Source organism: Pseudoalteromonas luteoviolacea NCIMB 1944, assembly GCF_001625565.1.
In the GTDB taxonomy this organism is placed as follows: Bacteria; Pseudomonadota; Gammaproteobacteria; order Enterobacterales; family Alteromonadaceae; genus Pseudoalteromonas; species Pseudoalteromonas luteoviolacea_F.
The window spans coordinates 1-57,671 of record NZ_AUXS01000030.1; the positions used below are offsets into that span (position 1 = coordinate 1).

A 57,671-nucleotide genomic window follows, 5' to 3' on the forward strand; every position below is an offset into this window, starting at 1 on the left:
CTCTACCATGACAGCCTCCAATTTATGAGATTATTCATATTAATTATGATTTTCCGATTTATCACAAACATTAAATCGCTAAAAAACTGATAAAAATATAATCAGATACTAAAAACAAGATATTATTAAACTTGTTTAAAACATGATAAAAAAATAGCAAGAATTTTAACAAAATGTAACTGTAACAAATTACAGAGTTTAAAAAATAAACAGGCTTATTTTATTATACACACAAAAAAACCCAGCCGATAGCTGGGTTTTTAACTCATAAACAACACCAATATAAATACCTTAAAAAGGTAAATATAGTTTTATTTTTTATTATTATAAATTCAAGGATTTATAACTATTTATAGCACTGGCTTTTTCTTCATTTATCATTGCTATCAAGTCAAACCCATCCTCCATCCACCTTGTGGGGACAGAGACATCCTCAATTCTGAATTGCTCGGTATCATGATTGAACACACACAATTCATCTTGAATGGCAAAAATACCATGATCGAATGCTTTTCCAGGTGCTGCTTGCTTGATGTAAAACCGCTCTCTTTGGTCCTTGGCAGCTTTTTTCAGCGCTCTATGGTGGCAATATGGGTTATTTCCTCGCTTGCCAAAGAAAACATGCGCAGTCCAATGACAACCAGCACGGCAAACAGAAGCAAATTCACACGAGCCACACTCTCCCCATAAATGCCGTGTGGCATCCTCGGGCTCATTAATGTCATTGATCCGCATTTGCGGGCTATTTTGATAAATATCCTGCAATGTCCGCTCTCTAATATTACCTCCGACATATTCGTCTGATGGCAAAGAAGGACACCCTTTAATGCTTCCGTCAGCTTCAATACCGATGGCATTTTGTCCTGCACTACAACCGCGAGAAAATGCCCATTTGGGATCGATCGCTATCGGTTCTCGTAGCAGCCGTTCATATGGACCAAAATATCCGATGTTATTACCCATATGCACCCGGACTCCTTCGCTATTACCGCGTTTAGATAGGTAAGCTAGTAAAGGGAAAACATCCAATAACTCATAAGGTTGTAGTAAAATATGGGAGTTTTCAACTGCATTCCCCATGGGCACAGTTAAAGCAAGCTGCCATGCTGTTACACCTGCGTCTCGCAATACTTCGTACAACATTGGCAGCTCGGCGACGGACTCCCTGTTGACCTGAGAATTACAGGCAACGGGGATCCCTACTTCACGTAAATGCGAGATGGTTTTAAAGCACTGTTGATATGCTCCCTCCCGCCCACGCAGCAAGTCATGGCTTTGTTCCAGTCCATCAATCGACAATGAAACAGATGCAATACCAGCTGCTTTCATACGCTTAGCAGTACCAAGAGAAATGCCATAACCACCCGTCGTCATGGTGGCCTTCATTCCTTTTTTGGTGATCTCGGCTGCAATAAGCAGCCAGTCAGGTCGCATAAACGCCTCACCTCCAATCAGGGTAACTTCTTTAATACCTAGTTCAGCCATTTGAGAGACTAAATCAAGCGCCTCACTTGTGGACAATTCATTAACTCTGGCATCCCCTGCTCGAGAGCCACAATGGCTACAGGCAAGGTTGCACTTTAATGTAATTTCCCAAACTGCATATGTTTGTCGAAATTTAGCATTAACCCTAAGGTCTGAACGTTGGTTTAAGTCCGTCATAAGTTGCCCCTAATCAGATGTGAATTAATACGAGTCTGTGTCTTTTTTAGTCGTTGTTAGGTGTGCCGTATATTTGAACACCCGGGCCACTCGCCTGCACACCGAGCTCATCTTGCTCCTTACTTTGACTCGGGTAGTTATTGCTTAGAGATGAACCACCTTCAATTTTTGCCAATAATTCTTCTGCTTGGATAACTGCTTTTTTGTTTTGTTTGCTAGTTTTCATAAAACACCTCGTTAGGTTTGTTATAGTTAAAGTGAGTAGAAAGACATCCTTGCCTCTTTGCCACCAACGTAATTGGCGGCATTATTCCCGAATCAGTCTAAATAAGGTTGTTTATTAAACACTTAACGATAGCCTGCTGACGGTTCGCGCTCTGTGTTTTTTCGATGCAATTGGTCAAATGGAAATTGACTGTACGCTCTGTGATACCAAGTATTTGGCTTATTTCCCAAGACGTTTTGCCTTCAGATGCCCAAAGAACACAATCGCGCTCTCTCTTTGTAATATTGAAATGGTCTTTTCGACATCGTAATGCCGCATTGAGTAATGCAGGAGATAAGATAGTCCAGTACCAGTCTACCTGCTCTACAGTCACTTTATGAGCGAGGTCACATGGGACATTAAATACCAAAGCCCCGATAATGCCTTTTATGCCCCTAAGCGGCAAAACGTGTAAAGACTCTGCAATGTTTAGCGCACCAGTGAGCTTTGCAAGTGAACAAAGCCTAATGCCTGACTTTGAATGTGCGAGTACTTTGTCGCTTTCAAAAAGCACCGAGAGCTCTTCTTGATAGTGTCCATAAACTTGCACAGGCTGAATATGGTTCGGCAGTGGACTATAGTCTACGAATGCCAAACAGTCGTACCCTACATCACGAGCGATAGTTGTAAGTGCCTCTTTTAAATCATCTGCATGATGAATTGAATCAAACAAATCAATGATGCGTCTGATGGACTCTCCATCCTTAAATGGGTTGTAGCTATCTTGTTCGGTAGGTTTCATTTTTTCTTCCTCACATTCAAAGCAATGAGCGCGATTTAATATCAAGCTCCCGTGTCGTCATGTGATTAAATTTATCCCTGTGAGCGCGTCCAGTCAAAAAATCAAACAGATAAATATAACAATAAAAATCAATAACATAACCCAGTTTATTAGCGATAAAATTAACTATGTATTGTTTTATAATGAGCTATAATCTCCCCACTAAAAGCAACTTAAAGATTCGACATACATTCTTTCGTTGAAGTCTGCGCAAACCGAAGTATAGACACACAGGTGATAGTCAATATCAGCCAACCCCCACAGATGCTTTCTATTATGTACAGTCATTAAAAAAGTCCCTGTAAAAGGAAATAATCAGCGATGGCAACACAGCAGCACAAGCCACATCATGCAATACTGAGAAGGTGCCATTGCTTGCATAGTTAGGAAATAGAGCTGCTATTTTTTAGTAACCAAAATTGGTGGCGGTAGGTGCTTGGGTTGATCGCTTCTTGCTAATGAGTTACTGATTGAAAGGCTGAGTCAAAAAGAAACCGAGTTTGATGGTATACCGTGTGGCGCTTTGTTCGCACTAGGCGATGAGCAGCGGTTGTTTTTATTTTGGAAACTTAGTTTTGCGCGTAGAAGATAAAATTTGCAGCATGGAATGGCACTGAGAACAGATCACAGCTCTGTATATAGAGGTAACGCTGTTTTGTCTGACTTATGCTTAAAGCCGTTTTGAGCGATAAGAACTAATTGGTTACGCAGGCATTTTGATCTGGATATAGTTGAACATTTTCATCGTTAGAGAACTTCAAAAGGTCGCTGTATTTCATTTGACTGAGCTCTACTGAAACCAGCAAACTACTTTCTAACACACTATCTACCTTGAACTTTATTGGCTTGCGGTCAGTACATAGCCACAAACTTTGTTCTATCTGGCTGACATCATAATTTTTATCAAAATTATAAATACCAAGCACATGTGACGACGAGACTTTAACCATTAAATCACCCGACGACAACTGCGACTGGGTGCTGGCTTCTTCACTAATAAACTCTACATACCCATTGGTGTTGGATATGTATACCTTGTCTTCGCCTTTCTTGGACTTAGCTTTAAAAGTCAGTAATACCTGTCCTTTTTCAACTAAACTGCCAACCTCAAGTTGGTTGGCGCGTATGGCTGTTCCTGTCTCCCTGGTGAAGTAATATTCCACGGCGGGCTCTTGCAGGTACAATTGACCAATCATTGGCGTCTGAAAGGTCGGTAAGATCAAAGACAAAGTAAATAAGCTTTTCATATCAATCCGTAAGAAATAGTTCCTATCAATTGGTGAAATTCAGTCATAAGCCCAAAAAGTACTCCCTGTATCTAAACGCAATTAAGTACCTACAATTGAAACTTCACCACCGATTTATTCTGTAAATTTAATGTCTAGTGCCACATTGTTGGTGAGTATTAGTATCCCCTTCTCCAACCGCTAGATAACTTAACTCTATGCGCCAATTGATAGAAAAACTTCTTTGCTATCTGCCGATTAAGCAATCAGGTCTCGTATCTGGGCGTGTAACTGTGTCGGTATTACCACCACCAATTTGCTTTGTCAGCTGATTGCCGATGACTTCTTTATTCGACAATGTTTTTAGTTTCTTAGTTTTTAGAGAAAGTATCATGGTCCAGCTCCAATATCATTGTAAGGTTTATTATTTTTTATATTTATGGAATTAGTTATTAAAATCAGGTCTAGTGATTGGGCGTGTAACCGTATCCGTATTACCACCACCAATTTGCTTTGTTAGTTGTGCGCCCAATGCATCTTTGGATGTCAGTGTTTTTAGTTTTTTCGTTTTTAAAGAAAGAAACATGGCATAACTCCTAATATTATTTTTATTTGGTTTGACTATCTAGTCTTGTATTGTAACTGGACGCGTTACCGTGTCCGTATTACCGCCGCCAACTTGCTTTGTTAGCAGTGGGCCAATTACTTCTTTGTTTGTCAGTGTTTTTAATTTCTTTGTCTTTACAGAAAGCAACATGATCAAGCTCCACTATTGTTATTGGGTTTATTACTTAACTTTTAGATCAGGTTTAGGTGGTTGAATTGGTCGTGTAATTGTATCTGTGTTACCACCACCAATTTGCTTAGTTAACTGTCCACCTAGCGCATCATTACGAGTTAAAGATTTTAATTTTTTTGTTTTTAGAAAAAGTAGCATAGCTAAACTCCTGTTTATTCCATTACGCTTCTTAGGGCTAATTATTTAATTACTGTTTTTATTTTGCACATCTACGTGTGCTTTTGATGTTTCCAAGATAAACAAACTCAGCGTGTAATGGTAGTTATCAAACCTTATATAACCCCCGATAACATTTTGTAACCCACTGTTTTAAATAGATATAAAAATAAACATTGAAATATTCGGAATAATAACATTTGGCAATACTGCAAATATCATTTCAAAATAGTAAAAAAGTACTCACAAGGCTTTTCTAGCGGTAAATTTCTTTCCCAAAGGAACAGGCTGTCAATTTGATGCTCACAAGAAGTGCGCTTTGTTCAACAAATACAAATTAACTTCCATTGACAGTAAGTGGAATAAAAAGAGGAGTATATAAAGAAGTGTATCGTGTAGAGGTTAATAAACAGGCAAACACACAGTGTCTGCCCGTCATACTTCACTTGGTATTTGGCTATATTGCCGTGTCAGTCTCTAACAGAGACACCTTGAGCAGTTGATTTTCAACCACTTCAATCATATCTACGATTAAGCTGCCAGAGTCAGAGCTGCGCACTCTGTCAATGACAAACTTAGCGTCGTCCACCGTATAAATAGGCTCAATAATAGACTCAGTCGCGAAGTCTATTTTATGAATGCTCTCCCCGTCGGAGTGATAAATATGCCCATTTAAGATAGTGACAGAGTGTTTATATTTGGCAGGCGGTAACTCCAAATTATGTATCACTTCACCTGTGCGTAAATCAAACGCAGACAAAATATCATTGGATGACAAAGTGACTAACATAGTGTCATTTATTTTATCTAGCCATAGCGTACTTTGAGTTGGTAGCTCCCGCACTTTTTCATCTAGACTGGAAAGTACATAAGCTTTACTGTTCACCTTTGTCTCATCGACAACGGTATAGCTTATTTCACTCTCACTCCAATACTCTACAGATACAATGGTGCCATTGACAGGCTTCGCCAGTTTCAATGTTAAACCATCCAATGTGTAAACTTCGATTTTATTGGCGTAATGGATCAATAGTTCATCGGCAGCGCGGTTGTACCTGATGGTCTTGTAGTCTGCGTCAGGTAGCCCCAAAGCGGAAACTTGACCATCATTGGCCTTAAAATTAATCCGATATAAGTGACCAATTCGAGTTAAAAATACATAACCGTTGGGTACCTCTATTGCCGCAGCATCCTCTCGAATACTCTTAATTTGAGGGCTCAGTACCTTATCTTGAATATCTAGGGTATAGATATCCATGACAAAGGGGTAACTGGTCATCAATAACTCGCGACTGTTAAGCGTTTCATAGTTGGCATAGGATTGCTCAGTCATTAATTTTTGCGCTTTCACTAGCCTTTGTTCATCCAGAGAAAAGCTGTAAACAATGTTTTTAGAGTTATCAAACCAAACTAACTGCCCAGACTTATCATCATAGTTTAAGGTCCAAATACGAGACTGAGACTCATGAAGCTTAACTTGATTACCACCATCAGGGTCCGTCATATAGAGTTCATTGATATCGTATTGACGTCTTTCAAATAAGATAATCTCCTTTTCAGGCACATAGGCCAAAAACCGATCTCCGTAAGAGTTCAAGTTTGGAGAGGTGATTTGAAACTCCTCGCCGGTCAATAAATCTCGATTGGTCAATGCCGATAATTCATCGCGATTTCGATAACCACTTTTGGCATACACGAGACGGTCTTGATTAATTCCACCCCCAGTCATGCTATTGAGCTTACAATCAAACAAAAATTGGTTACCCGACACAAAGTCAGCACTTAATTGCCACACTTGGCATTTGTCGCCATCAACGATTCTATAATAAATAGTACTTGAGTCCGCAGACCAGCCAACCGGGTAATAATTTACCCCCTGCTCTCCCAGCCTGCGTTCATGACCACTCTTTAAGCTTTTGACAACTAGAGAGTAATAATCAGTATCGCGCTGAATAAATGAATAAGCCACCATGGCATCATTCGGTGATAAATTGAGTAAGGTATAACGCCCTTGAACCCATGATAAAACACTTTCTTTGATCGGCTGATCAAGTGTCTGTAACACGCTTTCATCTTTGTTGGCGTAATCTAAATTAAATTGCACAACATCCAAACTTGCCAAAGTCACTGCACCAAGTACCGCAGCCCCTGCCAACAACCAACTCAAGCGTTTACCCCGCTGGGCTTTAGGCTGTTCTGGTATCTCGCGCGTGATCGCGTCTAAAGGGTTGGTAATCGTTCTATCGGGGTTTGACTCAGGGGAAGTATTGGAAGGTTGATCAGGATGGTAAATGATCTGTGGTTCGAGAAAAAAGCTATATCCTTTTCGGTAATGGGTTTTAACTACAATACCACGCTGTTTGTCTGATTTGAGAATTTTGCGCAACTCAGACATAGCACGGTTAATCGCATTATCATCAACAAAATTTTGGTTCCAAACGTCATCTACCAAATCTTGCCGAGTGATAATTTGCTCATTATTAATGATCAAATAGCACAGTAAACGAAATAAAAGAGGCTCCAATTCCCGTGTTGTATCGCCATCAGAGATACACTGACGCTTGGGATCCAGCACCCATTCGCCAAATTTTACTTCCTTTACTTGCCTAGAAAATCTCACTTCATTCATGATGAATTTTACACGAACAGGGTCCTAACAAATCACCATTTTACTTAAAGCAATTTTTTACTCAAGCAAATATGTTAAACGTTGTAACTCATTGCTTTTAATTATGCAATAAAGTGAGAACGGCCTTTAGCGTGCACCCTAACAGTAATTATTTATAATTATTAACCTAAGTTATACGTGAACAGCCATACGTGATAATTAGGTGGCTCATCTAAGCTAAAAATATAACATAACATAGTAACGAGAAAAAAACACAGTAGTATTGTATTCGGGTTAATAAGCGTTTGGTGAGATCTGTACCAGTCTCATATTTGAGGCATAAAAAAACCCACATGCCATTAGCATGTGGGTTTTAAACCAAATAGGTGGTTGGTTATTTGCGCAACTGGCGAATAACGCGTAGCTGTGCAAGCGCTTCTTCAAGCTGTACAGCTGCTCGATCGTAATCAAGGTCAGCAGTAGAACCTGAAGACATTTGCGCTTGAGCTTCACGTCTGGCTTCTTCAGCAGCCTGCTCGTCAAGTTCTTCACCACGGATAGCAACGTCCGCTAGAACGGTTACTGTCTTAGGTTGAACTTCAAGCGTACCGCCTGCAACGTAGATGATCTCTTCAGTACCATCTTCTTTAACCAAACGAACCATACCAGGTTTTAGGCCAGTCAGGAGTGGCGCGTGGCCAGGGTGAATACCTAATTCACCTTCACTACCTGTTACTTGAATCGTTGCAACAGCACCAGAGAAAACACTCTGTTCTGCGCTCACTACGTCAAGTTGTACTGTCATTGCCATAACAACCTCCTAATTACATGTTTTTAGCTTTATCAACTGCTTCGTCGATTGAGCCAACCATGTAGAATGCCTGCTCAGGCATATCATCGTAATCACCGTTTAGGATGCCCTTAAAGCCAGAGATTGTGTCTTTAAGAGATACGTATTTACCAGGTGCACCTGTGAATACCTCAGCAACGAAGAACGGCTGAGATAGGAAACGCTGGATTTTACGTGCACGAGATACAACTTGCTTATCTTCATCAGATAGCTCGTCCATACCTAGGATCGCGATGATGTCTTTCAGCTCTTTATAACGCTGAAGTACAGTCTGAACGCCACGTGCAGTCTCATAGTGCTCGTTACCGATTACTTGAGGGTCTAGCTGACGTGAAGTTGAATCTAGTGGATCTACCGCTGGGTAGATACCTAGAGACGCGATGTCACGTGAAAGTACTACTGTCGCGTCAAGGTGCGCGAACGTAGTAGCTGGTGATGGGTCAGTCAAGTCATCCGCAGGTACGTATACCGCTTGGATTGAAGTGATTGAACCAGTCTTAGTAGATGCGATACGCTCCTGTAGAACACCCATCTCTTCTGCAAGAGTTGGCTGATAACCTACCGCTGAAGGCATACGACCTAGTAGTGCTGATACCTCAGTACCTGCAAGCGTATAACGGTAGATGTTATCTACGAAGAAAAGTACGTCACGACCTTCGTCACGGAACTTCTCAGCCATAGTTAGACCCGTTAGTGCAACACGTAGACGGTTACCCGGTGGCTCGTTCATCTGACCATATACTAGAGATACTTTGTCTAGTACGTTTGAGTCGTTCATCTCATGGTAGAAATCGTTACCCTCACGAGTACGCTCACCAACACCTGCGAATACAGAGTAACCGCTGTGCTCGATTGCGATGTTACGGATAAGTTCCATCATGTTTACGGTTTTACCTACACCGGCACCACCGAATAGACCAACTTTACCACCTTTCGCGAACGGACATACAAGGTCGATTACCTTGATACCTGTTTCTAGTAGCTCAACTGAACTTGATTGATCTTCGTATGAAGGCGCAGCACGGTGAATTGACATACGCTCTTCTTCACCAATTGGACCTGCTTCATCGATAGGCTGACCAAGTACGTCCATGATACGACCTAGGGTCTTTGTACCAACTGGAACCTTGATTGGCTCACCTGTGCCTTCTACTGAGATACCACGACGTAGACCGTCAGTAGTACCAAGTGCGATACCACGTACCACACCGCCACCTAGCTGCTGTTGCACTTCTAGTGTCAAACCAGCTAGGTCGCCTTCTGTAACTTTTAGTGCGTCATATACGGCTGGCACGTTGTCTTGTGGGAACTCAATGTCCACAACGGCGCCGATAATTTGGACGACCTTACCTAAACTCATGTCTATTCCTCTCGTTAAACTTTGCCGAAGCGTTATACAGCAGCCGAACCGCCAACAATCTCACTGATCTCTTGTGTGATTGCAGCCTGACGTGCTTTGTTGTAAACAAGTTGCAGCTCATCCATTAGGTCGCCTGCGTTATCAGTTGCGGCTTTCATCGCAACCATACGGGCAGCCTGTTCAGATGCAGCATTTTCTACTACACCCTGGTACACCTGTGACTCAATGAAACGTACCAATAGCGTCTCTAGGATCGCTTCTGGGCTCGGCTCATATAAGTAATCCCAAGCGTGGGCTGATACTTCTTCTTCAGCTTTTGGCAAAGGTAATAACTGTTCGATCGTTGGCTCTTGCTTCATCGTGTTAACGAATTTGTTGTACACAACGAACAAGCGGTCAATTTTACCTTCAGCAAATGCGTCTAGCATTACTTTTACAGGACCAATTACATCCTGAATTGAAGGTGCATCTCCAAGACCCGCTTTCTTAGCGAGTAACTCACCGCCAAAACGTTGGAAGAAACCAGCTGCCTTGCTACCTAAAGTAGCAAATTCGGCATCAACGCCTTTATCTTTCCACGCTTTAACGTCTTGCGTGATTTTCTTAAACTCATTTGAGTTCAAGCCACCACACAGACCACGGTCAGTTGAGATAACAATATAACCAACTCGCTTTACATCACGGTCCTCAAGGAACGGGTGATGAAAGTCAAGATTTGCTTGAGCAACACGACCGATCACTTTGCGTAAGTTCTCAGCGTATGGACGGCTTGACGCCACACGGTCTTGTGCCTTCTTCATTTTAGAAGCGGCAACCATTTCCATCGCGCTGGTGATCTTCTGAGTATTCTTAATACTCCCGATCTTGCTTTTTATCTCTTTTCCGCTGGCCATGACTCTCTCTCCGAATCAGTGGTGACCGAAGTCACCATGAATAACTAAATTACCAAGTTTGCGTCGACTTGAACTTCTCTAGAAGTTCTTTAAGTTGCGCTTCAATCTCAGCGTTGTAGTTACCAGTTTCGTTGATTTGAGTCATCAGCGCTGCGTATGTGCTGTTTGCAAAACCAATTAGGCCTTCTTCGAAATCACCAATTTTGTTGATTTCGATGTCTTGTAGGAAGCCTTTCTCGGCAGCAAATAGAGACAGAGACATTTCAGCAACAGACATAGGTGCATATTGCTTCTGCTTCATTAGCTCTGTTACGCGCTCACCGTGCTCAAGCTGTGCACGTGTTGCATCGTCAAGGTCAGAAGCGAACTGAGAGAACGCTGCTAGTTCACGGTACTGAGCTAGCGCTAGACGGATACCACCACCTAGTTTCTTAACGATTTTCGTTTGCGCTGCACCACCTACACGAGATACCGAGATACCAGCGTTAACAGCTGGACGGATACCTGCGTTGAATAAGTCAGTTTCTAGGAAGATCTGACCATCGGTGATTGAGATAACGTTAGTAGGTACGAATGCAGAAACGTCACCACCTTGAGTTTCAATGATTGGCAATGCCGTCAATGAACCTGTTTTACCTTTCACTTCACCATTAGTGAACTTCTCAACGTAATCAGCGTTTACACGTGATGCACGCTCTAGAAGACGTGAGTGAAGGTAGAATACGTCACCTGGGTATGCTTCACGACCTGGTGGACGCTTAAGTAGTAGTGAGATCTGACGGTAAGCAACAGCTTGCTTAGACAGGTCATCATATACGATTAGCGCGTCTTCACCGCGGTCACGGAAGTATTCACCCATAGTACAACCAGCAAATGGCGCTAGGTATTGTAGCGCTGCTGATTCAGAAGCAGATGCAACAACAACGATTGTGTTTTCAAGTGCACCGTGCTCTTCTAATTTACGTACTACGTTTGCGATAGTAGATGCTTTTTGACCAACCGCTACGTACACACACTTAACGCCTGTGTCTTTTTGGTTGATGATAGCATCGATAGCAAGTGCAGTTTTACCAGTCTGACGGTCACCGATAACTAGCTCACGCTGACCACGACCAACTGGGATCATCGCATCGATAGACTTATAACCAGTTTGTACTGGCTCGTCTACTGATTGACGCTCGATTACACCTGGTGCAATTTTTTCAACTGGTTCGAAACCATCGTTGTCTAGTGCACCTTTACCATCGATTGGTGCACCTAGTGTGTTAACAACACGACCTAGTAGACCACGGCCTACTGGTACTTCAAGGATACGACCTGTAGATTGTACTTTTACGCCTTCTTTAAGGTCTGCGTAAGGACCCATTACTACTGCACCTACTGAGTCGCGCTCAAGGTTTAGTGCGATAGCATAACGGTTGCCAGGAAGCTCGATCATCTCACCTTGCATACAGTCAGCTAGACCGTGGATGCGGATGATACCGTCTGTAACAGATACGATAGTACCTTCGTTACGTGCTTCACTTACAACTTCAAACTGCTCAATACGCTGCTTGATCAGTGCAGAAATTTCTGTGGAATTAAGTTGCATGCTCTTTTTCCCAATTACGATTGTAGCGACACTGCTAAGCGGTCTAATTTACCGCGTACGCTACCGTCAATTACGGTATCGCCAGCCTTAATAACCAAACCGCTTACTACGGTTTCATCGATGCTACAATTCAGCTTAACTTTGCGTGCGAAACGTTTTTCTAACGCAGCGCCCAATTTATCTTGCTGCTCTTGCGCAAGTTCAGTTGCAGAAACCACGTCAACGTCAATTTCTTTGTCATAATCTGCTTTAAATTCAGCAAATAATTCAGCAACTGCAGGGACTGCAGATAAACGCTCATTTTCGGCCATCAGCTTGATAAGATTTTGACCTTGCTCGTCGAGTTGCTCAGCGCATAGCTTTAGAATGATCTCAGACTGTTCAGCCTGAGTAGCGATGCTACCCAGTAACGCCTGAACCTGTTCATCGCTGGTCACTTGACCGGCGAAGAACAGCATTTCATTCCAAGCTTCAACTGTGCCTTTTTCAACAGCAAGTTCAAAAGCCGCTTTAGCGTATGGGCGAGCGATAGTAGTCAATTCAGACATGCTCATACCCTCCTAATTAAAGCTCAGCAACTAGCTTATCAACGATATCGCTGTGTGCGTCTTGATTGATTTCACGCTCTAAAATCTTTTCTGCGCCAACCAAAGCCAGACTAGCTACTTGAGTACGTAGCTCTTCTTTCACACGGTTACGCTCTGTTTCGATTTCAGAGTGTCCTTGAGCAATAATCTTCTCACGCTCTTGTTGACCACGAATAGTTTCTTCGTCAACGATAAGCGCAGCACGCTTTTTAGCTTGCTCAATGATTTCAGCCGCTTGAGTCTTTGCTTCTTTAAGCTGCTCAGCAGCTTTTTCACGCGCTTGCTCAAGATCTTTTTCAGCTTTATCAGAGGCAGCTAAACCATCTTCAATTTTCTTCTGGCGAGCTTCAATTGCACTATTTAGCGGTGGCCATACGTATTTCATACAGAAAAGTACGAATACCGTAAATGCAATTAATTCACCTATTAGAGTGGCGTTTAAGTTCACGACCGCTCCTCCTTACTTGACAGTTGTTCGATTCAGCTATTGTCTAAAAAATTAAAGCGCGAACAACATGTACATAGCGATACCAACACCGATCATCGCTACCGCATCGATTAGACCAGCAAGGATGAACATTTTAACTTGTAGTGAAGGTGCAAGCTCAGGCTGACGAGCACATGCTTCTAGGAATTTACCACCCATGTTACCGAAGCCGATAGCAGTACCGATAGCACCGAAGCCGATAAGTAAAGCAACAGCGATAAGCTTAAGACCTAATACTAGTTCCATTTTTTTCTCCAAAGTTTCATTTGTAAATTAAAGTTAAAGTTAAAAAATCTTTTAAAAATTATATTCTTAGTGGCTATCTTTTGCACTTGCCATGCTCAGGTATACGATCGTAAGCATCATGAATACGAATGCCTGTAGAACGATAACTAAGATGTGGAAAGCAGCCCAGATAAAGTGCAGTGGTAACTGCATTAAGCCAATTGCACCGATCAAGATGAAGATCATTTCACCCGCGTACAAGTTACCGAACAAACGCAGTGCTAGCGAGAAAGGCTTAGCAAATAGCGCGATAGTTTCAAGTAACAAGTTACAAGGGATAAGGAAAATCATGCCAATCTTGTTTTTAGTGCTGAACGGGTGAAGTGTTAGTTCAGCAATAAAACCACCGATGCCTTTGATTTTAATTGAATAACCGATCATCAGAAGGAATACGCCGATAGCCAATGCTGCCGTCATATTTAAGTCCGTTGTCGGTACAATTTTCATGTATACATCGTGTGAGTCCATACCAAATGCAGTTTCGCCAACAAAGCCAGCAAATGCAGGTAGGAAGTCAACAGGAACCAAGTCCATTAAGTTCATTAAGAACACCCAAACAAAAATTGTTAGGGCTAATGGGGCAATCAGCTTGCTGTTACCATGATAAGTATCGCGTACGTTGTCGCCAACGAACTCAACAATCATCTCAATAAAGCACTGAAATTTGCCAGGTACACCAGTAGTGGATTTTTTAGCGGCGCTTCGGAAGATCCATAAAAAAACCAGACCTAAACCGATTGACCATGCGAGGGTATCTACGTGCCATGTCCAGAATCCACTATCCGCACATGCTTTATTGAAGGCAAGACCGGCATCGGTCGAGCACATCTTGGCATTGGTCAAGTGGTGCTGAATATGGCTTGATAGAGTAACTTCTTCTGCAGCCATGTTTTATCCCAAAAGTTAATGATTAAAAAAAATCGGTGCTAGCCACTGCGAGAACATCACTAGTATGTAACAGCAGAAAAATGGCAACGCCATGACACTCAAATGTTTAAACGCCAGTGCAAACATGCAAATGGTTAGCAAAAATTTTAATCCTTTGCCTCGTTTTAACGAGTCATACACTTGATTCGCTTTACTCGCTCCGACAAATCGGAATGAATACAAAGCAAATACTAAATTGGGAAGCACAATAGCAAAGCCGCCAACCAACGCTGACATGCCGGCTTGGGCTCCCCAACCTACTAAAACTATTACTGCAGCTACTAATGCTACGATACCCTGAAGCAAGACACCTTTTAATGCGGCTCGTCTATACGGGCCAGCTAACGAATGAGTCACTTTATATTAACCTTAATGACGCTAAAATTTATCAGGGTATAAAAACTGGCGAAATTATACTGATTTCTGCTCAATTTGCAACTTGACGCGACGAAATGAGGTATAAATTAAGCACTCAATCCGCCGCAAAATTGACCTTTAGGAGGGTTGTTGTAAATCTGGGTGGATCCGCCCAAGAATACCGTCTAGTTCATCAAGATCTGCGTAGGATATAACCAGCTTTCCTTTGCCTTTTTGATTGTAGTTGATCTCGACTTTCGCCCCCAAATTTTCTGCAAGCTGTTGCTCTAACAGTTTGACATCGGGGTCTTTTTCCTTTGTTTCTTTTTTAACCACAGGTTCCTGCATGGTACGAACTAACTTTTCGGTTTCACGCACAGTCAGCCCTTTTGCAACCGCAGTGCGAGCAGCCTCGGATTGAGCTTCACCTTGTAGTGATAATAAACAGCGAGCATGGCCCATTTCTATATCACCATGTTCTAACAAGATTTTTACATCATCATTGAGGTTGATTAAACGTAACAAGTTAGTCACAGTTGTACGAGATTTACCTACAGCATCAGCAACTTGCTGGTGGGTTAACTGAAATTCAGTGAGTAGTCGATCAAGCGCAACAGCTTCTTCCATGGCATTAAGATCTTCACGTTGAATATTTTCTATTAACGCAATCGCTACTGCTGCATCATCTTCCACATCTTTGATAATACAGGGCACAACGTCCAAACCAGCAAGCTGTGAAGCACGCCAACGACGCTCACCCGCAATAATTTCATACTGTTCAGAACTCAATTGTCTCACGACAATGGGTTGTAACACGCCCTGTGCTCGTATTGAGTTTGCCAACTCTTCAAGCGCTTGTTCTGACATATCTTTACGCGGTTGATACTTGCCGCGCTGTAAAAATTCGATCGGCAACCGCTGTAATTCTTGATCTGATGTTTCTGACTGTTGGCTATCAGGGGTGGGTGCCAGCTCAGCAGCTTGCACTTTCGTTTCTTCAGGGGGAGTCATACCTGAAGGTGGCTTAGCAGAACTTAATAATGCATCTAAGCCTCTACCTAATCCTCTTTTTTTCACCGACATGTTGTTTTCTATCCTCTTAAGCTACAGCAGCGGCTTGTTTTTCTTGGCGGCGTAACATTTCTCCAGCTAGTGCAAGATATGCTTTTGCACCACTGGATGCTCGATCGTAATACATCGCCGGCGCACCAAAACTTGGCGCCTCAGCTAAGCGTACATTCCTTGGGATCACAGTGCGGTATACTTTTTCACCAAAATGTTGTTTAAGCTGTTCTGATACATCATTTGCTAATCGATTTCTAGGGTCGTACATGGTACGTAAAATCCCTTCAATTTGCAGCTCCGGGTTAACCAATTTCGACAACTGAGTAATGGTATCCATCAATGCCGTCAACCCTTCCAATGCATAATACTCACATTGCATCGGCACCATAACAGAATCAGCAGCAGCCATTGCATTGACGGTCAGCATATTTAATGAAGGGGGACAGTCAATAAATATAAACTCGTAGTCGTCTTGAATAGACTCAATGGCGTTACGCAAACGGACTTCACGGGCGAACAGCTCCATCAACTTCACTTCCGCAGCGGTTACATCACCATTGGCCGAAATGAGATCATATTCACCAGAAGTGTCTGTACAGATCACCTCTTTGATGGGCGTTTCTTCGATCAGTAGATCATAGATAGTTGCCACGTCACTATATTTATCAACACCACTGCCCATGGTGGCATTACCTTGTGGATCCAAATCTATCAGCAGTACTTTTCTTTTCGTTGCCGCCATCGAGGCAGCAAGGTTAACCGCAGTGGTTGTTTTGCCAACACCACCTTTTTGGTTTGCAATTGCAATGACTCTAGCCACAGTGTCCTCGAGTTTAGTCTTTAGTAAGAATAATTAAATGACGTTCACCTTCAAGGTTAGGTACCTGCAAGGTGATATTTTGCTCTAAAGAAATGCCTTCAGGCAGACTATTTAATTCATCTTGCGGATACATTCCTTTCAGTGCAACAAATCGTCCCGATGAGTCAATCAAGTGTGTACACCATTGCACCATATCTTGCAGGGACGCAAATGCACGACTCAGTACACCGTCTAATTTAACACTTGGCTGATATTCTTCAACACGAGACTGCACAGGTGTCACGTTTTTTAGTCCAAGCGCATGTTTTACTTGGGTTAAAAAACGTACTCTTTTTCCAAGACTATCAAGCAGTACAAACTCAGTGTCGGGCAAAGCGATTGCCAATACAATGCCAGGTAAACCAGGACCTGTGCCGACATCAATATAATGTTTGCCAGTAAGATGAGGCGCAACAACCAGTGAATCCAAAATATGTTTAACCATCATCTCTTTTGGATCACGCACAGAAGTCAGGTTGTAGGCTTTATTCCATTTGTCGAGCAGCCCGACATAATCGACAAGCTGCTGTTTTTGATTTTCGGTCAGCGAAATCTCGGTTTCAGCCAACAAAGCATTGAGTTGTTCTAATAACACAGTTTTCCATTGCTGCTACGCTGACTTGCGTAACAGCCCTTGCTTTTTCAGATAGACTAATAATAGCGAAATAGCGGCTGGGGTGATACCAGAAATACGCGATGCTTGACCAATCGTTTGTGGGCGCGCGTCGGTAAGCTTAGCAACCACCTCGTTAGACAAGCCACTTACCTGACTGTAATCAAATTCGGCTGGTAGCAAAGTTTCTTCGTGGCGAAGCTGTTTATTAATCTCGTCTTGTTGGCGCGCTATATACCCAGCATATTTAGTCTGAATTTCCACCTGCTCAAGGGCTGGCCAGTTATCGTGTTCACTGGCTAACCCATCAATGGCCATCAATTCGCGATAGCTCACTTCAGGGCGACGGATCAAATCTTCAAGGCTGGCTTCTCGTGTCAGTGGTGATTTAAGTAATGCGTTGACCTGATCTAAGGCCTCATGATCCTTGTGGATCCAAGTAGAACGAAGACGTTGTGCCTCTTGCTCCATTACTTCTAGCTTGTTATTAAATGCAGCCCAACGCTCATCATTTACCAAACCAAGCTCACGGCCTTTTTCTGTAAGGCGCAAGTCAGCGTTATCCTCACGTAATAGTAAGCGATACTCGGCACGACTGGTAAACATACGATAAGGTTCTTTTGTACCCAGAGTTGCTAGATCGTCAATCAAAACACCTGTATAGGCTTCATCACGACGAGGCGTCCAAGGATCTTCTCCTTTAACTTGCAGCGCAGCGTTCATACCCGCGATTAACCCCTGTGCCCCCGCCTCTTCATAGCCAGTCGTACCATTAATTTGTCCAGCAAAGAAAAGACCATTAATGAATTTAGTCTCAAGAGATTGCTTTAGGTCTCTAGGGTCAAAAAAGTCGTATTCAATGGCGTAGCCCGGACGACAAATATGAGCATTTTCAAACCCTTTGATCGAACGGACAATATCTAACTGAATATCAAAAGGTAAGCTGGTGGAAATACCATTAGGATATAGCTCATAAGATGTAAGCCCCTCAGGTTCAACAAAGATCTGGTGCTTTTCTTTATCTGCAAAACGTACGATTTTATCTTCTATTGACGGGCAATATCGCGGTCCGACACCTTCAATAACACCAGCATACATAGGAGAACGATGTAAATTTTCACGGATCACATCATGGGTTTTCTCATTTGTATAAGTTATATAACAAGGGATCTGCTTAGGATGATCTGATTGTTTGCCCAAAAATGAGAATACTGGTGTAGGCGTATCACCCGGTTGTTCTTGCATAACAGAGAAATCTACAGTACGCGCATCAATACGTGGTGGAGTACCTGTTTTAAGTCTATCTACTCTGAACGGTAATTCACGTAAACGGTGTGCCAGCGCAATTGAAGGTGGATCCCCTGCTCTACCACCTTTGTAGTTTTCAAGGCCAATATGGATCTGGCCACCTAAGAAAGTACCTACTGTTAGCACTACGGATTGTGCGCTAAAGCGCAAACCCATTTGTGTTACCACACCTTTGACTTGATCCTGCTCTACGATCAGATCATCACAGCTTTGTTGGAATACTTTTAAATTAGCTTGGTTTTGCAAAGTATCTTGGATCGCAGCTTTGTACAATGCGCGATCTGCTTGTGCTCTAGTTGCTCTTACGGCTGGACCTTTAGATGAGTTTAGCGTTCTAAACTGGATCCCGCCTTTATCGATCGCTTGTGCCATCGCGCCACCAAGTGCATCGATCTCTTTCACTAAGTGACCTTTGCCGATCCCGCCGATCGCTGGGTTACAAGACATTTGGCCTAAAGTATCCATATTGTGAGTTAACAATAAGGTATTCATACCCATACGTGCAGCTGCCAACGCAGCTTCTGTACCAGCATGACCGCCACCAACCACGATTACGTCAAAATGTTCATGATAAATCATTTACGGGATCCTACTTAAAAACAACCAGCAAATTTCGAAAGGGTGCGTATTCTACCTAGAAAAACGCAGAAGTGAAACGATTAAATATTAGCCAAAGCCAAAAATGGATCTCTTAAAATATATAAGGATCTTTTTAAAGATCTTTATTGATCTTATATTTAGTCAAGGCTAGATCTGTGAATAAGGTTATATTCCTATTGTGATCCATAGACTTAAGTCAGATCATATAGTGTGAATTAGATCGGATCTAAGGGCGGATAAGCTTTGATCAAATAGCCTATTTATTCACAGCCACAAATCTGATTAAATTTATCCAATGGATAAGTAATACTAGATCAGCAGTTAGATCAAAGGTTATCCACATATGGTGTTTCAAAAATAAGAAAATGTGGATAACTTATGAAGAACTGATCTTATTTAGTTATTTGCTACCTGCTCACTAAACTGAGGTAACCAAGCTAGTGCGGTATCTTCAGGTAGTGCTTCATCTAATACATCTATCTTGAGTGTTGGCAAAAGCGCCTGCGCACCTTTTTCAATTAAAAGCTTTTCACTATTGATAGCTGCATAGTTATAGGTGTCATAGCTTGAGTCGCCGATGCCAACAACGGCAAAGCGGACATGACTAAGATCTGCTTGTTCATCAAGCTGAGAGATAAAAGGCAATAAGTTTTCTGGATAATCACCCGCACCGTACGTAGAGGTAACCAGTAGCCATACATTGCTTGCGCATTCAGATAAATCTGGTTGTTCATGTACATTGCATGTTAAAGCGCGGGCATTTAGATCCTCTGCTAATTGTTCTGCAACATATTCAGCCGAACCCATTTGACTACCAATAATGATCTCAATATTACTCATCGTATCTCAATATCTCTCTGTATATGTGGCTCATAATAATGGGGATCAAAAAGAAGTAAAGTGTTACTTCACCCTTGGGATAAAAATAATTAGATGAAATTTCGCTCTTTTGTGGGTTGGTTGTATTAAGTTGTTGATTTAAAATGTGTAAATAAATTATTCCTGCTGCGGTAATTCTTTAATAATTGTGGATAAGCAGGGTGTAAGTGGGTTGTGTGGGGGAGAGGATTTGCCTTTCACAAGCACTTAAAATGAATGGCGTATGGCTAAATGCCGATGTGTGGATAATTGTGCATGAATAAAGATCTTTTTTGATGTGATGATCTTATTTTTTTGGATCTATAAAGTTTGATCTATATAAGAAAATATTCTAAAAGCTCTTGTTTTTAGTCATTTTTACGGGCTGAAGAGAGTCGTTTTCTGCGCTGATCCAGTAAAAAAGGTCGTTTTTCTCTGCGATCTTGGTGTTTTATCAATATGAGTTTGTTCATTATGTCCGATATTATTTAGGTGGCAGTGTCGGGTACGTAAAAACTTTCCAGAGTTATTCATTGTTTTGTATGAAATATGTACATTTGTTCTCACTTTTAAACGAATTTTAGACAGTCTCGCATGTTAGTTAGGAACTAAGATCGCTTTATTGATCAAAGGAGCGATGAAATGAAACCAATGAACTTAGTTTTACCTAGCTTAATTTGCAGTTTATTGACAGGCTGCAATAACAACAACCATGCACCGGATATTGAAATTGCACAGCCAAATCATAGTGCGGTAGTGACAACGCAGCTGTCATTGACGGCTGTTGTGAGTGATAAAGACGATAATTTAAAGGAAATTAAATGGCGCCAAATCTCAGGACCAGCCCAGGCAACCCTTGAAGTTGATGGCATTAAAGATCAGTCCATAGAGGTCACTTTGCCAGCCAAAGCCGGGGAGTATATATTTGAAGTTGAAGCAAAAGATATATGGCGTTTAAAGGAAAAGTCGCGTTTTGTAATCACAGCACAAAGCCTTGAAGAGGCTGTTTTCCCGCAGTTAGACAAATTACTCAGCGACACGTACAGTGAATCGAAAGAACTGGTTCCCGGGATGCAAGCACTTGTAGATTTTGGTATTGAAGGCCAAGTATGGCGAGGAGCGGTCGGGTATAGGGATAAAGATGATCGAGTCCCTTTATTGATAGATACGCCATTTCGTATTGCAAGCATTTCAAAAACCCTCAGTGCTGGTGTTACTTTTTCCTTAATTGATGAAGGTGTTATTACACTGGACACCACACTTGCTGAGTTAGTCTCAGAAACAGATATGCCAAGCGGTTATCAAGTGGAAGACTTTCATGTTCTAAATGGCGTTAAACGGGGTGGGGCGATCACGGTACGACAGTTGTTGGATCAAAGTAGTGGCATTGAAGACTTTGTTTCTTACCTATCAGACTTGAACGCGCCAGATACACGATCCTTTCAAGCTGCGCTGCTAGGAACTGGAGAAGATATTCCAGCTGTGTGGCATTCTGACTTATTGATTGAAGATCTATTGCGACGAGGTATCACGCAGTCGCTTGGTGATATGCCAGGTGAGCAGCATTTATACGGCAACAGCAATACGGATATTTTAGCTTGGGCGCTTGAGAAATATACAGGAAAAAGCTTTGAGCAATTGCTGTATGAGCGGGTGTACTTGCCGCTAGGTATGAATAATACTTACATGGATCAACATGAACCAGCTCGGGGGGATGACAAAATTGTTGAACATTACTTCAATATCGCTGCCGATTTTGAGGATATTCCACCAGCACTGTATGGAAATCACAATATTGTGGAATTAGGCGTGAATACCTCTTTTGCTTGGGCAGGAGGCGGGATCGTATCCACACTTGATGATCTTAATCTGTATTTTACAGCACTCCACCAGCGTACATTGGTTCAAGATCCTACTTTAGATGAAGCAATTCAATCTCATTGGATGCCTGTAAGGTCACAAGAAGGTATATCGGAGTCATATGGACTGGCATTGGCAAAATACCAAATGAATGGCTTTGAAAGCGTTGGTCATTCAGGGTTTTGGGGGGTAAATGCAGCAATGGTAGAACCGCTTGGTATCCGAGTGATCACCGCGAATCACCAAGTCGTGTCAGACAGCTTGTATGATTTTGAATACGGCGCCATCCAATTACTACATAAATTGGGTATTAAAGGTGCAATGCCGCTCGCATCTGGTAAATAATGTGGGAATAGGATACCCGATGCGTGAGCAGCGGGTATCTCATGAGCTATTTACCGATACAGAATGAACTGAAGATTTTGCCTAGTAAGTCATCTGATGTAAATTCACCGGTAATTTCATTCAAGTGTTGCTGAGTTAAGCGCAGTTCTTCGGCTAATATTTCACCAGCAACGTGCATTTCTAATTGTGTTTGGCCTATTTCTAGGTGTTCAGCTGCACGTTCTAGCGCATCGAGGTGACGGCGGCGAGCCATGAACCCGCCTTCATTTGCACCGGTAAATCCGATACACGCTTTGAGGTGTTCTCGCAAAGTATCAATGCCTGTATTGGCTTGCGCGCTAAGTCTTAAAACAGGGTAATTCCCCTGTTGGCACAGCCCTTGTTGCTCGCCACAAAGATCGATTTTATTGCGAATGACTGTGATTTCCATGCCTGTTGGCAGCTTTTCCATAAATTCAGGCCAAATTTTTAGCGGATCGGTTTCTTGGGTATCTGTACCATCGACCATAAACAAAACATGATCTGCGCCGCTGATCTCTTCCCAGGCTCGTTCGATACCGATTTGTTCAACTTTGTCAGGGCTATCGCGCAGTCCCGCTGTATCGATAATATGCAGTGGCATGCCATCAATATGAATATGCTCTCTTAAAACATCTCGGGTAGTGCCTGCAATATCTGTCACGATGGCTGCTTCTCGACCAGCAAGCGCATTTAACAAAGAGGACTTACCAGCATTAGGACGGCCAGCAATGACAACACGCATACCCTCACGCATGATACTGCCTTGTTTGGCTTGACGCCGAACCTCAGTTAATTGTGTGATGATCGCTTGTAAATCGCCTGCGACCTTACCATCTGATAAAAAATCAATTTCTTCATCTGGAAAATCAATGGCCGCTTCAACATACATTCGCAAGTGGATAACTTGCTCCACCAGCACATTAATATGTTTTGAGAAATCACCTTGCAACGAATGTAGAGCACTCTTTGCAGCTTGTTCACTGGTAGCATTAATTAGATCGGCAATAGCTTCGGCTTGGGTTAAATCGAGTTTGTCATTCATAAATGCACGCTCAGAAAATTCACCCGGTTTGGCCAATCTGACGCCGTCAATTTGGCTGATCTCTTTGAGCAGCATATCAATGACAACAGGGCCACCATGGCCTTGTAATTCCAACACATCTTCTCCTGTAAAGGAGTTAGGTCCTTGGAAAAACAATGCGATACCTTGATCGAGTTGCTCTCCAGCTAGGGTATTAAATGGTAAATATTCGGCATATCGTGTCTTTGGGCATTTACCCAAGATTTTTTCTGCAACTAACTTCGCTGCTGTGCCTGAAATTCGAATTATCCCTACACCGCCACGACCGGGTGCGGTTGCCTGAGCTGCTATCGTATCTTGTGCAATCATGATGACTCTTGCTAAATGAGTGTGTTCTGAGCTCAATTGTACAGCAATTGGCATTTCTCAGGTATAGTGGATGGGAATGAATAAAGTGAATTACTCAAGATATAGAGATTAAGGAAGACCCACTTCGTGTTGCTATTTGGCCCATTCCGATTTGACGCTGAAAAGTTGGTTTTGTACAACCAACAAGATCGCTACTCCCTGCGGCCTAAAGTACTGCAGCTGCTAGCTTACTTTTTGGCAAATCCACATCAAGTGATCAAACGGGAGACGCTACTTTCAGACTTATGGCAACATGGAGAATATAGAGAAGCGGCGCTGACACAGAGCATCAATGAATTGCGGCAAGCTCTAGGTGACGACGCACAGCAGCCAACCTATATTCGGACATTGCCGCAACAAGGCTATCAATGGATCTGCGATGTTAAAGCCCAAAAGTGCGCAAGAAAACGGCTAAAGTTAGTGTTGGCCTTATGTGGTGCTGCGGCTATTACGGTCGGTACGTCAATCGTAACCTCGTCATTTATGGAGAAAGTTGAAGTACAAGAGATTCAAAAGTCTGCACTTTTGATTTTGCCGATGCGCAATGAAACCGGCGTGCAAGCCAACGCATGGTGGGGTTATGCACTCGAAAGCGTTCTTAAGGAACATCTACAACACACCCATCAATTACTGCCAAAAAGTCAGACTCCTGAGCTACTGAAGCTGCCAACAGAGGAGCAACCGTCACAGTTAAGGCTGACGCTAAAACCAATGCAACAACGCTTTTTATTGCAGGCTAAGCTCGATAGTCGTCATGCAGAAGTGGTGGTGGAACATTTAGATCAAAACTTTACTGAGATCGCACAGCAATTGCTGTTTATGTTACAAGGTCAAGTGGCGCGTCGAGACGATCACATCGAGCCAAGTCCTGGGTTAGCCGACTATTATCGCGGGCTTCAAGCTTTGAATGAGTTTGGGCCTCAATTAGCTAAACCTTATTTTGAAGCTGCATTGATCTTAGCGCCCCATCATTTACCCTCACAATTGGAGCTGGCTCAAATTGCATGGCATCAAGGTGATATAACACATGCAAGAGCGCGCTTTGCAGCTTTGGACATCACCCATGCATCTACCGTTTTACAAGCGCGTTACTATCTTTATTTAGGGGCATTTCAAAAGGCACTTGGTGAGTTTTCGCAAGCAGAGAAAAATGCCCAGTCTGCGCTCATCATGGCGCAGCATAGCCAGCAAATTGAATTGATAGCCAGTGCTTATCAACTTAAGGCCGACGTTGCTTGGCATTTATTGCAATGGCAGGATTACACGATGGCGATGAATGCAGCCTACGCACTTGTTGGTAGTCGGTCATTTGCATACAGTGAAGCACAGCGCTCATTTTATTTGGCGAATCCGCCAGCTGCAGGTCCACAAGGTAAAAGCCAGCTCAACCTAGCGCAGAGTAAAAAAGTGCTGAGTCATGCTATTGAATATTACCGCCAGAGCAAGGATAAAATTGACTTGGCAAAAAGCTTATTCGCGTATGGTCAAAACTATTTAGTCCCGGTGAGCGAAAGTGAAAAGAGTTTATTGGAGGCACTTCAGATCGTCTCTGATAGCGGTAATCTTCACTTTAGAATGCAAGTGCTTACTTACTTGGGTTTTTACTATATACAGCTACACAAAGGGGAAAAAGCACTCTATTATCTCAATCAGGTTGAAGTAAACGAACAGTTTAACTCAGCTGTCGAGCAGCTTAATTTGCTCAAGGCTATGGCGTTTATGGACATTGGCCTCACCCACAGTGATATGGATGCTATTCAAGCTGCTCAACGGCAATTTAACGTGCTACTGGCTGAGCCAGATACTTCTGTTATGACACGTACAAATGCGACACTATTGTTAGCTTGGACTTGGCTAAAACTTGGTAATTTAGATAAAGCACAAACACTGACTGAACGCGCTCTGGCTGATTACCAGCGTTTTTCAATCAATGAAGCTGCAACTTATGCCGCGTATACTCAGATGTATATACATATTATGCGCGGTCAGCCTGAGCGTGCAATTAGCTTGGTCGATTTAGATAAAAATAAAGACGCGCATTTGATGTTGTTTTACTCATCCATTGCGGCGCATATGACACAAAATAATGCACTTGAAAAAAAGAGCACTGAGATGTTGAGTGTGCTAAAAAACAGTGCACCTTTATTGCAGCAGCTCGACGAATATAAACAACAAGCAGGGCGACGCAATAGCATCAAGCAGATAATGCTCTTGGATGCGCCCTACAGTGTGTATTGTCAAAGTAAATGGGTTCTAGAGTGAGATATGATCCCTTGTAGGCATATGTGCACTTCTATAAATAACTTTTCCTTGAGTGTCGAATACGACCCAGTAAGGCAATTCAGTTATTTGATAATATTCGAATAGCTGATTATATGTATCAAAGACCATATCATGTTGCACGGCAAAGCGTTTTTGATATGCATAGGCACTATGTTCGTCGACATAAAAAGGTTTGATCACGGTTAAAAATTTTTCAGGTCTTTTTTTCGCCAATTGGTTGTTTTGAGCAATGCGTTTTTCACATGCAGGAATATGCTGGAAGGGGCACAAACTGTCGCTAAAAAATAGCACTTGATAGTCTTGTTGCAAACGTGTTTTTAACAGCGGTTTCCCTGACAAGGTTTGCAATGGTGAAGAGCGCTTCGGTTTAGAAGTTGTCTTTGCTGTTGTAGTTAACGGTCTTTTCGATATAACTTGCTCATTCTCCACCAGCACGCTAGTCGGCGTTTTCCTCACTTGAAACCTGTTCATCAAGTGATTGTGTTTATCTATGGTGAGACCTTGATATATTGGGTATGCATCAATAAATAGCTCTACGCTGGCTTTATCTACATTGATGTCTGGTTGTATGAAAATACGTTTTACCTTGGTATTCGGCAGCTGTGTTGTATGCGTATACTCGTCCCATATATTAATGAATACATACTCGACTGTGGTGCTTTGAGCATTATAGGAAAGTAACAAAAACCCCAATATTATGAGCCTTTTAACTTGTATATACATTAGCGACTCCCTTGTAACTTACTGAGCTTATTTGCAAGTTCATCTGTAAAGAGGGCACTGCGATATAGTTCGTTACCATGTCCGTCTAACAAGATATGTTGTGGCGTACCCAGAACTTGATATTGGCGTGTAATACTGCCATCGCTGTCAAAGACCGTCGGGAATTGATAGTCATGTTTTTTGAGGTAACTGACAACGCCACGCTGAGATTGATTAAAACCAATATTAATGGCAATAACTTGGTAGCCATCGTTTGCTTGTTGATAGCTTTGTTCTAAGAGTGGCATTTCTTCTACACAATATGCACACCAAGTAGCCCAAAACTTGAGATATGTCACTTTCGCTTTGCTTGAAACTTGCTGAGCATCCAGCGTTGTAGCATTGAGCGGAGGATAGGGAGCTGTGGCTGAAAATACATGTGTTGTGAATAACATTAATAACGGGAGGAGGGGTTTCATCATAATTTCCTTTTTTGAGATGTTAGAGCCAGCTTTTACCTGCTTGAATTAAAAAGTACTGCGCCATCGCCACTAAGGTGAGCGCTGTGAAGTTACTGATATATGAGAGCCACTTTCCCGACTTTGGCAGTTTAGAGAGCAGTCTTGTGCTTGTTCCTGCCAGCAGAAGTAACGCACTCATGCCCAGCGCAAAACTAAATAGTAAAATAGCGCCAAGCAGCGGGTGTTGGTTGGATGCGACAAGTATAAGCAATGCGCCTAATACAGGTGAGGTGCAAGGGGCGGCAACCAGTGCGCTAGCCATACCCGCCATAAATGGCATCGTGCTACGCTGTTGCCGTTGATTTGGTAGTGCCGGCAAAGAAACAATTCCCAGATTTATGGCAGCAAAATAGAGCAAAATATTGGCAAATATCAGTAGTATCAAGGGGTTACTGGCGACTTGGCCAAATAGATTGCCGGTCAACGCTGCTGCTAAGCCGAGCCCTGCATAAATGAGCGCAAAACCCAGGCAATATAGTAGAGGCGCAATGCGTGTGTATTTTCTTTGCGCAAATGTTGCAATGGTTATAGGTAAAATAGGGTAAACACAGGGCGTTAAGCTGGTTAGCAGCCCGACCAAAAACACTGTGGGAATTAGCCAGCCATTTAGATCTAAACTGTTCAAGGTCCCAATAATTTGTTGCTCCATTTCGTTATTCTCATCTTGTTTTGAGTGTGTATCAGCATGCACATTAGCGTTAAATCGACCTATCAAAGCGTCATCAAATCAATATAAAAAATTATCAAATGTCTGTTTTGTAATGTTTTATTTTTCTCATTGGAAATTGATTTTATAGGTGAGCTGAACAAGCTTTGTTTGCAACAAAGCAGCGATGGCACTACCTCATGAAAGATCTAAATTCAGCAGCAGGGCACACTGGTGTCTGGCAAAAAATACGTTTGTGGTTGGAGTGGGATAACTTTTAGGGCGCTAAAATTGAGTCCTATTTGAATGACATATAAAGCAGATAACTGCCTTTCATTCAGTTCTTTGATTTTATTTTTTAGAAGTGTGAAGCAAAGTGTTTCGGGTTTTTGGATAGGTTGTATGTACAAGCTATATAACAAAAACGCCCGCAAAAGCGGGCGTTTTTAAAAATGAGCATTCGCATTAATCGCGTACTTTAATGCCCTTTTTCTCCATACCACGGTAGATGATAAGCATCTGTGCGATTGAGATTAAGTTAGAGACTAGCCAATAAAGTACCAGACCTGATGGGAACCAAATAAAGAAGACAGAGAATACAACAGGCATATATGTCATCATTTTTTGTTGCATAGGATCTGTGATAGTCATTGGTTGTAGCTTTTGCGTTAGGAACATACTTGCACCAAATAGAATTGGAAGTACGTAGTATGGGTCCATTGCAGAGAGGTCTGTTAGCCATAAGCCAAACTCAGCGTGACGTAACTCTGTTGATTCTAGGAATACATAGAAAAGCGCTAAGAAGATAGGCATCTGTAATAACAGTGGGAAACAGCCACCCATAGGGTTTACTTTTTCCTTGCGGTACATTTCCATCATGGCTTGACCAAACTTCTGGCGGTCATCACCGTAACGCTCTTTTAGCTGCTGCATCTTAGGCTGTAGTGCACGCATTTTTGCCATAGAGGTATATTGCGCTTTTGTCAGCGGGTAAAGGAATGTTTTCACGATCACCGTGATACCTATGATAGCCAGACCCCAGTTGCCTAAAATGCCGTAAAGGAATTTTAGTAGTACTAGAAGCGGTTGAGAGATGAAGAACAACCAGCCATAGTCAACTGTCAGGTCCAAATCTTCATGAATAGCTTCAAGTGCATCGGTATCTTTCGGGCCCATATAATAGATAGCAGAAAGCTTGGCTTCGGAATTGGCCTGAATGTTTACCGGCTCGCCCTTTGCACCAATGATACCTTGATTATTTCTAAGAGAGGTGTAAATGGTGTTGTTGACATCCTGTTGTGGTACCCACGCACTAACAAAGTAATGCTGGATAAACGATACATAGCCACCTAACGTATTTTCGTTCAGATTAGCTTTAGCCATATCGTCGAAAGAATACTTTTCATATGGCTCATCTTGTGTGCCATACGCTGTACCTAGGAACGTTTGGTCAACCATGCTGTCTTTGTCTTGTGCTGTACGCTTGATTTGCGTGTACAGCTGAACTTGGACTGGGTTGTCCGTTGCGTTTACAACATCGTATTCCATAGAGACATCATATTGGCCTGCTTTGAATACAAATGTTTTAGTAAACTGGACGCCCTTGCTGTCGACAAATGTTAAAGGTACGCGCAATTCATCACCTGATAAAGTGTAATTACTTTGTTCAGTTTGATAAACAGGGCGACCTTCACTTGATGCGTCAGGGCCATTTAGACCAATTAACCCGCTTTGTGAAAGATATTGCTTCCCTTCAAATTCACCAAGTAGTAAGTAAGGTATATCGCTACCATGCGTGTCAGCGTGTTGAAGTAATTTGGCTTCAACAATATCACCACCTTTAGTGTCGATTTTAACGGCAAGCACATCAGTCGTTACTGTGATCACAGAACGAACCGCTTGAGTTTGTGCAACCGGTATATCCGCTTCACTAGAAGCTGGAATATCCGCTTGATCGGTATTTGAAGGTGAAGTGGCCACTTGTGTGACAGCACTGGTCTCGGCTTTGCTCTGAGCTTGCTCTTCTTGCCATTCGCTGAATAGCAAAAAAGATACTAAAAGCAATCCGATCAATAAAAACGTGCGTTGCGATTCCATAACAGCTCTTATTTCTCGTGTTGTTTATCTTGATTCGATTTCTCAGGGACGGGGTCATCCCCACCTGCGCTTAAAGGGTGACATTTTAATATGCGTTTAACCGCTAACCAACTCCCTTTTGCAATTCCGTGTAAATTAATTGCCTGAATTGCATAACTTGAGCATGTTGGATTAAACCGGCAATGCGGTCCAAGCATTGGACTGATAAATTTTTGATAGGCTTTGATAAGCGTTATCAAAAACAGACGTATTACCGAAAGCGGATAATCCACCAATCGTTTCCACTCGCTTTTTGTCTTTGAGGCGTGTTTCATAGTCGCGAGGTAGACTCGATAATTGAGTGATTAAAAGGTGAGCTAACCTTACCCTAATTCGCTTAAAATAGCCATGTTAGGACAGTTATAGAAGTATAAAAGCGCTGTTATTTTTTAGGCTTTTTATTGGTTGGACGTTTTTTATGATGTTTGGGTTTTGGTGCGCCTGGTTTACAACGCTCGTTCACTTTGCGCCAAAGTTTGTTAAGTTGTTTCGTCAACTCTTCATTGGATTGTTCGTCTACACCCGTTTTGACCATTAACACTATATCGATGTTATCTAGTTTGTGACGGTTAAGGCGAAAGCTTTCACGTGCTAGGCGTTTAATGCGATTGCGTTGACATGCTTTTTTACAGCGCTTTTTAGCAACGGTTAATCCAAGACGTGGATGACCAACATCATTCGGTTTTGCCAAGAGAGTAAAAACAGGATTCGCTGCGCGAGCAGGTTCTTGAAATATTCGAGAGTAATGCGAGGGAGTTAACAGACGTAACTCCCTGCTGAAGCCTAAACCTTCCACTTATATTAAGCAGATAGTTCTTTACGGCCTTTAGCACGACGACGTGCTAGTACTTTACGGCCATTTTTAGTAGCCATGCGAGCACGGAAACCGTGAGTACGCTTGCGTTTAAGTACGCTTGGTTGAAAAGTTCTTTTCATAACTAATCCATCCGATCGGTTAAAGTTAAAACATCCTATGCAGGTCGCGATCCTGGCACAGGTGCCATTGCGAGCGCGAGATATTAAAGCCGACGCGCGTGAAAGTCAATCATAATTGTGTTGTTAGGCTTATTTTATAGGCAATCTGGATGAAAAAGAACAGAAATGAAAGGTTTTATACCTTAATAAGGTATATGTAGAGGTTGTGCTTTACCTTTATACCAACTGCTTTTTTATAGCTATATATAAGAAGGATCATTTATTGGGATCTATCTATATAAGATCCAGATCTAAGTTGTGGATCAAGTTAATTGATCTTTGAAGGGTTTTCCACAGCGCTTGGGTGAAAATTGCCAACAACCTTTGGAAAACTCAAATTGATCTTAATTTTATGGTGAGATCTTGCTCTTTTTTTGATAAGATCTTTGGAAATTAATAAAATTAAAATGTCTTATAAAACATTGGGTTGTGTTTTTTGTTTGGTGAGATCTTAATTTTTTAAAAAGTCAATATTGATGTTGTGGATAAGAACACTTCATAATATCCGGCTTCCACCTGTGAATAATTGATAATATACAAACATTTCCGTAGATCTCTGAGTTAGCTGTGAATAACTCTGTTGGTTATTTTGTGAATGAATGCAAAAAGCCGACATTAAAGATGTACGGGAATAATAACTAGTTCGGAGTGCAATGTGTATCTGTCGGTTTGGCAAAGTTGTTTATATGTTTTGCAAGATGAGCTGCCATCGCAGCAGTTCAATATGTGGGTTAGGCCACTACAAGCAGAAAGTACCGAAGATACTTTAACCATCTATGCACCTAATCGATTTGTGTTGGATTGGGTTCGAGAAAAGTACTTAAATAGAATAAATGAGCTCCTGATTGAGATCTGTGGAGATGAAGCGCCGGAATTGCGCTTCGATGTTGGCAGCAAGCCAATGGCGCAGGTACAACCTCAAGTAACAGCGGATACTTCTGGTGGCGAAACACAAGCGCCAAGCGCGGCACAGGTGTCGTCAAAAAGCACGGCACATATGCCTGTTAACGAAGTGAAAGTTGAGCCGGCTCCGAAATCTAGCGTTAAATCAAATATCAAAGAAAATTATACTTTTGATAATTTTGTCGAAGGTAAGTCTAATCAACTTGCAAAAGCTGCTGCGACGCAAGTTGCAGACAATCCAGGTTCGGCGTTTAACCCTGTATTTATATACGGCGGTACTGGCTTGGGTAAAACGCATTTATTGCACGCTGTTGGCAACGGTATTATTGATAAAAAACCAGATGCCAAAATTGTATATATGCATTCAGAGCGTTTTGTACAAGATATGGTTAAAGCGCTGCAAAACAATGCGATCGAAGACTTTAAACGTTACTACCGCAGTGTTGATGCATTGATGATTGATGATATTCAATTCTTTGCTAACAAAGAGCGCTCACAAGAAGAGTTTTTTCACACCTTTAATGCGCTGTTAGAAGGTAATCAGCAAATTATCCTGACATCAGATCGCTATCCTAAAGAAATTGAAGGTGTTGAAGATAGACTAAAATCCCGATTTGGCTGGGGCCTAACAATTGCGATTGAACCACCTGAACTTGAAACTCGGGTGGCTATTTTGATGAAAAAGGCTCAGCAAAGTAACATCAACTTACCACACGAAGTGGCATTTTTTATCGCCAAAAAACTACGTTCAAATGTTCGAGAGTTGGAAGGGGCCTTAAACCGCGTTATCGCAAATGCCAACTTTACCGGTCGACCAATTTCAATTGAGTTTGTTAAAGAGGCGCTCAGAGACTTATTGGCGCTTCAAGACAAGCTGGTTACGATAGATAATATTCAAAGAACAGTGGCTGAGTATTATCGTATTCGCGTATCTGATTTGCTTTCCAAGCGACGCAGTCGATCTGTTGCACGACCAAGACAAGTAGCCATGGCTCTGTCCAAAGAATTAACCAACCATAGCTTGCCAGAAATTGGCGATGCGTTTGGTGGCAGAGATCATACAACGGTGTTGCATGCCTGTCGTAAAGTAAAAGAGCTTCGTGAAGAGAGCCACGAAGTAAAAGAAGATTATCAAAACTTGATCAGAACATTGTCATCTTAAGGGTTAAGTGATGCAAATAACGATAGTAAGAGAACAGTTTTTAAAGCCGTTAATGCAAGTGTCTGGCGCAATTGAGCGCAAGCACACACTACCTATTCTGTCTAATGTGCTTTTAGAAGTGAAAAATGGTGTGCTGTCTATGACGGGCACCGATCTTGAAATTGAATTAGTCGCGTCTGTCACGCTAGATAATGACACTGCGGATACGAAGTTAACATTGCCTGCGAAAAAGCTTTTAGATATTTGTAAAAGTTTACCAGATAACTCAGATCTAAACTTTAGCTCTCAGGAGCATCAGGTATTGTTAACCAGTGGAAAGAGTCGCTTTTCTTTAACCACCTTAGCAGCAGAAGACTTTCCAAACTTGGAAGAATGGCAAGGTGAAGTGGAATTTAAGCTGACACGCTTGGAGCTACGTAAGTTACTTGAAGCTACTCACTTCTCTATGGCTAATCAAGATGTTCGCTACTATTTGAACGGTATGTCATTTGAAGTGGACGGTAATGAAATAAAGACCGTTGCTACTGACGGGCACCGCCTTGCTATTGCACAGAAGCAACTTGAGCAATCTTTGGGTTCACAAAGGCAGTTGATCATCCCTCGTAAAGGGGTGTTAGAAATAATGCGTTTGCTGCCAGCAGATGACGAAGAGTTGACTATACAATTTGGTGCAAACCACTTTCGTATTATTGATCAAGAAGTTATTTTTACTAGTAAGCTGGTCGATGGTCGCTTTCCTGACTATCGTCGAGTGCTACCACGCGGTGGTGATAAATTGGTTATTGCTAACCGAGAATGGCTGCGTAGTGCGTTTCAACGTGTTTCCATCTTATCCAACGAGAAGTTCAGAGGGGTTAGACTTAACCTCAGCAGTGGTGTATTGAAGATAAGTGCAAACAACCCTGAGCAAGAACAAGCAGAAGAAACGGTAGAAGTAAACTATCAAGGCGAAGACTTGGAAGTTGGTTTTAACGTTTCATATCTGTTAGACGTATTGAATACTTTGAAAACAGAGGATGTTCAGTTTACGTTGGCAGACTCGAACAGCAGTGCCTTAATTGAAGGCAGTGGTGAGGATGATGCGATGTACGTAGTAATGCCAATGCGCCTGTAGAAGGGCGCTTATGAGTTTGACACATTTTAGCCTCAATGATTTCCGTAACATTGAGGCGATTTCTATTTCCCCTTCAAAAGATCTAAATTTAATACTGGGCCAAAACGGCAGTGGCAAAACTAGTCTGTTGGAAGCCATTTATTTTTTGTCTAGCGGCCGCTCTTTTCGTACCAACAAGCACAAATTAATGATCCGCAATAGCCAAGAAAAATGTATTGTTCATGGTAAAAAACAATTACATAACTTGTCTATACCAATCGGTATTAGCAAAGATCAAAGTGGTGATACTCAGCTTCGTATTCAAGGTCAAGCCAGTAGACGAATAGCTGAATTAGCGCAAATTCTACCGGTGCAAGTAATCACACCTGAAAGCTATGAGTTGTTTTTTGGCGGACCAAAAGAGCGAAGGAAGTTTTTAGATTTGGGTGTGTTCCACGTGGAACATTTGTTTTTTGATGTATGGAAAAGCTTTAATAAAGTACTCAAACAGAGAAATGCTTTGCTAAAAAGTAAGCCAGCAAATTGCGTAGAACAAATTAAGTTTTGGGATAAGCAGTTTGTTGAGATGGCTGAGCAAATAAATATCTATCGAAAAGCGTATATAAGTAGGTTTGAAGGCTATTTTTTTGATAAGATAGGGGGGATTAGCCCTGTGTTTGAAGGCCTTGAAGCTCGTTACGATGCGGGTTGGAAAGGGGAACTGGCAGAAGTACTTCAATCACAGCTTGAGCGAGATTTAAAACTTGGTTATACAAGCCGAGGCCCACATAAAGCGGACTTTAATTTTAAAGTACATGGTCACAATGTTGAAGGGATCATGTCCAGAGGCCAACTCAAGCTGTTACTTTATGCGCTCAAGATTACGCAGAATAATTTAATTGAACAAGAGACTGAAAAACAGTCGATATTGCTAATCGATGATTTACCATCTGAACTGAGCTCTGAAACATTGGAGTGTGTTGCTAAGCTACTTGCAAGTTGCAACTCTCAGCTATTTATTTCAGCAATCAGTTCAGACAGTTTAACGCCTGTTGTGGAACGGCTCGATAAAGATATTGAGATGTTCCACGTGGAACATGGTCGTTTAATAACAAATTAATTGGAATTAACCATGTCTGATAATTATGATTCATCCAGTATTAAAGTACTGAAGGGATTGGACGCTGTAAGAAAGCGTCCAGGAATGTATATCGGCGACACTGATGATGGAACTGGATTACATCACATGGTCTTCGAAGTTGTTGATAACTCAATCGATGAAGCTTTAGCTGGGTATTGTGACGACATCTTCGTTACTATTCATACTGATGGCTCTGTTTCTGTACGAGACAATGGTCGCGGAATACCAACTTCAATTCACCCTGAAGAAGGCGTATCAGCTGCTGAAGTTATCATGACTGTACTACATGCTGGTGGTAAGTTTGATGATAACTCATATAAAGTATCTGGTGGTTTGCACGGGGTAGGTGTTTCTGTTGTTAATGCACTTTCTGAAAAACTACAATTAACTATCCGCCGTGATGGCCAAGTGCATCAACAAAAGTACACAATGGGTGTACCAGATGCTCCTTTGGCTGTGATTGGTGAAGCTGAGTCGACAGGAACTGAACTGAGATTTTGGCCAAGCCCGGAAACATTCTCAGATATTAACTTCCATTATGACATTCTTGCAAAACGTCTTCGCGAGTTATCATTCTTAAACTCTGGTGTCAGTATCATTCTGACGGACGAGCGTGAAGAAAATAAACAGGACCACTTTAAATATGAAGGTGGTATCCAAGCTTTTGTTGAATATCTTAACCGCAAAAAAACGCCAGTACATCAGAGTGTTTTTCACTTCACAACTGAGCGTGAAGATGGCATTAGTGTTGAAGTTTCAATGCAATGGAATGATGGTTTCCAAGAAAATATCTACTGCTTTACCAACAATATTCCACAAAGGGATGGTGGTACACACTTAGCTGGTTTCCGTGCAGCGTTAACGAGAACGTTAAACACCTATATGGAAAAAGAAGGCTTCAACAAGAAGAATAAAACCAGCGCAACAGGTGATGATGCTCGTGAAGGCCTGACAGCGGTTGTAAGTGTTAAAGTACCTGATCCTAAGTTCTCTTCTCAGACTAAAGATAAGTTGGTTTCAAGTGAAGTCAAAGGCGCTGTTGAGCAAGCTATGGCTGAAAAGCTTAATGAATTCTTACTTGAAAATCCACAGGACGCAAAAACGGTTGTTAATAAGATTGTTGATGCGGCGAGAGCCCGAGAAGCAGCGCGTAAAGCCAGAGAAATGACACGCCGTAAAGGGGTGATGGATTTGGCTGGTTTACCAGGTAAGTTGGCGGACTGCCAAGAAAAAGATCCTGCGTTATCTGAACTATATATAGTGGAGGGTGACTCGGCAGGTGGTTCTGCTAAGCAAGGTCGAAACCGTAAAAACCAAGCTATCCTGCCACTGAAAGGTAAGATCCTTAACGTTGAAAAAGCTCGCTTTGATAAAATGCTCTCTTCACAAGAGGTTGCGACGCTTATCACAGCTCTAGGTTGTGGCATTGGTCGTGATGAATATGACCCAGAAAAGCTACGCTATCACAGTATTATTATCATGACCGATGCGGATGTCGATGGGTCACACATCCGTACACTATTGCTGACTTTCTTCTATCGTCAAATGCCTGAAATCATTGAGCGCGGTTATGTATACATTGCACAGCCACCGCTTTATAAAGTTAAAAAAGGCAAACAAGAGCGTTATATTAAAGACGATCATGCTTTGACAGAGTACTTAACAACGTTAGCACTAGATGGCGCTGCGCTATATTCAAATGAAGGCGCTGCTGCAATTGAAGGTAATCGTTTAGAAAACCTAGTACACGACTATCAAAAGACTGTTGATGTAATAGGCAGACTACAGCGTAAATATCCGGCTGCAATTATGAACCGTTTAGTCTATCAACCTGAATTGGCAGAAGCTGAGTTAAGTGACGAATCAAAAGTAACAGCATGGAGTGAAGCACTGGTTGCTGACCTTATCAAGCATGACGATGATGCTACTATATTCTCTGCATCTGTAAGCTATGATGATGAGCGCCACATGTATTATCCGGTTGTAAATATTCGCCAGCATGGTGTAGATAAAGCGCATACCCTAAGTTATGACTTCATCACCTCTAAAGATTACGCTCGCATTGCCAACACTGGTAAGCAAATTGCGCATATTGTTGAAGAGGGTGGTTATATTCAACGCGGTGAGAAGACACAGCCAATCAGCAGTTTTGTAGAGGGACTGGACTGGTTGATCAATGAGTCAAAACGCGGCTTGTATACACAACGTTATAAAGGGTTGGGTGAGATGAACCCAGATCAGTTGTGGGAGACAACCATGGACCCAGATGCACGTCGTATGCTTCGCGTAACCATCGAAGATGCGATTGCTGCGGACCAACTGTTCGCAACCTTAATGGGTGATCAAGTTGAACCGCGTCGTGACTTTATTGAGCAGAATGCACTGAGAGTAGTAAACCTAGACGTTTAAAACTGAATCTAAGCCGATGTTCAAAAAAGGAGGGGAAACCCTCCTTTTTTTCGTTTTAACGCTTAATTCTGTGCACTGCACACGGTATACTGAGCATAATTTTCAATCATTAAAACTCATTCTAGTGCCTTATCTCATAGCACTGATTTGAGTCCCATGTACCAAATAAATATAAAAGCCAACTATGCAAAAATATGACATCAAAACCTTTCAAGGGTTGATCCTGGCTTTACAGGACTATTGGGCACAGCAAGGCTGTGTAATTGCACAACCACTGGATATGGAAGTTGGTGCGGGCACATTCCACCCGATGACTTTCCTGAAATCAATTGGCCCAGAACCAATGTCGAGCGCGTATGTTCAACCATGTCGTCGCCCAACCGACGGTCGATATGGTGAAAACCCGAATCGCCTTCAACACTATTATCAATTCCAAGTTGTACTGAAGCCATCACCGGACAACATCCAAGAGCTTTACCTTGGCTCATTAGAGGCATTGGGTATTGATACTTTGACCCACGAAGTGCGCTTCGTTGAAGACAACTGGGAATCGCCAACACTAGGTGCTTGGGGTCTAGGTTGGGAAGTGTGGTTAAATGGTATGGAAGTGACACAGTTCACTTACTTCCAACAAGTTGGTGGCATCGAATGCTCGCCAGTGACAGGTGAAATCACCTATGGCTTAGAGCGTTTGGCCATGTATATACAAGGTGTCGACAGCATCTATGACCTTGTTTGGACAGATGGTCCTATGGGTCGCGTTACTTATGGTGACGTGTTCATGCAAAACGAAATTGAGCAATCAACTTATAACTTTGAATATGCGGATGTAGACGCGTTATTCAACCAGTTTGATCAGTGTGAAAAAGAAAGCCAAAAATTGATAGAGGCGGGCTTGCCATTACCTGCTTATGAGCAAGTAATGAAAGCTTCTCACGCATTCAACTTACTAGATGCCCGTCACGCAATTTCTGTGACAGAGCGTCAACGATATATTTTGCGTGTACGAGCATTATCTAAAGCCTGCGCGCAATCATATTTTGAAGCTCGTGAAGCACTTGGTTTCCCGCTTTGTAAGGACTGATCATGACAACTGAAAATTTACTAGTAGAAATTGGTACTGAAGAGTTACCACCAAAAGCATTACGCAAACTAGCAGAAGCATTTGCTGAAAACGCAGCAGCAGAGATAGATGCACTAGAGCTGGCTCACCAAGGCGTGAGTTGGTATGCATCACCTCGTCGTTTAGGTATCCAAGTAAAACAACTTGAGACACAGCAAAAAGATAAAACTGTAGAGAAGCGTGGTCCAGCAATTAAAGCGGCATTCGACGCCGATGGCAACCCAACTAAAGCTGCACAAGGCTGGGCACGTGGCTGTGGTATTGAAGTGAGCGAAGCCGACAAGCTTGAAACAGAAAAGGGTGCGTGGCTGCTTCACAAGGCAACCGTAAAAGGTCAGCAAGCATCTGAGTTACTGAGTGATGTGATTGGCAAAGCACTTGCTAAGTTACCTATCCCGAAACCAATGCGCTGGGGAGCAAACAAAACACAGTTTATTCGACCTGTTCACACTGTTGCTGCGTTACTTGGTAATGAAATCATCAAAGGTGAAGTGCTTGGTAAACAGATCAGCAATGAGTTGCAAGGACACCGTTTTCATCATCCTGAGCGTATTACACTTGCCCATGCAGATGAGATATTTGACACGTTAAAGCAAGCATATGTTGTCGCTGATTACGAGGTGCGTAAAGCGCAGATCCGCACTCAAATTGAAACCGAAGCTGCAAAGCTTGGCGCCATAGTTGCGATGGATGAAGAGCTGCTTGAAGAGGTTACATCATTGGTTGAATGGCCAGTGACACTGACAGCGTCATTCGATGAAGCTTTTCTATCGGTGCCTGATGAAGCGCTTATTTATACGATGAAAGACGATCAAAAATACTTTCCGCTGTTGAACGACAAGGGAGAACTAATCAACAAGTTCTTATTTGTATCAAACATCGAGAGCAAAGATCCAAGTGTCGTGATCTCGGGCAACGAAAAAGTGGTTCGTCCACGTTTAGCGGATGCGCAGTTCTTCTTTGAAACGGATAAGAAGAAAACTTTAGAAAGTCGCTTAGAGTCTTTAGGTAGCGTATTATTCCAAAAGCAATTGGGCACTTTAAAAGATAAATCTGAGCGTATCGCAGCATTAGCGGGTTACATTGCAAAGCAATTGGGTGCAGATGAATCTTTGGCACAAAGAGCTGGCTTGCTGAGTAAAACAGACTTGATGACTGAGATGGTCATGGAGTTCACTGATGTGCAGGGCGTAATGGGTATGCACTATGCGCGCATCGATGGCGAGGCTGAAGAAGTTGCAGTCGCGCAAAATGAACAATACATGCCGCGTTTTGCTGGTGATGCGTTACCTTCAAACCCAATCAGCTTTGCAGTTGCACTAGCTGATAAGTTCGATACTCTTGTGGGAATTTTTGGGATTGGTCAAATTCCAAAGGGTGATAAAGACCCATTTGCACTTCGCCGTGCTGCCATTGGCGCATTGCGTATTATGGTAGAGAAAGAGCTACAACTTGATATCTTAGATATCGTGGCAAAAGCACAAACACTGTTTGGCGATAAGCTGACGAATGATCAGGTCGCTGAAGATGTGTTTGAATTCATGCTGGGACGATTCCGCGCTTGGTATCAAGACGAAGGGATCGGTGTTGATGTTATCCAAGCTGTGTTGGCTCGTCGTCCAGCTCAGCCAGTTGACTTTGATCGTCGTGTCAAAGCAGTTAGCCACTTCCGTACACTCGATGAAGCAGAAGCACTTGCCGCTGCCAATAAGCGTGTAAACAATATATTGGCGAAAAATAACGTCACGAGTGATGCTGCGGTATCAACAGAGTTATTGGTTGAAGAAGCTGAAAAGCAACTTGCAGAGCAGGTTGCTGCGTTGACTGAAGAACTTGCACCAGTCTATGCGCAAGGTGATTACCAGCATGCATTAACACGTTTGGCGAGTTTGCGCGAAGCGGTAGATAACTTCTTTGATAATGTCATGGTAATGGCAGATGATGAAGCTACTAAGAACAACCGCCTTGCATTGTTAAGTCAGCTAAGCCGACTGTTTTTAAATACTGCAGATATTTCAGTATTACAAAACTAAGTGTATTGACTAAACATATTAAGCCAGCAAGCATGCTGGCTTTTTTTATTTAGGATGATAGGTGAGAAAATTGCAAAAAACGATAGCTTTATCAATCTTAGGTGTACTGGGTTTAGTTGGGTGTACTTCGCCACAAATAAGTGGGCAGTCAAGCACACAAGTTTCAACGCCCGTTGCAAAAATGATAGACCGACCAATGTATTTACGTGGTGATTTTAGTCTTTGGGATGCTGAAGAGATTTACCAGCTTCAGCCTCAAGGCGATGGTACTTATTCAGTACGTGCACGATTTATGAGTCTAGGCAAGGTGTATGAATTTAAAATTGCCGATGGGTCATGGAGCCAAGGCTACAATTGTGGTTATCGATTCCAAAGTGTTTTAAAGCTTGGTCAACCACAGGCTGCTGATTGTCACACCATCTACAATTACTTTAGTTTTATCCCAGATAAAAAAGGTTGGTTTCGTATCACGTTTGATTATCGAGAGCCTAAAAAGCCAATGGTATTAATCCAGAGAGACTAACATCAATCTATGATCGCTCATACTTGTAAAGTGAATAGCTGCAACGCTTAGCTAGCACCGTGCATTTGGCTCGAATCAACGGGGCATAAAGGGCTTCTGAGTTAAAACGGCAAGTATTCACTTGCCGCAAAATTGGTAACTGTTATTCAGGCTTACAAGGATAATCACGAGATGCACAATTGTGCACAGACTCACCCAATACGACATGGTCTTTACCGCCGGCGATGGCATTTGTTTGTGCAGGTTTAATTGCTTGTAGATCTAGGTTTTTAATTTTTTTTGTTTTGAGTTTTAATTTCATACTATATTTCCTTTTACTTTGTTGTTTACCTATTTTGTAAACTACCTTATTACTCCATGAAATAATTCATTGTGTGTTTTTTATTACTATTTTGTTTCATTTGTGTTTATTCGCAGTTGTTGGCACTCGAGACTGGATGAAGCAAAAGGTAGTAACAGTGTGTTCGATTAGCTCGGCTGTGGAGCACGTGAGTGCCTATTGTTTAACTTATGAGAAGTGGTAGATAACTACTTTGATAATGTCATGGTAATGCTGGTGATTAAGCTGTTAAGTCAGCTAAGCCGCCTGCTTTTAAATACTGCAGATAAATAGATTAGTGACTGAATGGCTTTTTATTCATCCCGTCTATGAATTACAAAACCTCGAGACCATGGTATTTATTGCGTGAGAGTAGCGTTTATGAGTCTAGGAAAAGTGCAGGAATTCAAACTAGGTGACAAATCGAAGCAGGATATAACTTTGGTTGTATATTTGATGGATGATTGCTGGTGGTAGACCTAAACTAGCAAACTAACTACTTCAACTTTCTCCCTAATAAAAAGGGGGAAAGCACACTCGATATCTGTAGTAAAAAGCACCTCACTTGTCTAATTTGACATAAAAACATCAAGAATATCAAGGTGTATAAAAGATAAGTGACAGAAAGGGCTGCAAATACATTTTATGATGGGAATGTAGTGAGTTCAGCTTTAATGCAAAGCTACTTGCCCTTTTTTAACAGGTATCGATAAGGTGATGAATCTATCTCTTTCGCGACTAAGGTATGATCCATAAACTCGCAGAAGCTGGGTATATCTCGAGTAGTTGATGGGTCGTCTGCCAATATCAATAATGTTTCGCCATGATTCATCTTTCTAACCATACCTCTGATCATCATAACTGGCTCAGGACAGCGCAGCCCGACGGCATCTAAGGTATGATCTGTATTATCAAAATTCATAAAGCGCCTCTGGCCAATATCAAAACATCTATTCTAACGTGGTACATACGCCGATTTAAAGGGGTTAATTTAAAATGTTGCGGATTCTTTGACGTAGGATAGATAATAAAAGGCAAAGCCACTGTTCATGACTTTGCCTTGGTCACCAAGTTGAAATTGGCTATGACAACAGGCGTGTTAGCTTACGCGCTCAAATACTGTCGCAATACCTTGTCCTAAACCTATACACATTGTAGCTAAGCCATATTTGGCATCTTTCTCTTCCATGATATGAATGAGTGATGTGCTGATCCGCGAGCCTGAACAGCCAAGCGGGTGGCCCAGTGCAATAGCCCCACCATTTAAGTTCACTTTTTCGTCTGCGACGTCGAGTAGACCAAGATCTTTCATGACTGGTAGCGATTGGGCTGCAAATGCTTCATTGAGTTCAATTACATCTAAGTCTTCGACACGGATCCCTGCTTGCTTCAGAGCTTTTTGGCTGGCGGGTACTGGACCATAACCCATAATTGAAGGATCACAACCGGCAACTGCCATTGATTTAACTCGAGCCCGAATAGTCAAACCAAGCGATTTGGCTTTGCTTTCGCTCATGACTAACATTGCAGATGCGCCATCTGACAACGCAGAAGATGTACCCGCAGTCACTGTACCACTGGCCGGATTGAATACCGGGCGTAGCTGGCTTAAACCTTCAAGGCTAGTTTCAGGGCGGATCACTTCATCATGTTCTACTAATACAGGAGCGCCGTTTTCGTCATGTCCTTCGGTCGGTAAAATTTCTTTTGCAAAACGACCTTCAACACTTGCCGCATGTGCACGTTGATGTGAACGTACCGCAAATGCATCTTGCTGCTCTCGATTAATGCCGTGAAGCGTTGCAAGATATTCAGCGGTTAGACCCATGACGCCAGCAGCTTGGGCTACCGAGGTTGAGAGGCCTGGGTGAAAGTCTACGCCATGCGTCATAGGGACATGGCCCATATGCTCGACACCACCGATAAGGTAGGTATCACCAGCACCGGTCATAATTGCGCGGGCAGCATCGTGCAGTGCTTGCATTGAAGAGCCACAGAGTCTGTTTACGGTAACAGCAGGTACAGAGTGAGGAATACCAGCAAGTAGCGCAGCGTTACGAGCCACATTAAAACCTTGCTCTAGTGTTTGTTGCACACAGCCCCAATAAATATCATCAATGGAATCTGGCGCAACTTGCGGGTTACGATCGAGTAAACCTTTCATAAGGTGTGCACTTAGATCTTCGGCACGACGATGTTTAAATACACCACCTTTGGAGCGACCCATAGGGGTACGAATACAATCTACGATAACTGCATGTTCCATGTTACTGGCCCTCCACTTGATAGAACACTTTGCCTTCTGCCGCCCATGCGCGTGTTTGCTCAGACACCTGATAGATTTCACCTAAGTTGGCATATTTGTCTGCCATAGCAACAAACTCACTTAATCCCACTTGGTCTAAGTAGCGGAATACACCGCCTCTAAATGGAGGGAAACCAATACCATAAATTAATGCCATATCAGCCTCTTGTGGCGAAGCGATAATGCCTTCTTGCAAACACAAGAGTACTTCATTAATCATCGGAACCATGCAGCGTTCGATGATCGTTTGCTTGTCAAATTGCTGTGCGTCATCACAAATTTGGGTTAATAGTGCAAGGGCTTCAGGATCTTTGCTTTTCTTCAAGCGACCCTTTCTGTCTGGTGCGTATTGATAAAAGCCTTTTTGATTTTTTTGTCCAAAGCGCTCTGCATTAGCCAGCAGGGCAACAGGGTCTTTATCTTGGCGTGCCATACGTGTCGGGAAGCCATCCGCCATGACACCTGTACAGTGGTTTGCAGTATCTATACCGACAACATCGAGCAGGTAAGCTGGGCCCATTGGCCAACCAAACACATTTTCCATGACTTTATCGATTTGGCTGAAATCAGCCCCTTCGACGACTAACTTGCTAAATCCAGCAAAGTAAGGGAATAGGACCCGATTTACAAAAAAGCCTGGGCAGTCATTAACAACAATTGGTGATTTACCAAGCTTAAGGGCATAGTCCACAACAGCAGCAACGGTGTCATCTGTGGTTTTTGCACCACGGATAATTTCAACCAGTGGCATTTTAGGTACTGGATTAAAGAAGTGCATACCACAGAAGTGCTCAGGGTTTTCAAGTGCTGTGGCCAACTCGTCAATGCGGATAGTCGAGGTATTTGAAGTCAGTACTGTGCCTTTAGGTAGTTGTTTCTCTAACTCTGCCAGTACGGCTTTTTTAATTTGTGGGTTTTCGACAACAGCTTCAACTATGATGTCTGAGTTTTCTAAATCACGCTCGTTTAACGTGGGCTTAATTTTTCCAAGCGTGGCGACCATCTTCTCTGTTTTCATATGACCGCGCTTTACTTTTTTGCCCAATAAACTAGCGGCTTCACCCATGCCTAAGTCAAGCGCACCTTGATTAATGTCTTTCATGACAATCGGTGTACCTTTGTACGCAGATTGGTAAGCGATACCGCCACCCATAATTCCTGCGCCTAATACCGCGGCTTGTTGAATATCAAGCTGGCTGGCTTTTGCTTGTTTTTTTGCAACACCTTTAATGTACTGATCGGCCAAGAAGATACCTGTTTGCGCAGCTGCTTCTTTGGTTTTAGCAAGTTTAGCAAAGTTAGCGTTTTCAATTGCCATAGCTTCAGCACGGGTATGGTTCGCTGCTGCCTTGATGGTTTTAACCGCCATCACGGGCGCAGGGTAATGGCCTTTGGTTTTAGCCAAGACCATGCCTTCAGCCATTGCAAAGCTCATACCTTGTTCCACGCGATTCATTTTCAGTGGTTCAAGTTTAAGCTGGCGCTTTGCTTGCCAGTTCAGCTTACCATCAATGGCCTGTTGTAATGTTTTAGTGGCGGCATCGAGGAGCTTGTCAGCGTCAACAACTGCATCTAACGCACCCACTTTGAAGGCATCTGGCGCGCGGTTTTCTTGACCTGTCGAAATCCAAGTCATGGCGTTGTCGGCACCGATAATTCGCGGCAATCTCACTGTGCCACCAAAACCAGGCATGATCCCAAGCTTGACTTCTGGTAAGCCAATTTTAGCATTTGGTGTTGCGATACGATAATCAGTAGCAAGTACCCACTCACAACCACCGCCAAGTGCTAAGCCGTTTATAGCTGACAAGGTTGGAAATGGTAAGTCTTCAATTGCATCGAAAACGTCGGTCGCTTCTTTGATCCAAGTGACGAGCTCTTGCTCAGGGCGATTGAAGGTTGGTAAAAATTCATAGATATCGGCACCAACAATAAAGTGGTCTTTATCACTGGTAAAAATTAGGCCTTTTACATCATCACGTGTGCTGAGTTCAGCTAGTGCTTTGGCACAATCTTGTAGGGTTTGCTGAGATAGTTTGTTGACCGAACCGGGTAGACAAAACTTAAACTCAGCGATGTTGCCTTTGCAAAAATCAACGACAAAGGACTCGCTCTTGATTAACATACTTGTTCTCCGTGACACTGGTACGATGAGTTGTCATTTCATCCAGTGTGGCGTCTTTATTTGAAAATTGCAATGAAAAATTTACCGCAGATTTACTGTAAAGCATAAATTGGGATGTTAAGGTGGCTAAGTGCATAGATTGGGCTAAGGTGTTTTAAGGTTTGCGCATTCAGTTTATTTAAACCTTCAATCATGCATAACTTGATTCGAGCAGAGCTAGCGCTCAGCTTCTCTCTGCTATTAAGCAGTAAAGTTAAGGAATGAACTCAGTGTATTGTATTTAAGTCATGATATTAAAAATATGCTGGGTCAAGATATACAACGCATTTATGTAAAGCATAGGTCGCCATGAAATTACGGATCTCTCGGTTTTTTAGTACGGGTATGTGCGCTTTTTTCACTTTGTTAAGTGCCCAAGGGTACGCGCAAAAGCCCCATCAAGATTTTATTCAAGCAGAACGTGTTGCTTGGTCAGGAAACTATAAGAAATTTAAACAAACGCTCGACGAACTCGATCACCCTTTGAAACCCTATGTTGAGATGACATTCTATAAACGTCATCCAAAACTAAAGTATCAAGAAGAGATTTCACGCTTTTTATCTGTTTATGATCACACGCCGTTAGATTGGCCGCTTCGTAAAAGCTGGCTGAACTATTTAAAGCGCCGCGGTAAAAAAGCACTATTTATTGAGCATTATCAAGACACCAGTAACGCAGAACTAAAATGTACTTACTTGCAATTTCAATTGGATTTGGGGGCACCTAAAAAAGCTATTTTAGATCAGGTAGCGCCATTGTGGGTGGTAGGAAAGTCTCAACCAAAAGCGTGTGACAGGCTTTTCTCCCAGTGGCAAAAAGCTGGGTATCGTGACCAAGCGTTAATTTGGGAGCGCATTACCAAGGCGGCGCAGGGCGGGCAGACGTCATTGATAAAATACCTCAAAACCTTATTACCAAGGCGAGAGGCATATCTCGCCGACTTATACGTGGCTGTACGCAGAGATCCCAGTGCATCAGCGGGGCTATATCGCTATAAAAATCGCAATCAAAAGGAAAGTGAAATAGCGGTATATGGTGTGCGCCGATTGATTTGGCGCGATCCTAAGTTGGCACTACGTGCGTGGGATAAGCTACAGGGGATGTTTGAGTTCAGTCAGGCGCAAAAAGACAGTGTCGCATATCGATTTGCCTTGGCGCTGGCATCAAAGGGCCATGAAGAAGCTCGATTCTGGCTAAATAAAGTACCCGCTGAGCAGCAAGACGTTAAGTTACGCCAGTGGCTAATGAGTAACATGTTAAAAGAGCAAGATTGGGCTGGCATAGCGGCGCTTTTTACTGGTATGGACAATCTAAGCAATGGGCAGACCTATTGGCTCGGCTATAGCTATTTCAAACGCGGTGATAATGCTAAGGCAACCGCGCTGTGGCAGGAATTGGCGACAAAGCGAGATTACTACGGCTTTTTAGCCGCTGCACGATTAGATTTACCCCCTTCAATGAATACTCAGTCTCTGGATGTCAATGAGCAAACCCTGGCGAGTGTGTCTCAAGCTCCTGGCTTTAAACGAGCAAAAGCCTTGTATGAGCTCGAACGCTTTACACAAGCGCGCAGAGAATGGAACTATCTAACCAATACATCCAGTACCGAAGAAAAGCTTGCAGCATCAATGCTGGCTGCTGAATTAGATTGGTACGATAGCACTATTTATACCTTGGCACAGATCAAGGCATGGAACTATGTTGATCTGCGCTTTCCGATGGCATTTGATAACTTGTTTGAACGTTATAGTGAAAGAAACCGTGTCGATTTAGCATGGAGCTATGCCGTTGCTCGTCGCGAGAGTAGCTTCGCTCCGGATGCTAGATCTTCGGCTGATGCTTACGGTTTGATGCAACTTTTACCGAGCACAGCAAGATATGTAGCGAAATCGCGAGTGTCTAAAAAACAACTGATGAAGCCTGCGACGAATATTCGCCTTGGCACGGACTACTTGGAGTATTTGAAGCGTAAAACCAAAGGGAATGAGATATTGGCGACAGCGTCATACAATGCGGGTTATCACCGCGTAAAACGCTGGATCCCCAGTGAAGCGATGCCGGCAGAACTATGGATCGAACTGATCCCCTATCGAGAAACTCGAGATTATGTCAAAAATGTCATGGCATATCGTCAGGTATATCACACTAAATTAGGACGGGAAGGGAATGTATTGGCAGGGATCTTGGATATGAATATAGGCGGCAAACGTTAAATATGGCTGTTAAAGCAGTCGCTTCAAAGGGTTGGCATGGCATCGTTTTTGCGACGGTGCTATGTTAGACTCAGTTATAAATAATTTGAATAAATATGGGTACACTGTGGACACATTAGCAAACTTGTATGCAGAGCATATCACCACGCTTCAGGCGCGCACAAAAACCATCGTTGAACGTGAGGGCTTAGATGGTCTTGTCATTCATTCAGGCCAAGCTAAACGTCAGTTTTTGGACGACATGTATTATCCATTTAAGGTTAACCCTCAATTTAAAGCCTGGTTACCGGTCATCGATAACCCGCACTGCTGGCTGGTGGTTAATGGCACAGATAAACCCAAATTGATTTTCTACCGTCCTGTGGATTTTTGGCACAAAGTGCCTGATGAACCAAGTGACTTTTGGGCTGACTATTTTGATATTACGCTATTAGTGCACCCGGAGCAGGTCGAAAAATTACTCCCTTACGACAAAGAAAAGTTTGCTTATATTGGTGAGTATTTAGAAGTTGCACAAGCATTGGGCTTTGGGCAAATGAACCCAGAGTCGATAATGAACTATTTGCACTATCATCGTGCATACAAAACCCAATATGAAATGACGTGTTTACGTGAAGCAAATCGAATCGCTGTATTTGGCCACAAGGCGGCAAGAGATGAGTTTTATGCGGGAGGCTCTGAGTTCTCTATTCAGCAAGCTTATCTGAATGCAACATCACACATGGAGAATGATACTCCTTACGGTAATATTGTTGCTCTGAATAAACATTGTGCGATATTGCACTACACGCATTTTGAACGTCAGGCGCCGAGCGAGCACCTGTCATTCCTTATCGATGCCGGCGCAAACTTTAACGGCTATGCATCAGATATTACGCGAACATATGACTTTGCAAAGCAGGGTCAGTTTGCTGAAATGGTCGATGCTCTCAATCAACATCAGATAGCGCTGGGTAATGCACTTGAGCCAGGTAAATTGTACGGTGACCTACATATTGATTGCCACCTGCGCATGGCACAGATCCTAGCGGACTTCAAAGTGGTTAATCTAAGTGCTGAGCAAATCGTAGAGAAGGGTATTTCTTCAACTTTCTTCCCGCATGGGCTTGGGCATCATATTGGATTACAAGTGCATGATATGGGAGGGTTTATGGCAGATGAACAAGGCACACATCAAGCGCCGCCTGAAGGTCACCCATTCCTGCGTTGTACAAGACGTATTGAAGCGGGCCAAGTGTTTACCATTGAGCCAGGTTTATACTTTATAGACTCGTTGCTTGGTGACTTAGCGAAGAGCGAGCATACTCAGCATGTAAACTGGGACAAGGTTGAGGAATTCAAACCGTATGGCGGGATCCGTATTGAAGATAACATTATTGTTCACCAAGACCGCTTAGAAAATATGACACGAGCGTTGAACTTAGACTAATCATCAAAGTTTATCTTTTTACGAGTGAATGGCCACTCAAGCTGTTTTATCAAGAGGAGTCGTGAGGCTCCTTTTTGTTAGAAAATAATTTATGTCTGAATATAAAATCCCCACTGAAACCATCTCTCATCACGAAGAGATTAAAAAAAGTACTTTTTTGGTACATGTCGCGCATACGCCTACTGTTGAAGCCGCCAAGGCATTTATTCGCAGCATTAATGAGACATACCCCGATGCGCGTCACAATTGTTGGGCGCACGTGGCAGGTGCTCCTGGGGGGAGTCATGTATTGGGCTTCTCTGATGATGGTGAGCCAAATGGGACTGCTGGCAAGCCTATGTTGAATGTCTTAATGGGTTCTGGCATCGGTGAGATTACGGCGGTGACAACGCGTTATTTCGGTGGCATTAAACTTGGTACAGGCGGGCTGGTTCGCGCTTATGGTGGCACACTCAATAATGCTCTAAGTATATTGCCTACAACTTTGAAAGTACCCGCAGCGCTGTTAGTCGGCAACTCCGACTATGCACTGCAAGGGGTAATAGAACAACATTTGGCTAGCCAATATCAAATATTGAGTATTCAGCATGAGTTTACAGCAAACATTGGTTGGAGAATTGAAATTGACGCACGTGAAGCTAAAACGGCAATAAAGTCTATTTTCGATCTTACCCATGGCAGTGTGGCCATGAAGATACAAAAGTAATTGCTTTGTAGGGTAATGAGGTTTACTAACGTCTAAGTGTATAAGACAATCAGATCTAATCATAACAACAAGCGATCTGCGTTATGCAATTTCGTACCATCATAAAAATACTCGGTCAATTAGTCGCACTGTTTAGCTTGACTATGGTACCACCGGCACTGGTCTCTTTGATTTACAAAGATGGTGGAGGTGTACCATTTGTTTTGGCCTTTATCTTTAGCGTTTTAATTGGCTTAATGGCCTATTACCCAAACCGCAAAGAACGCGGAGAACTCAAAGCCCGCGAGGGCTTTTTAATCGTGGTTTTATTTTGGTTAGTACTGGGCTCGTTTGCATCGGTCCCACTGATCTTCCTCGATGAACCTAACTTATCCTTTGCTGATGCCGTTTTTGAAGCCTTTTCAGGGCTGACAACGACAGGCGCAACTGTTTTGACCGGGATTGAATACTTACCCAAATCGGTGCTGTTTTATCGTCAGCAATTACAATGGCTCGGCGGTATGGGGATCATTGTACTCGCGGTTGCTGTGCTGCCTATGCTTGGTGTTGGTGGCATGCAGCTCTATAGAGCTGAAACACCGGGTCCAGTCAAAGACTCAAAAATGACGCCGCGTATTGCCGACACCGCAAAACACCTTTGGTATATTTATGTGGCGTTAACTGCGGCATGTACACTGGCGTATAAGGTTGCGGGCATGGGGTGGTTTGACGCTATTTGCCATGCTTTTGCGACCATTGCCATCGGTGGTTTTTCTACGTATGACGCGTCGATTGGTCACTTTGATAGCCCGATGATTAACTTTATCTGTGTGGTGTTCTTGCTCATTGCGGCGATTAATTTCTCGCTGCATTATGCGGCGGTGGCAAGTCGCAGTGTGCGAGCATATTTACGCGACCCTGAGTTCAAAGTCTTTCTGTTTATTCAACTGGCGCTGGTGGTAATTTGTTTTGCGGTATTATCCTCAAATCAGGTGTATAGCGATGGTGATGAGACGTTAGATCATGCTTTATTCCAAGCGGTTTCAATCAGTACTACTGCGGGATTCGCAACCGATAGCTTTTCCGCTTGGCCGTTATTTTTACCAATTTTATTGATTTTCTCGAGTTTTATTGGTGGCTGTGCAGGGTCAACTGGTGGGGGCATGAAAGTCGTGCGCGTATTCTTACTTTATCTACAAGGGATCCGGGAGCTAAACCGCTTGGTACACCCCAGAGCGATTTACTCGATAAAGTTAGGGAGAAAAGCGTTACCAGACAAGGTTGTTGAAGCTGTATGGGGTTTTTTCTCAGCTTATGCCTTGGTATTTGTGATCATTATGATAGCACTCCTCGGTACTGGGCTTGATAACATTACTGCGTTTTCCGCGACTGCTGCGTGTCTAAACAACTTAGGTCCCGGGTTAGGTGATGTAGCGGCCCACTATGGAGATATCACAGATACAGCTAAATGGATATTAACTCTGGCCATGGTGTTTGGTCGTTTAGAAATATTTACTCTCCTAGTGTTATTTACTCCTACATTCTGGCGTGGCTAAACTGACCACTTGCCTGTTTATTTTACCAAGGCGAGAAATGCCTTGGTAAAATAATCTTGTTTAAACTTCTTTTAAATGACGCCCCGCCCAAAAGTCTGACTGCGCCAGTGCAAACCCATTATCTAGTGTGAAACCGCACTAGAAAGTTAAAGTTTTTGTCTGTGGAGACGATAATTCATAGTAATTGTGCGATGGCGTCATAAATTGGCGTCATACTGCTAAAATAAACAATGGAAGCGTTAGAGGTATTTGGCATGACTATAAATGAGCTGGCAGAAAATCGTTTGCAGGTATTACAGATGCGAGCGGGCAGTATTGTAGATATGGAGATTGTATTGCCAGCAAATCGCAAACGGATAAAAACCGAGTTTGTAGGTGCACTTGAAAACCAGTTTATCATTCTTAACCAACCTAGCCATCAACGCTTAGGTGCTGCTTTGGACTATGTCAAAGAAGGCACTGAAGTGATTGTTCGCGCTTTGCCTGAGGAAGGAGAGGGGCAAATTATCGCATTTAAAGAGACCATTAAAGCGGTGACGACTCATCCAGCTCGACTCATCTATCTTTTTTATCCCAATGAGGTTCAAACTTATAAGCTGAGAGCACAAACTCGCATTCCGACTTTGATCCCTGCGGTACTCAGTGTTGAGGGGAAAAGTGAGGTGGGTGTGATCAAAGACATCTCATTGGCTGGTTTGATGTTTGATGTACAAAAAACGCATTTGCCGGATGATTTAAAAGAGCTGACCTGCGAGATTTTAATCGAAGGAAAAGGTGCACAAAAATCGACGTTGACTGGTAAAGTTTGCCGTGTCAAAGAAAGCAATGAAGACACGGTCTCATTGGGTATACACCTAGAAAGTCAGGATGAAAAAGTACAGGCAATATTAAAAGACTATTTGATTGATATTTCTGCGCTGGGCCACGAATAATAGATGGTGGATGATGGCATTATGGTGTAAAACCGGAAATACCATAAAGCACCAATTAAACAAATAGTGCACTGACTTGGAAGAGCTTTTCTACAACGCCAATTTGCTTTTTATCAATCAAGAACATGATCACATGGTCGCCAGATTCAATAACAGTATGGTCGTGCGCGATCAGTACCTCAGAATCCCGAACAATGGCACCTATGGTTGTGCCATGGGGCAATTTAATATCTCGGATCGCCCGTCCCACGACTTTGGACGTATTTTCGTCGCCGTGTGCAACAGCTTCGATGGCCTCCGCCGCGCCCTTACGAAGAGAGTAAACGTTGACAATATCACCGCGGCGCACATGTGTCAGTAGTGCTGAAATAGTGGCTTGCTGCGGCGAAATGGCAATGTCTATTTCGCCCCCTTGGACGAGGTCAACATACGCACTACGCTGGATAAGCACCATCGTTTTTTGAGCTCCCATGCGCTTTGCGAGCATAGCAGCCATAATATTAGCTTCATCGTCGTTAGTGACAGCGATAAAGACGTCCACTTGCTCAATATGTTCCTCAGAAAGTAGCTCTTGATCAGAGGCGTCACCACAGAAAACAACGGTATTGTCTAGCATCTCAGAAAGTTGAGAAGCACGGCTGTGATTGCGTTCAATGAGTTTAACACTATGGTTTTTCTCTAGTGATCGAGCCAAACCTGCACCGATATTACCACCGCCGGCAATCATAATTTTTTTGTATGACTGCTCAAGTTTTTGCAGCTCATTCATTACGGCGCGAATGTGCTTTGTTGCGGCGATAAAAAACACTTCATCATCTGCTTCAATAACTGTGGTGCCTAGGGGCTTGATAGCTTTGCCCTGACGGTAAATTGCCGCCACTCGAGTGTCTACGTTAGGAATATGTTCTTTCAAAGCTGAGAGTGCATAGCCAACTAGTAGACCACCGTAATAGGCTTTCACGGCGACTAAAGAGAGCATGCCATCGGCAAACTGCAGTACTTGTAATGCACCAGGATAATCAATTAGGCGGCGAATATACTTGGTCACCAGTTGCTCAGGAGCAATATAATGATCGACAGGTAAATCGTCGTTATGAAACAATTTTTCGCGATAGTCCAAGTATTGCTCGGAACGGATCCGAGCAATTTTTGTGGGCGTATTGAAAATACTATAGGCGACTTGGCAGGCAACCATGTTCACTTCATCTGAACTGGTTACGGCAATGATCATATCAGCATCTTCGGCACCTGCCTGCCTGAGCACTTCAGGGTGGGCACTGTGTCCATTGACACCTTGCAAATCATACTTGTCTTGTAACTCTCGAAGGCGTTCACCATCGATATCGACAACGGTAATTTCGTTTTGTTCACCGACTAAGTTTTCTGCGAGGGTGCCGCCGACTTGCCCAGCGCCTAAAATAATGATTTTCATAGCTCAAACTTACAACGATTATTGTTTTTGTATCTTGGCGTAATAGAAGCCGTCCGTGGTACCTGGCAACAATTGTAAGCCGGGTTTTTCAATCTTATCTTCAGAGTGCAGTGCAATATGTAGCGCATCACCAGTACGATTTAAGAAAGCGCTGATCTGCTGGTGGTTTTCTTGCGGCAGTACTGAGCAAGTGGCATACACTAAGGTTCCACCCGGCTTAAGCAGTGGCCAAATCTCATCGAGTATTTTAGCCTGCAGGGCTGCCAACTCATCGATGTCAGTCGCTCGTCGTAGCCACTTTATATCTGGGTGGCGGCGGATCACACCTGTTGCTGAGCAAGGTACATCCAGGAGGATACGATCAAATAATTCGCCTTGCCACCAATTGTTCGGTTCGTCTGCAAGGCCATGCACACAGTTTGCTTCTAAAGAGAGCCTATTGAGGTTATCTGCCACACGTTCCAAGCGTTTTTCATCGGCATCTAAAGCGGTTACTTTGGCATCTGCGAGCTCTAAAATATGGCAAGTTTTACCGCCAGGTGCTGCGCAGGCATCGAGAATGTTATCGCCATCTTGTGGTGCTAATAATCGCGCTGCCATTTGCGCCGCTGCATCTTGAACTGAGCATGCGCCCTGCGCAAAATCAGGTAGCTTTGTGACATCGACTGGGTGCGTTAGTAGAATGCCGTCTTCGTATTCATTGTAAAGCGTATGGTCGATCTCAGCTTTATCAAGGCGTGCAGAATATGCTTGAGCATGATCGTGGCGCTGATTGACTCGCAACCACATTGGGGCTTGCTTTTGGTTTGCTTCAAGGATCTCAGCCCAAGAATCAGGATAAGCGGCTTGTAGCTTTTTAATGAACCAACTTGGGTGATTATACTGACATACTAAGATGTCATTGGCACTTTGTTCTAGGGTTGTTTGCTGGCGCTGAAAGTTACGCAGCACCGCATTGACTAGGCCTTTCATGCCGGGCGCACCCAAAGGTTTTAGCGCGTTCACCGTTTCTGCAACTGCGGCATGTGCAGGAACACGCATATGCTGAAGCTGATAAATTCCCACGTATAGCAAAAACTGAAAGACCCTGCGCTTACCGCGCAAAGGTTGCTCTAGTAATTGCTGGCAGTAGTTTTCAAGGCTAGGTAAATAACGCAGTACGCCATAACATATTTGTTGTAGCAACGCACGGTCCTTTGGCGGTAGCTTTTGGCTAGCATACGGAAGTTGTGTACTGAGCGAGTTGCCTTTATCAACCACTTGGAATAGCGTTTGTGCTGCTAGTGCGCGTACATTCGCCATTATGCACCCACCTTGTTACCAGGAGTAACCCAGTCAGCACGACCATTTAAAAAGTCTTGTGCAGACATTGGTTTTTTCCCTTGCGGTTGCAACTGGGTTATTTGTAAAGCATGGGTACCACACGCAATAACGATACCTTGTTTATCTGCACGCAATACAGTGCCAGCTTCCCCTTGCATGTCGATGACATCGGCCTGCCAGATTTTTACTGTTTGAGACTGCATTTGTGTAAAACACATAGGCCAAGGGTTAAACGCACGAATGTTTCGTTCAATTTGTGTCGCGTCCATATTCCAGTCGATATCGGCTTCTTGCTTTGACAGTTTTTGTGCATAATTTGACAATGCATCATCTTGTACCTTCGGTGTTACTTCACCGGCTGCCAAATTATCTAGAGTTTCAACTAACGCTGATGGGCCCAACTCCGCCAGTTTTGCATACAAGCTGGCACTGGTTTCATTTACGTCAATTGGACAGGTGGCGATATGTAGCATATCTCCTGTATCTAATCCTTCATCCATCTGCATGATGGTCACACCTGTTTCTTTATCACCAGCCCAAATTGCACGTTGGATAGGGGCTGCGCCTCGCCATCTAGGCAAAATGGATCCATGTACATTGAGGCAACCTAACTTAGGCGTTTCAAGGATTGCTTTTGGTAACAAGAGACCATAGGCGACAACAACCATGACATCTGCGTTTAGCGCAGCCAATTGTGCAGCCGCTTCCTCATTTTTGAGTGAAGCAGGTTGAAGAACGGGCAGTTCATGTTCTAAGGCGAGTGTTTTTACTTCACTGGCTTTAAGTTTCTTCCCGCGACCAGCTGGTTTGTCTGGTGTGCTGTAAACTGCAACGACTTCGTGATGAGAGTCGAGCAATGCTTGAAGGTGGCGTGCAGCAAAATCTGGCGTGCCCGCAAATACTATACGCAAAGGGTTATTCACGAATAAATTGTCCAATTAATAAATAAATGATTATGCTTTTGCCGCAAGGCGGGCTTCTTTTTCTATTTTCTTTTTAATGCGCTGGCGCTTAAGTGGCGACAAGTAATCAATAAAAAGTTTGCCTACTAGGTGGTCTAATTCATGTTGCACACAATTAGAAAGCAGCTCTTGTGCGTCAAACTGATATTCCTCACCGTGCTCATTAAGTGCTTTGACTGTGACTTTTTCAGCGCGATCTACTTTTGCATATGAATAAGGGACAGACAGACATCCCTCTTCGCACACCATGTTCCCCTCAGATGCGATAATCTCAGGGTTTATTAATACGTACGGCTCGTTGCGCTCTTCTGAAACATCGATGACCACAATACGTTGATGAATATCAACTTGTGTTGCTGCTAAACCAACACCATTTTCATCATACATAGTCTCTAACATGTCTTTGACGATTTGACGAATTTCATCATTTACTTCTTCAACGGGCTTTGCAATTGTACGCAAACGCTCATCTGGAAATTTAAGCACTTCTAACTTTGCCATGGATACCTTTTACAGTCGTTATAAATGGGGTAATGTATGCTCTTATTTTAGCCATTCACGTTCCCCTTTAACAGGTTTTGGTGGATAATATCTAAAAATAACTCAAGGAATTCGGAATGAAATCTCAAATTGCAGCCTTAATAATGGCAGCTGCAGCTGTATTCCCTGCTATTGCCGACACATTAACGGTTAAATCTGATGCGCCCAAGCGATATGTTGTGAAAAAGGGGGATACGCTTTGGGATATCTCGAGTTTATATTTGAATAGTCCATGGAAGTGGCCTGAGTTATGGCAGCAAAACCCTCAAATTAATAATCCACATCTAATTTATCCTGGAGATATTTTATCTCTCGGGGTAGATGAGCATGGGAATCCGGTATTAATTATCGATAAAGGGGTAAGAAAA

At 42.9% G+C, this 57,671-nt stretch carries 54 protein-coding genes (1 of these 54 running past the window's edge); 15 read left to right on the top strand and 39 right to left on the bottom strand.

The annotated features are described in order from the left end of the window. Positions 1-324 precede the first annotated feature (324 nt). The 23 genes from N483_RS10920 to mioC all read right to left on the bottom strand — a co-directional run bounded on the left by N483_RS10920 (position 325) and on the right by mioC (position 20,119). Positions 325-1,662, bottom strand: a complete 1,338-nt coding sequence (locus N483_RS10920) for a radical SAM/SPASM domain-containing protein (RefSeq protein WP_023400924.1) — start codon at positions 1,660-1,662, stop codon at positions 325-327. 46 nt (positions 1,663-1,708) lie between these two features. Then, positions 1,709-1,888, bottom strand: a complete 180-nt coding sequence (locus N483_RS10925; RefSeq protein ID WP_023400925.1) for a hypothetical protein — start codon at positions 1,886-1,888, stop codon at positions 1,709-1,711. Between the two features lie 97 nt (positions 1,889-1,985). Continuing rightward, positions 1,986-2,669 (bottom strand): helix-turn-helix transcriptional regulator, encoded by a 684-nt coding sequence (locus N483_RS27615; protein ID WP_023400926.1) that lies wholly within the window; start codon positions 2,667-2,669, stop codon positions 1,986-1,988. 734 nt (positions 2,670-3,403) lie between these two features. Next, entirely contained in the window at positions 3,404-3,955 is a 552-nt protein-coding gene (locus tag N483_RS10935; protein WP_023400927.1) for a hypothetical protein, read from the bottom strand. A gap of 226 nt (positions 3,956-4,181) precedes the next feature. Continuing rightward, positions 4,182-4,328: a hypothetical protein gene (locus tag N483_RS26965; protein WP_023400928.1), complete on the bottom strand. Its 147-nt coding sequence runs from the start codon at positions 4,326-4,328 to the stop codon at positions 4,182-4,184. A gap of 51 nt (positions 4,329-4,379) precedes the next feature. Beyond that, a complete protein-coding gene (locus N483_RS26970) occupies positions 4,380-4,520 on the bottom strand; it encodes a hypothetical protein (protein ID WP_023400929.1) in 141 nt (46 codons plus the stop codon). 39 nt (positions 4,521-4,559) lie between these two features. Beyond that, positions 4,560-4,691: a hypothetical protein gene (locus N483_RS27620; RefSeq protein ID WP_023400930.1), complete on the bottom strand. Its 132-nt coding sequence runs from the start codon at positions 4,689-4,691 to the stop codon at positions 4,560-4,562. 30 nt (positions 4,692-4,721) lie between these two features. Further along, positions 4,722-4,871, bottom strand: coding sequence for a hypothetical protein (locus tag N483_RS26975; protein ID WP_023400931.1), 150 nt, complete (start codon positions 4,869-4,871; stop codon positions 4,722-4,724). A gap of 475 nt (positions 4,872-5,346) precedes the next feature. Then, positions 5,347-7,518: a winged helix-turn-helix domain-containing protein gene (locus tag N483_RS10940; protein WP_023400932.1), complete on the bottom strand. Its 2,172-nt coding sequence runs from the start codon at positions 7,516-7,518 to the stop codon at positions 5,347-5,349. 373 nt (positions 7,519-7,891) lie between these two features. Beyond that, a complete protein-coding gene (locus tag N483_RS10945) occupies positions 7,892-8,308 on the bottom strand; it encodes a F0F1 ATP synthase subunit epsilon (protein ID WP_023400933.1) in 417 nt (138 codons plus the stop codon). A 13-nt stretch (positions 8,309-8,321) separates the two neighbouring features. Then, on the bottom strand, positions 8,322-9,707 hold the full coding sequence (gene atpD / locus N483_RS10950) for a F0F1 ATP synthase subunit beta (RefSeq protein WP_023400934.1): 1,386 nt from the start codon (positions 9,705-9,707) through the stop codon (positions 8,322-8,324). A gap of 32 nt (positions 9,708-9,739) precedes the next feature. Continuing rightward, positions 9,740-10,600 carry a F0F1 ATP synthase subunit gamma gene (gene atpG / locus N483_RS10955; RefSeq protein ID WP_023400935.1) on the bottom strand — a complete coding sequence of 287 codons (861 nt, stop codon included), beginning with the start codon at positions 10,598-10,600 and terminating at the stop codon, positions 9,740-9,742. 49 nt (positions 10,601-10,649) lie between these two features. Continuing rightward, positions 10,650-12,191: a F0F1 ATP synthase subunit alpha gene (gene atpA, locus N483_RS10960; protein WP_023400936.1), complete on the bottom strand. Its 1,542-nt coding sequence runs from the start codon at positions 12,189-12,191 to the stop codon at positions 10,650-10,652. 14 nt (positions 12,192-12,205) lie between these two features. After that, entirely contained in the window at positions 12,206-12,739 is a 534-nt protein-coding gene (gene atpH, locus N483_RS10965) for a F0F1 ATP synthase subunit delta (protein ID WP_023400937.1), read from the bottom strand. A 16-nt stretch (positions 12,740-12,755) separates the two neighbouring features. After that, a complete protein-coding gene (atpF, locus tag N483_RS10970; RefSeq protein ID WP_023400938.1) occupies positions 12,756-13,226 on the bottom strand; it encodes a F0F1 ATP synthase subunit B in 471 nt (156 codons plus the stop codon). 51 nt (positions 13,227-13,277) lie between these two features. Further along, positions 13,278-13,511: a F0F1 ATP synthase subunit C gene (atpE, locus tag N483_RS10975; protein ID WP_023400939.1), complete on the bottom strand. Its 234-nt coding sequence runs from the start codon at positions 13,509-13,511 to the stop codon at positions 13,278-13,280. Between the two features lie 66 nt (positions 13,512-13,577). Further along, complete coding sequence (gene atpB, locus N483_RS10980; RefSeq protein ID WP_023400940.1) at positions 13,578-14,438, bottom strand: F0F1 ATP synthase subunit A; 861 nt, start codon at positions 14,436-14,438, stop codon at positions 13,578-13,580. A gap of 15 nt (positions 14,439-14,453) precedes the next feature. Continuing rightward, positions 14,454-14,834, bottom strand: a complete 381-nt coding sequence (locus tag N483_RS10985) for an ATP synthase subunit I (protein ID WP_023400941.1) — start codon at positions 14,832-14,834, stop codon at positions 14,454-14,456. A gap of 138 nt (positions 14,835-14,972) precedes the next feature. Then, positions 14,973-15,917 carry a ParB/RepB/Spo0J family partition protein gene (locus tag N483_RS10990; protein WP_023400942.1) on the bottom strand — a complete coding sequence of 315 codons (945 nt, stop codon included), beginning with the start codon at positions 15,915-15,917 and terminating at the stop codon, positions 14,973-14,975. Between the two features lie 16 nt (positions 15,918-15,933). Beyond that, the gene (locus N483_RS10995; RefSeq protein WP_023400943.1) at positions 15,934-16,719 is read right to left on the bottom strand and encodes a ParA family protein; all 786 of its coding nucleotides are present in this window, start codon (positions 16,717-16,719) and stop codon (positions 15,934-15,936) included. 13 nt (positions 16,720-16,732) lie between these two features. Beyond that, positions 16,733-17,353, bottom strand: a complete 621-nt coding sequence (gene rsmG / locus N483_RS11000; RefSeq protein WP_023400944.1) for a 16S rRNA (guanine(527)-N(7))-methyltransferase RsmG — start codon at positions 17,351-17,353, stop codon at positions 16,733-16,735. A 15-nt stretch (positions 17,354-17,368) separates the two neighbouring features. Beyond that, on the bottom strand, positions 17,369-19,258 hold the full coding sequence (gene mnmG, locus N483_RS11005; RefSeq protein WP_023400945.1) for a tRNA uridine-5-carboxymethylaminomethyl(34) synthesis enzyme MnmG: 1,890 nt from the start codon (positions 19,256-19,258) through the stop codon (positions 17,369-17,371). Positions 19,259-19,675: 417 nt separating this feature from the next. Next, the gene (mioC, locus tag N483_RS11010) at positions 19,676-20,119 is read right to left on the bottom strand and encodes an FMN-binding protein MioC (RefSeq protein WP_023400946.1); all 444 of its coding nucleotides are present in this window, start codon (positions 20,117-20,119) and stop codon (positions 19,676-19,678) included. A 660-nt stretch (positions 20,120-20,779) separates the two neighbouring features. Between mioC and N483_RS11015 the strand changes: the two genes are divergently transcribed. Beyond that, positions 20,780-22,342 (top strand): serine hydrolase domain-containing protein, encoded by a 1,563-nt coding sequence (locus N483_RS11015; protein WP_023400947.1) that lies wholly within the window; start codon positions 20,780-20,782, stop codon positions 22,340-22,342. 46 nt (positions 22,343-22,388) lie between these two features. Here N483_RS11015 and mnmE read toward each other — a convergent pair whose 3' ends face one another. Continuing rightward, the gene (gene mnmE / locus N483_RS11020; RefSeq protein WP_023400948.1) at positions 22,389-23,753 is read right to left on the bottom strand and encodes a tRNA uridine-5-carboxymethylaminomethyl(34) synthesis GTPase MnmE; all 1,365 of its coding nucleotides are present in this window, start codon (positions 23,751-23,753) and stop codon (positions 22,389-22,391) included. Between the two features lie 126 nt (positions 23,754-23,879). Between mnmE and N483_RS11025 the strand changes: the two genes are divergently transcribed. Beyond that, the gene (locus tag N483_RS11025) at positions 23,880-26,054 is read left to right on the top strand and encodes a winged helix-turn-helix domain-containing protein (RefSeq protein WP_023400949.1); all 2,175 of its coding nucleotides are present in this window, start codon (positions 23,880-23,882) and stop codon (positions 26,052-26,054) included. Here N483_RS11025 and N483_RS11030 read toward each other — a convergent pair. From N483_RS11030 to rpmH, 7 genes are all read right to left on the bottom strand, one after another. Continuing rightward, a complete protein-coding gene (locus N483_RS11030; protein WP_023400950.1) occupies positions 26,046-26,798 on the bottom strand; it encodes a TlpA family protein disulfide reductase in 753 nt (250 codons plus the stop codon). The two genes, N483_RS11025 and N483_RS11030, sit on opposite strands and share 9 nt — an antisense overlap. Next, positions 26,798-27,259: a TlpA disulfide reductase family protein gene (locus tag N483_RS11035; RefSeq protein ID WP_231105447.1), complete on the bottom strand. Its 462-nt coding sequence runs from the start codon at positions 27,257-27,259 to the stop codon at positions 26,798-26,800. The genes N483_RS11030 and N483_RS11035 overlap by 1 nt, the downstream gene beginning before the upstream one ends. A 19-nt stretch (positions 27,260-27,278) precedes the next feature. Continuing rightward, positions 27,279-27,947: a cytochrome c biogenesis protein CcdA gene (locus tag N483_RS11040; protein ID WP_023400952.1), complete on the bottom strand. Its 669-nt coding sequence runs from the start codon at positions 27,945-27,947 to the stop codon at positions 27,279-27,281. 462 nt (positions 27,948-28,409) lie between these two features. Continuing rightward, entirely contained in the window at positions 28,410-30,041 is a 1,632-nt protein-coding gene (yidC, locus tag N483_RS11045) for a membrane protein insertase YidC (protein ID WP_023400953.1), read from the bottom strand. Between the two features lie 8 nt (positions 30,042-30,049). Beyond that, positions 30,050-30,313, bottom strand: a complete 264-nt coding sequence (gene yidD / locus N483_RS26665; protein WP_046357238.1) for a membrane protein insertion efficiency factor YidD — start codon at positions 30,311-30,313, stop codon at positions 30,050-30,052. 149 nt (positions 30,314-30,462) lie between these two features. Then, positions 30,463-30,876: a ribonuclease P protein component gene (rnpA, locus tag N483_RS11050; protein WP_023400955.1), complete on the bottom strand. Its 414-nt coding sequence runs from the start codon at positions 30,874-30,876 to the stop codon at positions 30,463-30,465. 5 nt (positions 30,877-30,881) lie between these two features. Then, positions 30,882-31,016, bottom strand: coding sequence for a 50S ribosomal protein L34 (rpmH, locus tag N483_RS11055; RefSeq protein ID WP_005492430.1), 135 nt, complete (start codon positions 31,014-31,016; stop codon positions 30,882-30,884). Between the two features lie 694 nt (positions 31,017-31,710). Between rpmH and dnaA the strand changes: the two genes are divergently transcribed. The 7 genes from dnaA to N483_RS11090 all read left to right on the top strand — a co-directional run bounded on the left by dnaA (position 31,711) and on the right by N483_RS11090 (position 41,442). Next, complete coding sequence (dnaA, locus tag N483_RS11060) at positions 31,711-33,120, top strand: chromosomal replication initiator protein DnaA (RefSeq protein WP_023400956.1); 1,410 nt, start codon at positions 31,711-31,713, stop codon at positions 33,118-33,120. Positions 33,121-33,130: 10 nt separating this feature from the next. Next, complete coding sequence (gene dnaN, locus N483_RS11065; RefSeq protein WP_023400957.1) at positions 33,131-34,234, top strand: DNA polymerase III subunit beta; 1,104 nt, start codon at positions 33,131-33,133, stop codon at positions 34,232-34,234. Between the two features lie 10 nt (positions 34,235-34,244). Continuing rightward, positions 34,245-35,333: a DNA replication/repair protein RecF gene (gene recF / locus N483_RS11070; RefSeq protein ID WP_023400958.1), complete on the top strand. Its 1,089-nt coding sequence runs from the start codon at positions 34,245-34,247 to the stop codon at positions 35,331-35,333. 12 nt (positions 35,334-35,345) lie between these two features. Continuing rightward, complete coding sequence (gene gyrB, locus N483_RS11075; RefSeq protein WP_023400959.1) at positions 35,346-37,763, top strand: DNA topoisomerase (ATP-hydrolyzing) subunit B; 2,418 nt, start codon at positions 35,346-35,348, stop codon at positions 37,761-37,763. 184 nt (positions 37,764-37,947) lie between these two features. Beyond that, a complete protein-coding gene (glyQ, locus tag N483_RS11080) occupies positions 37,948-38,847 on the top strand; it encodes a glycine--tRNA ligase subunit alpha (protein ID WP_023400960.1) in 900 nt (299 codons plus the stop codon). Between the two features lie 2 nt (positions 38,848-38,849). Then, on the top strand, positions 38,850-40,919 hold the full coding sequence (glyS, locus tag N483_RS11085) for a glycine--tRNA ligase subunit beta (RefSeq protein WP_023400961.1): 2,070 nt from the start codon (positions 38,850-38,852) through the stop codon (positions 40,917-40,919). Positions 40,920-40,980: 61 nt separating this feature from the next. Next, entirely contained in the window at positions 40,981-41,442 is a 462-nt protein-coding gene (locus N483_RS11090; protein WP_023400962.1) for a hypothetical protein, read from the top strand. 142 nt (positions 41,443-41,584) lie between these two features. Here N483_RS11090 and N483_RS26980 read toward each other — a convergent pair whose 3' ends face one another. The 4 genes from N483_RS26980 to fadB all read right to left on the bottom strand — a co-directional run bounded on the left by N483_RS26980 (position 41,585) and on the right by fadB (position 46,191). Then, positions 41,585-41,743 (bottom strand): hypothetical protein, encoded by a 159-nt coding sequence (locus N483_RS26980; protein WP_023400963.1) that lies wholly within the window; start codon positions 41,741-41,743, stop codon positions 41,585-41,587. 700 nt (positions 41,744-42,443) lie between these two features. Next, positions 42,444-42,683, bottom strand: a complete 240-nt coding sequence (gene tusA, locus N483_RS11095) for a sulfurtransferase TusA (protein WP_023400964.1) — start codon at positions 42,681-42,683, stop codon at positions 42,444-42,446. Positions 42,684-42,860: 177 nt separating this feature from the next. Next, a complete protein-coding gene (fadA, locus tag N483_RS11100; protein WP_023400965.1) occupies positions 42,861-44,027 on the bottom strand; it encodes an acetyl-CoA C-acyltransferase FadA in 1,167 nt (388 codons plus the stop codon). A gap of 1 nt (position 44,028) precedes the next feature. Then, on the bottom strand, positions 44,029-46,191 hold the full coding sequence (fadB, locus tag N483_RS11105) for a fatty acid oxidation complex subunit alpha FadB (RefSeq protein WP_023400966.1): 2,163 nt from the start codon (positions 46,189-46,191) through the stop codon (positions 44,029-44,031). A 384-nt stretch (positions 46,192-46,575) separates the two neighbouring features. On the opposite strand from fadB, the gene N483_RS11110 reads away from it, so the two are divergent. The 5 genes from N483_RS11110 to N483_RS11130 all read left to right on the top strand — a co-directional run bounded on the left by N483_RS11110 (position 46,576) and on the right by N483_RS11130 (position 53,046). Further along, positions 46,576-48,444 carry a transglycosylase SLT domain-containing protein gene (locus tag N483_RS11110; protein WP_036976948.1) on the top strand — a complete coding sequence of 623 codons (1,869 nt, stop codon included), beginning with the start codon at positions 46,576-46,578 and terminating at the stop codon, positions 48,442-48,444. A 106-nt stretch (positions 48,445-48,550) separates the two neighbouring features. Continuing rightward, positions 48,551-49,873 carry a Xaa-Pro dipeptidase gene (gene pepQ, locus N483_RS11115; RefSeq protein ID WP_036976955.1) on the top strand — a complete coding sequence of 441 codons (1,323 nt, stop codon included), beginning with the start codon at positions 48,551-48,553 and terminating at the stop codon, positions 49,871-49,873. A 91-nt stretch (positions 49,874-49,964) separates the two neighbouring features. Next, complete coding sequence (locus N483_RS11120) at positions 49,965-50,579, top strand: YigZ family protein (protein ID WP_023400969.1); 615 nt, start codon at positions 49,965-49,967, stop codon at positions 50,577-50,579. An 83-nt stretch (positions 50,580-50,662) separates the two neighbouring features. After that, the gene (locus N483_RS11125; protein WP_023400970.1) at positions 50,663-52,114 is read left to right on the top strand and encodes a TrkH family potassium uptake protein; all 1,452 of its coding nucleotides are present in this window, start codon (positions 50,663-50,665) and stop codon (positions 52,112-52,114) included. 254 nt (positions 52,115-52,368) lie between these two features. Further along, positions 52,369-53,046 carry a PilZ domain-containing protein gene (locus N483_RS11130; RefSeq protein ID WP_023400971.1) on the top strand — a complete coding sequence of 226 codons (678 nt, stop codon included), beginning with the start codon at positions 52,369-52,371 and terminating at the stop codon, positions 53,044-53,046. Positions 53,047-53,101: 55 nt separating this feature from the next. On the opposite strand, the gene trkA is transcribed toward N483_RS11130, so the two are convergent. Genes trkA through def form a run of 4 tightly spaced genes read right to left on the bottom strand, consistent with a single transcriptional unit; the run spans position 53,102 to position 57,264 of the window. Continuing rightward, the gene (gene trkA, locus N483_RS11135; protein ID WP_039611126.1) at positions 53,102-54,478 is read right to left on the bottom strand and encodes a Trk system potassium transporter TrkA; all 1,377 of its coding nucleotides are present in this window, start codon (positions 54,476-54,478) and stop codon (positions 53,102-53,104) included. An 18-nt stretch (positions 54,479-54,496) separates the two neighbouring features. Further along, a complete protein-coding gene (rsmB, locus tag N483_RS11140; protein ID WP_023400974.1) occupies positions 54,497-55,780 on the bottom strand; it encodes a 16S rRNA (cytosine(967)-C(5))-methyltransferase RsmB in 1,284 nt (427 codons plus the stop codon). Further along, positions 55,780-56,724: a methionyl-tRNA formyltransferase gene (fmt, locus tag N483_RS11145; protein WP_023400975.1), complete on the bottom strand. Its 945-nt coding sequence runs from the start codon at positions 56,722-56,724 to the stop codon at positions 55,780-55,782. The genes rsmB and fmt overlap by 1 nt, the downstream gene beginning before the upstream one ends. Before the next feature lie 30 nt (positions 56,725-56,754). Continuing rightward, positions 56,755-57,264, bottom strand: a complete 510-nt coding sequence (gene def, locus N483_RS11150) for a peptide deformylase (protein ID WP_023400976.1) — start codon at positions 57,262-57,264, stop codon at positions 56,755-56,757. A gap of 116 nt (positions 57,265-57,380) precedes the next feature. Between def and N483_RS11155 the strand changes: the two genes are divergently transcribed. Further along, on the top strand, positions 57,381-57,671 hold the 5' end (the start) of the coding sequence (locus tag N483_RS11155) for a LysM peptidoglycan-binding domain-containing protein (RefSeq protein ID WP_023400977.1). 822 nt of this gene lie beyond the right edge of the window; only the first 291 of its 1,113 coding nucleotides appear in the window; the start codon lies at positions 57,381-57,383; the stop codon falls past the right edge of the window.

Coding starts and splice junctions, on each gene's coding strand:
- def (WP_023400976.1), bottom strand. CDS start 57,264: ATGGCAAAGTTAGAAGTGCTTAAATTTCCAGATGAGCGTTTGCGTACA.
- mnmE (WP_023400948.1), bottom strand. CDS start 23,753: ATGATTGCACAAGATACGATAGCAGCTCAGGCAACCGCACCCGGTCGT.
- N483_RS10940 (WP_023400932.1), bottom strand. CDS start 7,518: ATGAATGAAGTGAGATTTTCTAGGCAAGTAAAGGAAGTAAAATTTGGC.
- mnmG (WP_023400945.1), bottom strand. CDS start 19,258: ATGATTTATCATGAACATTTTGACGTAATCGTGGTTGGTGGCGGTCAT.
- atpA (WP_023400936.1), bottom strand. CDS start 12,191: ATGCAACTTAATTCCACAGAAATTTCTGCACTGATCAAGCAGCGTATT.
- N483_RS11125 (WP_023400970.1), top strand. CDS start 50,663: ATGCAATTTCGTACCATCATAAAAATACTCGGTCAATTAGTCGCACTG.
- N483_RS26975 (WP_023400931.1), bottom strand. CDS start 4,871: ATGCTACTTTTTCTAAAAACAAAAAAATTAAAATCTTTAACTCGTAAT.
- tusA (WP_023400964.1), bottom strand. CDS start 42,683: ATGAATTTTGATAATACAGATCATACCTTAGATGCCGTCGGGCTGCGC.
- glyS (WP_023400961.1), top strand. CDS start 38,850: ATGACAACTGAAAATTTACTAGTAGAAATTGGTACTGAAGAGTTACCA.
- N483_RS11015 (WP_023400947.1), top strand. CDS start 20,780: ATGAAACCAATGAACTTAGTTTTACCTAGCTTAATTTGCAGTTTATTG.
- glyQ (WP_023400960.1), top strand. CDS start 37,948: ATGCAAAAATATGACATCAAAACCTTTCAAGGGTTGATCCTGGCTTTA.
- N483_RS11120 (WP_023400969.1), top strand. CDS start 49,965: ATGTCTGAATATAAAATCCCCACTGAAACCATCTCTCATCACGAAGAG.
- fadA (WP_023400965.1), bottom strand. CDS start 44,027: ATGGAACATGCAGTTATCGTAGATTGTATTCGTACCCCTATGGGTCGC.
- rsmB (WP_023400974.1), bottom strand. CDS start 55,780: ATGGCGAATGTACGCGCACTAGCAGCACAAACGCTATTCCAAGTGGTT.
- rpmH (WP_005492430.1), bottom strand. CDS start 31,016: ATGAAAAGAACTTTTCAACCAAGCGTACTTAAACGCAAGCGTACTCAC.
- atpG (WP_023400935.1), bottom strand. CDS start 10,600: ATGGCCAGCGGAAAAGAGATAAAAAGCAAGATCGGGAGTATTAAGAAT.
- atpE (WP_023400939.1), bottom strand. CDS start 13,511: ATGGAACTAGTATTAGGTCTTAAGCTTATCGCTGTTGCTTTACTTATC.
- N483_RS11110 (WP_036976948.1), top strand. CDS start 46,576: ATGTGCGCTTTTTTCACTTTGTTAAGTGCCCAAGGGTACGCGCAAAAG.
- N483_RS11040 (WP_023400952.1), bottom strand. CDS start 27,947: ATGGAGCAACAAATTATTGGGACCTTGAACAGTTTAGATCTAAATGGC.
- N483_RS27620 (WP_023400930.1), bottom strand. CDS start 4,691: ATGTTGCTTTCTGTAAAGACAAAGAAATTAAAAACACTGACAAACAAA.
- atpB (WP_023400940.1), bottom strand. CDS start 14,438: ATGGCTGCAGAAGAAGTTACTCTATCAAGCCATATTCAGCACCACTTG.
- N483_RS26970 (WP_023400929.1), bottom strand. CDS start 4,520: ATGTTTCTTTCTTTAAAAACGAAAAAACTAAAAACACTGACATCCAAA.
- gyrB (WP_023400959.1), top strand. CDS start 35,346: ATGTCTGATAATTATGATTCATCCAGTATTAAAGTACTGAAGGGATTG.
- atpH (WP_023400937.1), bottom strand. CDS start 12,739: ATGTCTGAATTGACTACTATCGCTCGCCCATACGCTAAAGCGGCTTTT.
- trkA (WP_039611126.1), bottom strand. CDS start 54,478: ATGAAAATCATTATTTTAGGCGCTGGGCAAGTCGGCGGCACCCTCGCA.
- N483_RS10925 (WP_023400925.1), bottom strand. CDS start 1,888: ATGAAAACTAGCAAACAAAACAAAAAAGCAGTTATCCAAGCAGAAGAA.
- recF (WP_023400958.1), top strand. CDS start 34,245: ATGAGTTTGACACATTTTAGCCTCAATGATTTCCGTAACATTGAGGCG.
- fadB (WP_023400966.1), bottom strand. CDS start 46,191: ATGTTAATCAAGAGCGAGTCCTTTGTCGTTGATTTTTGCAAAGGCAAC.
- yidC (WP_023400953.1), bottom strand. CDS start 30,041: ATGGAATCGCAACGCACGTTTTTATTGATCGGATTGCTTTTAGTATCT.
- N483_RS10920 (WP_023400924.1), bottom strand. CDS start 1,662: ATGACGGACTTAAACCAACGTTCAGACCTTAGGGTTAATGCTAAATTT.
- N483_RS10990 (WP_023400942.1), bottom strand. CDS start 15,917: ATGTCGGTGAAAAAAAGAGGATTAGGTAGAGGCTTAGATGCATTATTA.
- N483_RS10935 (WP_023400927.1), bottom strand. CDS start 3,955: ATGAAAAGCTTATTTACTTTGTCTTTGATCTTACCGACCTTTCAGACG.
- N483_RS11030 (WP_023400950.1), bottom strand. CDS start 26,798: ATGTATATACAAGTTAAAAGGCTCATAATATTGGGGTTTTTGTTACTT.
- N483_RS11035 (WP_231105447.1), bottom strand. CDS start 27,259: ATGATGAAACCCCTCCTCCCGTTATTAATGTTATTCACAACACATGTA.
- N483_RS10945 (WP_023400933.1), bottom strand. CDS start 8,308: ATGGCAATGACAGTACAACTTGACGTAGTGAGCGCAGAACAGAGTGTT.
- N483_RS26965 (WP_023400928.1), bottom strand. CDS start 4,328: ATGATACTTTCTCTAAAAACTAAGAAACTAAAAACATTGTCGAATAAA.
- mioC (WP_023400946.1), bottom strand. CDS start 20,119: ATGAGTAATATTGAGATCATTATTGGTAGTCAAATGGGTTCGGCTGAA.
- dnaN (WP_023400957.1), top strand. CDS start 33,131: ATGCAAATAACGATAGTAAGAGAACAGTTTTTAAAGCCGTTAATGCAA.
- atpD (WP_023400934.1), bottom strand. CDS start 9,707: ATGAGTTTAGGTAAGGTCGTCCAAATTATCGGCGCCGTTGTGGACATT.
- N483_RS11130 (WP_023400971.1), top strand. CDS start 52,369: ATGACTATAAATGAGCTGGCAGAAAATCGTTTGCAGGTATTACAGATG.
- N483_RS27615 (WP_023400926.1), bottom strand. CDS start 2,669: ATGAAACCTACCGAACAAGATAGCTACAACCCATTTAAGGATGGAGAG.
- N483_RS26980 (WP_023400963.1), bottom strand. CDS start 41,743: ATGAAATTAAAACTCAAAACAAAAAAAATTAAAAACCTAGATCTACAA.